The sequence below is a fragment of the bacterium genome (assembly GCA_013360195.1).
In the GTDB taxonomy this organism is placed as follows: Bacteria; Electryoneota; RPQS01; order RPQS01; family RPQS01; genus JABWCQ01.
Genome location: JABWCQ010000009.1, coordinates 57,672 through 112,738, shown reverse-complemented (window position 1 = coordinate 112,738; position 55,067 = coordinate 57,672). Strand labels below are relative to the sequence as shown.

Genomic DNA, 55,067 nt, shown 5'->3' with positions numbered 1-55,067 from the left:
TGGGGTCACGAGAGCGGGCCGTATCATCCGACGCTAAATCCAACCGGTCAAGGCGACACGCTGCTCAGCGATTCCGTGACGTTCATTCCGTGGCTGACCGCACCACCCGATACGACCCAACCGTCCGCAATCAGACCTGAGCCCGTCCGACCCGTCGTCGGAACGTGGGATTTGCAAGCTGTTTTCCCAAATCCATTCAATAATGCGTTCACCCTGTCGCTTGCCGGATTCACGGGGAATGCATTCCGTCTCGCGATGCACAACGTTCTCGGTCAGGAAGTCGCCGAACTGTATTCCGGTCCAATGCTTGGCGGAAGCTATTCGTTCACGGTCTCCGCCGAACTTGCCAGCGGCATCTACTTCATCGTTGCACACGATGACCTCGTCACCGAGTCTATCAAAGTTGTGCTGTTGAAATAACATCAAGTGACTTTAAAACTATAGAAAACCCCGGCTCATCGCCGGGGTTTTCATGTCTGAAGAGTCAGCACGAAGTTGTATTTACTGCTCTAAAATCTGTCGCGGTTTTTGACCTTTGCTCGACAGCGCGTAAGAGAGTGCCTCGATTTCGATGGCCATGTTTTCATTACGAACTGCAACACCTTTGGGAACGAGAATGGATGTGGGTGCGAAGTTCAGAATAGCGCGAATCCCGGCATCCACAAGCTGATCAACGACCTTTTGTGCGGCAAGGGCGGGAACTGCCACAACGGCGATTTTGATGTTCTCGGCTTCAATGACCTGTTTCGCCGTGGCAAAGTCCCGAACGACATGCTCACCGACCATTTGTCCGACTTTTTGCGGGTCGCTGTCAAAGACGACTTTAATCATGAAGCCCTGCTCAGCGAATTGCTTGAAGTGCACAAGAGCGGTGCCGATATTTCCGACACCGACCAAACAGACGTTCCACGTGCGGTGAAGTCCGAGAATTTTGCTGATAGCGCGATGGAGATCCACGACACTGTAGCCAAGTCCCCGCCGTCCGAACGCGCCGAAAAAGGACAGGTCCTTGCGAACCTGCGCCGCCGTCAGATTGTTCAATCTCCCGATTTCGTCAGAGGAGATGGTTGTCTTTTCAGCACTCAGCGCATTCTGCAGTGTGCGATAGTATTTTGACAGCCGCTTGACCGTCGCGTCGGACACATGATTGGTCGACTTCGACTGTTTTGCGTCGGCGGCGTTTTTTCTTTTCTTTTTCGGTGCTCTGCGAGTTTTCTTCGCCAGTTTCTTTGCAGCTTTCTCTGCAGCCATGTTACTTCCTTACATTGCTCCTTTGCCCGAGATCACTGCCGCCACGGTGCGCAGCAGGATGCGTATATCCAGCCACAAGCTCCAATTCTCGACGTAATATAAATCGTACGCGGTGCGCTCTTCAATGGTCGTTTCGCTGCCGCGCAATCCGTTCACCACCGCCCAGCCGGTTAAACCGGACTTCACGCGGTGACGGTCGAGATAATTGGGAATGTACTCCGCGAATTTGTTGACGAATTCCGGACGTTCGGGACGCGGTCCTACCAATGACATGTCGCCGCGCAGAACGCTCCAGAATTGCGGTATTTCATCGAGCGACCAGCGGCGCAGAAATTTTCCGACACGCGTCACGCGGGGGTCGCCGCGCACCGCCCACACCGCACCGGTCTTGGCTTCGGCGTCGGTCCGCATGGAACGGAATTTAATCATATCGAATTCGTGGCCGTCCATGCCGACACGCCGTTGCCGGTAGAACAGCGGTTTGCCGCTGTCAATCAGCACAGCGACTGCAATCAGCGCATAGAGCCACGAGAACACGAGCAGGAAAAGCGCCGAAAATGTGAAGTCCATGATGCGCTTGGCGACATATCCCCAACCTGCCATCGTGAGCGTCTTCAGCTTCAGCACCGGCTTGCCGCCGATTTCCGTAACCACAACGCGCGAACGTGTGACATCCATTGCGGGCGGCACATACAGAAGCTCAAGCGGCGTTCCCTCCGCGGCCTTGACGACATCGCCCATGAGCGCTTCTTCATCGCTTGACGGTGCAAGCATCACCGCGTCGAGTTCGTGCTCCTGCCAAAGATTGCGAAGCATCTGCACTTCACCCAGGCTTGGCCCATCGGGCACGGGTGACTTTCCGAGTGCTCCGACAAGCTCATAACCGCGAGCGAGTTGGTGGTCAAGATTTTCCCACAAACGCGCCGCTTCAATACCAGTTCCCCACACGGCGATGCGCTGCACGCCGATGCCGCGATTGAACAACGAGCGTCGCATCCGCTGATACACCGCACGCGCGATGACAAGTGATGGAACCATGAGCGCGACGGTCAGCAAAAACACCAGCCGCGAGTAGCTGAACTCCCGGTAGAAAAAGATGCCCGCCATCACCAGACCCATCGAGAGAATAGATCCCCGGATAATGCGGCCGATTTCACGGTCGAGCGGGCTGGCTGTTTCCGTCTGATAAAGGCCTGACGACCACCCGATGACAACATACGTCAAACCGAGAATCGCGCCAAACGAGAGATATTCGACCGCGCTGGGCACCCAATAGGAGTGGAAGACTTCATAGACGGGACCGAAGAAGCGAACATAAAAGGCAAGCAGCGAAGCCATCAGGACCGCGAAGAAGTCCATGACGCTTCCGGCCATGGGCAGCCAGAAGCTGGACAACAGTGAACGCTTGCGAGTTGACCCGGCGATACCGTGCTTGTAGCTCATGTCCTGTTTGCGTTTCACGTTCATTCCCGGTTCGCTGTCAATTATCTGCACACCTGCGCATGCCACTTGCCCACGGCACGAAACGTCTCCTGCGCAGCATGAACAGCCTGTTCAAATTCCACTTCGCTCAAATCAAGCGAGTCAAGCCAGCCTTTGAACCGCATCCAGTTGGGACGAGTTTGACCGTTGTCGAGGTTCAGAAATGCGGCTCCGTTGTCCGGACCGACTCCGATGTTACCGCGCACGGCATGAGCGATGAAGGCGTTGCCGTTGCGCGAGCCGCGCCGGACATACTCGACACCGGCGAGCTCCGCGACCGATTTGATACGCGGAAAATCGTATGGAACTTCAAGTCTTTCACGCGACCCAGTGAGCAGCTCAATATCCCGCTCGCACAGCATCGCCGCGTCGACATGTTCCGCAAAGTAGCCGGTCTCCTTCAAGTCCGTGCGCAATCCGAATTCGTGCACTGCGCCGAGCACGGCTCGCTCGAAACCATATGCGGACTTGAGGAACAGTATGTACGCGTCGCGATATTGTGTTCTTTGAGCATCCGCGTCCGCGTCGTCAGCGCGAACCTTCGTTACGATGCGCCGGTTAATCTCAGAGCCATGTTCAACTTCGTGGTGCAGGGCATCGGTGGCTTCCTTCAGCCGGGTTGAGAGCAACCCGTGCCGTGACTCGGCAACCCCCATATCCGCAACCGTAACTTCAGGCAATGTGTGCACAGTTCTCCCCTGTGTTCTGATTTCGATAATTAAACGTCCGTATCCAATTCCATTTCGCCGTCGTCTTCCTCGTTGACGATTTTCGCGACGTCGGCGACTTTATCTCCGTTATCCAGTTTTATGACGCGTACGCCTTGAGTGACGCGACTCATCGTACGAACATCCTTCACGCTCTGGCGAATCACGACACCCTGCTCGGTAATGATAATCAGGTCGTCGTTATCTCCGACTTCCTTCATCGCAACCATTCGACCGGTCTTGTCGGTGGTTTTAAGCGCAAGCACGCCGCCCGCACCGCGTTTGGTCAAGCGGTAATCCGAAACGTCGCTGCGCTTGCCGTAACCCTTTTCGGTAACGGTGAGAATCGTCGAATCTCCGCGCACCACAATCATGCCGACGGCGTCAATACCGGGCTTGAGCAGCACGCCGCGTACGCCGATGGCTGTTCGTCCCATCGCACGCACGTCGCTTTCATTGAAGCGCACGGCCTTGCCTTCCGTCGTGCCGATAATGACTTCATTGCTTCCATCGGTCAATGCCGCGTCAAGCAGCTCGTCGCCGTCTTCGATGTTGATGGCGATAATGCCGTTTGAGCGCGGATTTGAGAATTCGGACAGCGCCGTTTTCTTGACCGTGCCGCGCTTCGTGCACATCAAGACATAACGGTCATCGGCAAACTCCTTGACAGTGACATAGGCGCGTACTTTCTCTTCCGCGCTGCGTTCAATCAGATTGACGAGCGCCTTGCCGCGAGTTCCGCGGCCCATCTGCGGAATCTGATAGACTTTCAGCCAGTAGCACTTTCCTCTGTCCGTGAAGAACAAAATGTAATCGTGAGTCGAGGCAATAAACAGCGTCTCGACCCAGTCGTCGTCCTTTGTCGTCGCGCCCTGTGAACCTCTGCCGCCGCGGCCTTGCTTGCGGAAACCTGACACCGGGAAGCGCTTGACATAACCGGAGTGCGAAATCGTGACCACCATTTCTTCCGGTGCGATGAGGTCTTCGATGGTGACTTCGGCTTCATCCTCAACAACTTCGGTGCGCCGCTTGTCACCGTACTTTTCCTTGATCTCTTCAAGCTCCGTGCGCACAACTTCCAGCCGCAGATGACGGTTCTCGTCTTTAGCCAGCGGCTCCAGCTCCGCAATTTTTGCCTTGACTTCCCGAATTTCGTCGGCCAGCTTCTGCCGTTCGAGTCCGGTCAGTCGGGCCAATCGCATATCGAGAATGGCTTTCGCCTGCTTTTCCGATAGTCCGAAACGATCGCGCAGCTCCATGCCCGCGACTTCCGGTGACGACGCCGCGCGAATAATGCTGATGACTTCGTCAATATGATCAACGGCAATCTGGAGTCCTTCCAGAATATGCAGTCTGTCGAGCGCCTGCTGCAGTTCAAAGCGCACGCGTCTGAGCGTCACCTCGTTGCGGTGTTCGAGGAACTCGGAGATCATCTCGCGCAGCGTCAGCACACGCGGCACGCCGTGGACAAGCGCCAGCATGATTACGCCGAAGGACTCCTGCATCGGCGTGTGCTTATAAAGCGCTGCCATCACCACTTCCGGTACAGCCTCACGCTTGAGTTCGATGACCAGCCGCATGCCGTCGCGATCGGATTCATCACGAATGTCCGCGATTCCTTCAATCTTCTTCTCGTTCACCAAATCGACAATTCGCTCGATTAAGCGAGTTTTGTTGACCTGATAGGGAATTTCACTGACGACGATTTTGGTGCGGCCGCTGGCTTTCTCCGGCTGTTCAATGCTCGCCTTAGCGCGCACGACGATTTTTCCGCGACCGGTCAGATAGGCGTCGCGAATACCTTGCTTGCCGAAGATGATGCCGCCGGTCGGAAAATCCGGTGCTGTGACATGCTGCATCAAGTCGGCGCTGCTCAGCGTCTCGTTCGCAATCATGGCAATCGCCGCGTTGCAGACTTCGATCAGGTTGTGCGGCGGAATGCGCGTCGCCATTCCGACCGCAATGCCGTCTGATCCGTTGACCAGCAGATTCGGAATTTTTGACGGCATGACGGACGGAATCATAATGGACTCGTCGTAGTTCGGAACGAAGTCCACCGTATTTTTGTCAATATCGGACAGCATTTCCTCGGCAATGCGGTTCATGCGTGCCTCGGTGTAACGCATCGCCGCTGCACCGTCGCCGTCTACGGAGCCGAAATTACCCTGACCGTCCACGAGCGGATAGCGCAGGCTGAAGTCCTGCACCATGCGCACCAGCGTGTCATAGATCGCCGCGTCACCGTGCGGGTGATACTTTCCCATGACGTCGCCGACGATACGCGCGCATTTCTTGTACGGGCGTCCGGCACCGAGACCGAGTTCCAGCATGCCGTAGAGAATGCGGCGGTGCACCGGTTTCAGTCCGTCACGAACGTCCGGAAGCGCACGCGACACAATCACGGACATGGAGTAATTGATGTACGAAGATTTCATTTCATCTTCGACATTTACGGGGATGATCCGTGAGTCGCCGTTCCCGTTTCCGTTCAACGGAAGATCAAGTGTTTCTTTGTCGGACATGTGTTAGGTGTGTGATTTTCTGCATAATGTTGGCCGCGTATCGGATTCCGGTCGCGCTCTTACGTTCCTTCCAGGTGCTGATACCATCCAAATCCCTCGGCGGTCAGCTCTTTGGTGCGCATGACAATCTGTCCGGTGTGATAGGAGAAGTGCTCGACGACGTGGTAGATATCCTTCATCAGCACGTACTCCATATTCTGGATTACTCGCTTCTCCAGCAGCTGCGCGGGATCAAATCGCTCGAGCACGTCGCAGGCCTCGTTGACCGTAATTTCGAGGTCGGACAGCAGCACGCCTTTCGTCGGCGTGAGCATATCGTCGTAGTGAATTTGGAATTCCTTCGAGCGAGTGCGGACGTCCGGTTTTCCCCCGCAGCCGGAAATAATGTGCTGCCGGACATTTCCCGCCAGATGCAGGAGCAGGTTGCCGATCGAGTTGGACGCTGGATTGGGACGCCACCAGATCTGTTTGTCATCAAGCCGGTTGACGGACTCCTCAATCTTGCCGTAAAACTCGCGCAGGAAATTTCTGCTCGTTTCCAGAAAGAACTCGCCGTGAGCGTGATTCATGACTGCCCCCTAATTTCGCGCTTAATAATCGAAAGCGTCTTTTTCCTGTTTGCCGCCCGACGGTTCGAACCGGAAATTGGAGTATATCTCCTTGCCGTCCACATAGGTATAAACTCCGATGGAGCTCTTGTTGCCCGGCAGCACTTCAACCAGCCGGTTGTACGCGCATTCTGCCGCGCGAATCATGTTGGCATAACCCTTTTGCTCGAACAGGTTACGCAAATGTGCGAGAATCTGCTGCTTGTTCTTGGACTCGGCAATCGCCTTTTCAAACGCGTCCCAGTTGACCTCTTCGACCTTCTGCCACCCGCGCTTCACTTTTGCATCAGACATGTTATCGTCAATCCCGCTTGCTTACTTGTTCTTTTTTGCTTCTTTGGCAGCACGCTTGGCTTCCTTCTTCTCCAGCTTGTGCTCTTTCTTGTCCATCTTCAATTCTTTTTCGCGCAGTCTGTGGTCCTTCTGCTCAACCTTATTCCGCTTCAGCTCAAGTTTGGCTGCTTTCAATCTTCCTTCGAGGTCGGCGATTTCCTGCTTCAGCTCAAACTCACGTTTTTCAAGGGCTGTGCCCTCTTCGCGTAACGCGCGTCGGCGCGCCTCGAGTGAGTCGGCATTTGCTTCAAGAATTGCCTTCTGATCCTGCGGCGGCGGAGTGGTGTCCTGCGCAAAATTCTGCGACACTCCGGCAAACAGCAACGCCGCGAATAACAACGTGTACAACGATTTCATCATAAACTCCTTCTGTTTCTTGGGTATCGCGCACGGTGTGCGGTCAGCCCGATCTTTCTTTATCCGGAAAATCGCGCGACAGACCCGAGCGAAAATCCGTTACCATGACAAACACCTTGCGGTGCAGCTCTTCCAGTTCGCCGCTGCGCCGTGCCATGTCACCAAAAGTTTTTTCCAATTCGACCAGCGACGGAAACTCCATCGTGATGTGAAATTCCCCCAGTTCGTTCGGCCCGAAACCGAGCTTGCGCCGCGTCAGCCGCCACGCGCTCATATCACCTGATTTGACGAGAAACTCCATCAGCGCGCGCACGTTTTCGGCAAACTCGAGGTCCCGCCGCGACTCCTTCAGGTTGCACCAGACGTGGTAGATGTTCATCTTCTCACAACCGGATTCTTCTCCCGCGCCGTTCCCAGCTTCGCCATCACTGCTCCTCCAATCGCCCATCTGACGGCTCCGTCCACGATATTCACAAGCACATATCCCGTCGGAAACACATACCATATCCACTGTTCAAGCTGCACGACCGCCATGCCCACTGTTCCGGCAATCGTTACGAACAGCACTTTGCCGCCGAATGTCAGTCCCGGAACAGCCGCCAACAGCCATAGCAAGACGAACGACATGAGCACCAGCACAATGAAATCCAGAATCATCGGCATCGCCATTCCGGCCATTCCTTCGCGTGCGATCGCCATGAACACAACCGGACCCTTCGCGCTCTTTTCCCACGACTCTGCTTCGCGCCGAGCGCGTTCTTCGTCCGTAATTCCTTCTTCCATCGCGCCCGCCATCGGCGACACGTAAATTCCCGAATGCGGTGCCTCTGTCATCAGCACTTCCGCTACCAAATCTTCATCGCGAAACGAGTTGTAGTTCGCGTTGTGCCACGGCAGCAGCATGTGTGACATGGCGCCCCAAACGAACATTGCCAATCCCGCAAGAACTCCAGCCAGAATGAATCGGGTTCCCATGCTGACCTCCTTTGGAGGATATAGTTTTACCAGCCCATGCGCTTGCGCAGCGCGAGTATGTGTGCCGTGTGATGTCTGCCGTGCCAGGCGGAGTAGGCGAGCAGATAGTCAATCGCCTCTTCGCCGCGCGCGAAGTGAATATACTTCCGCTCAAAGTCCGCAGGACTCATCGCCTCCAGAATCGCAACCCAGCGCACATGCAATCCTTCCAGCAGCATCAGCGCGGAATCTACCGGCGACTTCGTGTCGGCAAGCTTCAGCCATTCATCGTCGTTGTACCCCATGAACCGCGGACACTCTTCCGTCAGAGCATGCTTCGTTCTGCTGTAGAAAATGAGGCTCGCGTCCGTCAGATGATGCACAACCTGTCTGACCGTCCATCCGCCCTCGCGATAAGGCGTGTCGAGCTGCGCGTCGGTCAGCCCGGCAATCGCGTTCCCAAGTTCAAACGGCATCTCGCGAATCAGCTCAATTCGCTCGCGACGCTCCGCCGCCGTGGCAGCTCCGTTATACTGGAACTTGCCAATCGGGTATTTCAGTTCTTCCATGTCTCACCATCCCATCCGTTCGCGCAGCTTCGTGATGTGCGCGATGTGATGTGTGCCATGCCACGAATATAACCCGAGCAGCCATTTGATGTCCAGGTCCTGTCCAGGCCGCTCGGGATGTGTCATCCGGCGATCAAACTGCTCCGGAGTCAGTTTTTCAAGCAGCAATATCCACTTCTCGTGAATCGCCTCGAGCAGCTTTAGGGAAACTTCCGGCTCAAGAAATCCGTCCGGGGTGTTGACCCAATTGGTCTGATTGTAGGGCCGGATTTCGTAGTTGTCTTCGGTCAAAGCGAACTTGGTGCGCATGTAAGCGTTCAGATGTGAATCGGAAATATGGTGCACAAGCTGCCGCACCGTCCAGCCGCCTTCGCGATAAGGTGTGTCGAGCTGCCGGTCATTCAGCCCCGCGATAGCCGCGCGCAGCTTGTTCGGCTGTTCGCGCAAAACGGCGATGCTCTCCGCGCGCTCCGCGGCCGTTGCAGGCCGCTTTCCGTCAAACTTTCCAATCGGATACTTCAGCAGTTCGATGTCCACGATTACTTCTTCTTTTTCTTGTGTTGGGCGATCAGTGTTGCGATTGATTCCGGCATTTCGCGGCAGGTGCAATGCTTCGCGTGCTCGATATGCCATTCGACACGTTCGTCGAGTGTCGGATTCTTCGGCATCTTGTGTGCCAGATGCCACTCTTTGTTTATCTTGCCCGTTTCCTTACCATCTTTCGCCGAGCCACTTCAAGCTTTCGTCATATCGCCACTGCGTGTTGAAATGCCCGCCTTCAAATTCTTCGTGCGTGTGCGCGACCTCGGCTTCAATCAGCCGTGTTGACAATATCCGCGCACCCCACTGCAAATGAAACTCATCGCTGATGCCGCAATCGATGTAAACTCCGGAAAGTCTCTTCAAGTTCTCGATAATTCTCTCGTCACCTGCCATGCGCACGGGATCGTGCATCAGCCAGCGCTCCCAGACATCTTCGCGGATTTCCCCGGTTTGCAGGTCGAACGGATAATCAAACCCGTACGGCGAATCGGGATTGGGCGAATAACAAGCCGACATCGCGGTGATGTTGACCGCTTCGTTTGCCACGCGCTTGCGTTGATTACCGTAAAGCGCGATCATGTCTTTCGGCGAGGCGTGTTTGCGCAATTCCTTCAGCGCGTTTGGAAACTCCGGCAGGTAGCCGTAGTCGAAATAGCAATCCCCCGAATGCATGATACACCAGCCGAAGATCTCCGGATGCCGCGCCGCCAGCACGAATGCACCGTAGCCGCCCGAAGACTTCCCCATCACGACCGTCTTCTCCGGCGACAGCCCGGCGTGAAACTCGCGCCGCATCCACGGCACAAGCTCGCCGCACACATAATCCTCGTAGTCACCCGTCGCCGACGAGTTGATGTATTGCGCTCCGCCAAGTCTTGTAAAGCAATCCGGCATCAGCACCACACACGGCGGAATAACTTTCTCGTTTATCAGCCGCTCAATTCTGACCGGCAGCGGCTCCAGCCACGCGCTCCAGTTGATGTGCGTCAAGCCGCTGCCTGTGAATCCCGACAGTACCACCAGCAGCGGATATTCACCGCTCTTTGAAAATCCTTCCGGCAAATAAACCGGAGTTTCGCGTACGAAGTCGTCGCCGAGCGGATTGCCCTCAAGGCACCGCGAGCGAAACTCCTCTACGATAACTTGTCCGCGAGTTTTCATTTCAAGAGCACAAGCTTCGAGACTCGTCGCGATTCCCCCGCATTCAGCACGGCGAAATAAACTCCGCTTGGTTGTGCGTTTGCACTCCAATGGACAACATGCTCACCCGCATTGCGAACACCATCCACAAGCGTTGCCACCTCGCGGCCTGTTATATCAAAAAGCGTCAGCGAAACAGCGCTGTTTTTTGTCAGCGAGTAGCTCAACCGGAATTCCGCATTTCCGGGATTGGGATAAACCGAAAGTGAAAGCTCCTGCGGCAAAGTCGCTCGCGGCTCTGCGCTCGAGAACGTCGTCCCGATTACTTCCAGCGCGACGTACTCGTTGTATTCCGTCAGGATTCGCAGGCTGTTCGCGTACTCGCCTTCAATGCCGGGGACAAACGTCACGGTGATAATCGTGGAATCTCCGGGGAGTAATAAGATATCCTGCGCGCAGCACGACGTCGTAAACGGTCCCGCCTCGACCATGTCAAAGATAGACACATTGGCGTCGCCGACGTTCTTCAATGCGACCTCCTGTACCATCGTCTCTCCTGCCGCAGCGTAAAAAGTCAGCGTGTCGTTTGAAAGTACAATCGCCGGACCGGTGGTATCGGGGAATTGCAGGTGAGAGCGCCACACTCCGCAGCGAAAATCCGCGAAATATCCTGCGGCAATTACATTGATGTATCCTCCGCTCTCGCGCGCATACCCGAGCTCGGTGATTTCGGCCTCTACTTCCAGTTCAAGCTCCCACGTCGCGCCCCCGTCCGTCGTTCTCCACACCCGGCCAATCGCGTCTTCCGCGCTGCCGCCTGCGCAATAGCCCAGCGTGTCGTTCAGCAGCAGCACCGTGTTTAGCGGAATATTTGTTTGCAATGTGCGCGGCGACCATGTCTGGCCGAAGTCATTGGTGTAGCGCACCCAGCCCGAAGACGGATCTTCACTGCCGCCGCACACGATGGCATGTCCGCTGTTCGGCGCAAAATCAATATCACGGTCACCCAGCGGATCCGCCGCCGGAAGCTGCTGCCACGAAAATCCGCGGTCCAGTGACAGCCATTGATTCGAACCGACCGCATAGATGAAGTTATTCATCGTCGTCACTTCGCTCACCCACGTGCCCGTGAATCTTTCCGGCAGTGTGTCCCAATTCACAGATGTGAGCATCGAATCGTTGCGGTATATTCGCGCGTCGAGGCCGGCCAAGGCTACAGCTATATTAGAATCCGGAGCGGCGATACCGGTCAGCCACCGATCGCTTTCCAGGGTGTGGTTGAGAGAGTCTGCCGGCCACAAAACATGTTGCGAACCGAATCCGCGAATCAACCGCAGAATGCCGCCGTTACCTGCAACGTCATAAACGGCAATGTAAATGCTGTCCGCGTTCAGCTCCGTCCTGCGCACGGGCCGCCATGTAATATCGGAAATAAATCTGGGATGACGGAGCGATTGAAAAACGGGCGAAGGGGTCGGAGCAGGCTGCGGATCCAGGTTGGTCCAAGTGCGGCCGCCGTCAAGTGTGCGGAATATCGTATGGAGGGTAGCGAGAAATGCGCGCGTCTGATTCGCTTTTGCAAATCCGACCGGCACAGCCCCCCAATAATCCGGCGCAAACTGTGACGCGTCATACAGAGTCTGCACATACACCCAGTTCTCGTCCAGCGCGCGCGAGTTTTCGCGCGGCACATGAAACTCGGGCATAACGTCCGGCTTGGTCGGCAGCATGCGAGGAGCAGCAATCAATAGGCTGCTAACAAGCACTCCTAATACAAGAGCAATGCTACGCCGTTTCACCATGCTCGATTCTCCATCTCGCCGCTTGGTCTGAGCAAAGAAACTCTATGCTGATGCCAACGCGTTGCAGAGGTTTCTTGTGAATCCACCAATCAGAATCAACTGCATTCAGAATTGGAACAGGTTGGCCAAGATGATTCGCATACGCAAGCGCAGTCACCACAAATTTTCTGTCTGAACGATCAAATTGTGAAAGTTCGTCGTCCGTAGGAAATCCTTCAAGTTCTCCGCTCGCATCAATCTGAACCGGCGTTTGTTGACATCGGCTCGTGTTCCACGAGTTTGTAAGGACCCATTTCAGAAACTCGTCTCCGATTCGTGGCTGACCGGATTGATTAAGCTTGTTCTTGTACTCGCCTATTATGAACCACTTATCATCAATTACAATACGGGTCTTGTCGTCAAACAAATCTTTCAAAGTGGTAATGCATGCCAAAATGCAGCTTCCCATGGCTTCTGGCGTTTCTCCGCTCGCGACGAGCGGGACGTTCGTGTCGATTATCCGATCCGTCAAGTGCGCTGAGCCTTGATTTGTGCTTCTGTCATAGCAATAATATCCCCCGCAGAATCACCAAAGAACCCTCTCGGCCAATTTGTGATATTCCCGAGCAAGTCAATATCTAACGCTTCTATCTTAGACTCGCTTTCAGCATGTTGGCAAAAGTACAATCGTACATCTTTCTGAGGAATCATTTTTTCTGCAACTCTTCTTTGAAGGCGCCGTAAAAAATGCTCGGAATGACTCTCAACTATGATTTGAATCTTCCGTGTCTGTGCAGCGTCTATTAGCACATCGGCCAACCCCTGCTGTACTGCGGGATGTAGATGTATTTCCGGTTGCTCAAGTAAGATCGTACTTTCGCTCGGAACGTAATAACATAGCGTTAGCACAGGAAGAATTTGCGACACACCAAACCCAACGTCGGTAATAAGCACTTCGTGAGAATTTGCGGCTCGCTTCACGCGAACTTGATACTGTTTCTTGTCGTCGGAAAGTTGGTGGAGTCTAAAAGAGTGGATCATTCCAAGCTCTTGCAGCCATGTTGCAATTCGCTCTTCAAGTGACATCGCTTTTGTACCTTTTCCGCGCCTTATATAATCCTCCCACTTTCGGGACGCGAGAATCGCCGCAATTGAATTTTCTCCTCTTCTTCCAACGTCTTCGGGAATATCTCCCCCCCAAACATAGTTTCGTTTCGGATATTCTCTTAGTGGCCCCAGGTAGTAAAGACGAGAGAGTTGTTGCTCGAGCTCATAGGCGTAGTCTTGAACGAAATCCATGCGCTGAAAATAGGTGCGTACTTCATCTGGAAAGCCATAACACTTAATTGGATTTGGTACCGGCCATTTCCTGCCTACTGCGCGCACCTTTTCGTATCCAGAAGCAATAATGTCATAATGGCCTTCCTTGCCATTCTCAAGGCGCGTCATTCCTATTGATTTTTCACCCAGCTTGTAAAGAAAATTTGATGTTGTAGGAACCCCATCTATCTCCTTGACATGAGTTGCAAAAGACAAGTTAATCGGAAAAGCTGGCTTCTCACCAAATCCAAACGCATACTTGCTTTTGCCGACTTGCCAACTGAGATCCAGCTCAAGCCCTTGATTGTTAGCGTGACCAAATAACATGTCTGAGAACACGCCTAAATCAACATAAGACGTATCGTCACCCGTACGCAATGGTGCGCGCCGATCTGTCCCCTCTTTGGTTTGCTTGAGCAACAACAGGGATTGCAACAAGCTCGTTTTGCCGGAGCTATTCGTACCAAAAAAGCCCGTTACGCGAGACAAGTTGATATCACCAGTCTCGCGCCAGGACTTGAAGTTCTTTAGACTCAGCCGTGTAAGCATTGGAATTGCAGACCTACTTGTATTAGAGTCTGTATCGTGGTTTAGGCGGACAGGCGCGCATGTAAATGAAAATCGCCATCGCCAGCCACCCGAGATTCTCGAAAATCTTGCTCCATCCGACTTTCGTTGCTAATGCCGCTGCAGTCGCGGAGTTTCCGAAGCAACCGCAATCAATGTTCAATCCGCGCATGACGGCTTGAAAGATTAGCACCGTGAACAAGGTCAGCAAAAACACAAAGACCAGTGCGGCACCGCGCTTCAGTTTCGGCAGAAACAGGCAGATTGCCGCCACGGCTTCAAGTGCGGGCAGGAGCATCGCCGTCAGATAGACATAATTCTGTCCGATGACGGGCAGGCTGACCTTGTAGTTTGTAATCGACCGTGCGAAGTCCGCCGGATCGAGCAGTTTCGGCCATGCCGCATAAAGGAATAGCCCCGCCAGAAGCAGGCGAAATGTCCAATCGAGGCCGGTAAGTATCTGCTCGCGAAGGCTTCTGTTCATAACCTTTTATGATAATGTTATTTTTTCACAAAGTCAAGCGAAAGTCCGTCTATTTTCAAGGATTTACGAGCAATTTTAGGCGCATTTTTTACCCCAATTCCTCTCCACCATTTCCCCCTCCGCCAAACTCCCGCCTTGACATTCGCCCCCAACCAAACTACCTTGTAAGAACGCCCCAAATCCGCTTCCGGTTCACCCATGAAACTCCGTCGTTTTATTTCTCTTTTGATATTCCTTCTGCATTCCCCCCTGCTCGCGGGGGGGCAAGGGGGGGTGTTCTGGATCGCCAACGAGGGCCAATGGCAAGGCGACTTTCAATTCAAATGCGAGGTCGGCTCCACAATCTACTATGTCACTCCACAAGGGATGACCATAGACCTCCGTTCCTATGTAGGGGCGGATGGCAATCCGCCCGCGCAGGGCAACTTCGACCCTTTCGCCGAGCGGGGATTTAGCGCAGCGGTTCCCCGCCGGAATCCGCAGGTCCGCGGCCATGTGGTGCAGATTCACTATGTCATCCCCTCTGCTCGCTCTGGCTCCCTTCCTCCGTTCACGGGGGAAGGGCCGGGGATGGGGGTCGGTCAAAAAAAACTCCCCCACTACAGCAACTACTTCTTAGGCAGCGACAGCACAAAATGGCGCAGCCGTGTTGGGCATTATGAGAATGTCATCGTCCCCGAAGTCTGGCCCGAGGCGAACATAGAAACCCGCACAGATCAAATCCTATGAACAAACAACCTGACGAAGAAAGTGCTGGCGATGCTGTACACACTGTCACAAAAGCGGCGTTATCAGCTATCCCGATAGTTGGCGGACCAGTTCAAGTTCTCTTTGAGAGCATCTTCACAGCCCCTCTCGAAAAGCGGAAAGCTGCGTGGCTCAATGAGCTTGCTGGGGTAGTCAAAGAATTGGAAGCGCGGATTGATGAGTTTACCCCAGATATGCTTAGCAACAACGAAGACTTCATTTCTGCGGTAATGCTGGCTTCACAAATTGCTTTGCGAAACCATCAGGTCGAGAAACTCGCCGCTTTACGAAACGCTGTTTTCAATTCTGCCCTGCCTTCAGCCCTTGACTTTGACACGAAGATGGTGTTTCTACGATTGATTGACGACTTAACACCAACGCACTTGAAGATTCTCAAATTCCTGCGTGATCCCAGGTCATGGATTGAAGTGAATAAAATTGCAAAGCCGAATTGGTCCATGGGAGGGGTTTCAACGGTACTTGAATTATGCCTACCGGAAATGAAAGGCAAACGTGACATCTATGATCGGATAGTTCATGATCTTCAAGCGGAAGGGTTGCTCTCACAAGGAGGCTTTCTACATGGTACAATGACAGAAGACGGTATGTTAGCAAGCAGGATTTCTGGATTTGGCGCTGAGTTCCTTGCCTATATCACTCAAGCTTAGAGCTACGACTCGAACTCGTAGACGTCGGAGAAATGGAAGTACGTCGTCATAGCCAACAAATGAGCCATCCGAGTGGTCGTCAGGAATCTACTTCGCGACTCTCAAAACACCCGCACGATCTTTAACAACAAAACTTCTGCTCTTGAGATAAACAAAAAGCCCCGATATTCGGGGCTTTTCTATTTTCCATTTTCAATTTGCTATTTTCCCGGGTCTGCGCCCGTCTCAATCATATCCGTCTCCTTCGACCACTCTTCCCAACCGCCGGTAAATACCGCCAGTCTGCCGTAACCGTTTGCCAGCGCGAACTCGGCCAAATCGTGCGACAGATGGCAGTCCCCGCCGTCACAGTAAATAACAATCAAATCATCCTTCGGCAGCGCGAGAAATTTATCGCCGTGCAGATCAAGATGCTCAAACGGAATGTTGATCGCACCCGGAATATGTCCGGCTTTATAAAGCGTGTCCTCGCGTGCATCCACAAAATGAATATTACTCTTGTTGCGCTTCATGTGCAGCACCATCGCCGCGGCCAGATTCACTTCATAAGCCGAAGTGGACTTGGCAAACGCGCTGTCCGGCTTGGCCGCCATGTCGTCCGCAAATCCCTCCGGCGGCGAAATCAACTTAATCGGTTTCCAATGTCCCCAAAACGGCAAGTCACTGTGCGTCGCCACGCGCGCGCCAAGCCCCAGCAGCACGGCGGCAATCATCATCGTTGAAAGCTGTTTTCCCAAACTCATGGTTCCTCGGTGGTTTCAATTGCGCGAGATACGTCTATGCGATTGACAAGATAGTCATACGCTTCGTCAATGTCGTCTGTTAACAAAAACAGGTCAAGGTCGTCCGGAGAAATAACACCCCACTCTATCAACGCTTCAAAATTGATGACGTTGTTCCAGAATTCTGTACCGAATAATACAATCGGCAAATTGCGGCGAATCTTCTGCGTCTGTACCAGCGTCAGACATTCGAACAGTTCATCAAAGGTTCCGAAGCCGCCGGGAAACGCCACCAGCGCGCGTGACAGATACACGAACCAATACTTGCGCATGAAGAAGTAGTGAAACTCGAACGTGTAGGGTGGTTCGAGATAGCGGTTGACGCCTTGCTCGTGCGGCAGACTGATGGAGAGTCCGACGGTCTTCGCGCCGATCTTCTGCGCGCCGCGGTTGGCAGCTTCCATCATGCCCGGCCCTGCGCCGCTGCAAATCACATGGCGGTCACGCGGATCGGGCATCTGCTGATAGTGTGCCGCAAGTTTCGCAGCGAGCCGCTCGGCTTCATGATAATAATGTGTCAGCCTGCGAAACGACTCCGTGCGCTTGTGAATCTTTTCCGGAGTGATGTTGCGCTCTTTGGCCCACGATTCATTCAGCTTCGCAAGTTGCATGTCAAGCTCTTCTTCCGGCACCGAGCGTGCCGACCCGAAGAACACGATGGTACTGCGAATCTTCTGCAAACGCAGCCGCGATTGCGGCTCTAAATACTCGGCCAATATCCTTAATGAACGTGCGTGCGCGCTGTGCAGAAAGCGCGCGTTCTCGTACGCTTTGGGATGAAAGTCCTTATCGCTTTCGATCAAATTGCTAAATCCTTTCCCGCCCGCGAGTAACCCTCGCGGGTATTTACTAAACCCCTGAAAATGCTGGATTGTTCCCTTTTTCTCTTACATTCCGAGACAATAAGATATTGATTTATCGTCGCTTCGTCAAATTTTCTGAAGTTACGAACACCCTCAGAATGCCTCTCGAATTTTCGAGAAGCCTTCGTAAGTCCAATGCCAAAACCTGTCAATTCAAATTTGAACAAATGGTTAAATTGTTTCTGCTTTTCAGCCACAAATACTTGACAAACCATGGTTCATGTCGTATATTATGCGTGAAAAACGACCGCCACCCTCCGGCCGTCTGCTCCGGAATCTGGAGTGGTTTGCCCGAAGGGGCACAACATGTTGTGCCCGCATCTCCCCCGCCTTCCTATTTCCTATTTCAGAAACACCATTTTCCGCGTCTCCCCGAATTCCCCCGCTTCCAATCTGTAGAAATACACCCCCGACGACAGCCCGCTCGCATCATATAGAATAGTGTGCGATCCCGCGTTCATCATCCCGCCCGCAAGCTCCGCCACCTCTCTCCCCAACACATCATACACTTTCAAACTCGTCTGCAAAGCTCGCGGCAAATCAAATGTGATCTCCGTCGTTGCGTTGAACGGATTAGGATAGTTCGCATGCAACACAATTGACGACGGCAATTCACCCGTCGGCGATGTTGAAACAATATCAGGAGCGAAGCGTGTGAAATGCAAACCCTGATTGGGAATGAATGACCCACAGACAAGATATCCGTTATCTCTAAGCCTGACAATTGACCAAGTACCGTCAACTACCTCTGGTGCACTTTGTTGGCCGAAATCCCAACTGATGTCACCCTGCCCGGTCATTCGATAAAGCACTGGAGAATAATAATTGCTCGCTTGCAACCCGCCGATGAAAATAGCATCACCTCCACTGATAATATCGAAATCTCGAAAGACGAGGATAGTTAACGGCAAAGACGGATGAATTGTCCTGTTCCAAGTGCTGTCACCGTTCAGATTGTATTTCACAATCCATGGATACTCATTGAATGGGCCTTCATCGTAAATACCCGCTGCCCAATACTCGCCGTCTTCAGCCTTGCAGTCCCAAAAGCCAGTGCTTAAACCATGCTGACTGGCATATCGGTTCAACCAAAGCAGTTGACCGGTAGAACCAATCAATCCTGCGAATGACTCATAAATTCCTACCGTCTCGTTTTGACTATTGCCGACAAAGAAGACACGGCCCTGCTCATCTGCATCTGCTTCGGAAACCTGTTCGTCAAATACACTGTCACCGAATGTTGTTATCCATTCCGTCACAAAATTGCTATTCACCTTTTGTACCATTAAATCTGTGTTATTCCCTCGCCCATCTTTACCGATTACGACAGCGCCGCCATCCGGTGTTGCCGACACCACATCAAAGTTGACCGAGTCAACACCCGCTTGCGACATCACAACTCCGCCTTCAGGGTTAAGAATGAAAACGCGATCCGGTAAATCACTTCTGCCGTCATTACCTGTTATCGTGTCTGTTAAGACAACGAAATTCCCGTTCAACAATCTTGCCGCACCGTTAACGTAGTATCCGGAATCACAATAAGTGGTACTCCACAAGCTATCACCATCGGCAGCGAGTTTCAAGATTCTCAAGCCAAAAACCGGATTTTCTGACAAGATGGATGCGACTCCGCCATCATCTGTCTCAAATACATGCGGGTACGCATTTATCCCATACGTCCTCGTCCACAGCGTATCCGGCTGTGCAAACGTTGTCAAAGAGCAGATCATGATTGCATAAGCAATCCAAGTAAACCGTATTCGCTTCATAATCCCCTCCAAGGAATTTGTTTAGCGTAATTTCTTCACTACAATATTCGCCCCACGGCGAAAGGTGCTACTCTAATCCTTTGTGCCGCTTCGCAATCACAATCACATGTCCGTCGGGATCGCGATAGTAGGCCGCTTCGTCACCCCAGTTGCGCAGTTGCCACGGCGAAAGTTCGATTGCTCCGGCTTGCACGAGTTTCGCGCACTGTTTCGCCGGATCGTCACAGAAAAAATACAGCTCCGCTCCCGAAAGTTCGTTCAGGCCAACTTTATTTGGAACGATTCCCGTATTGAGGCCAAAACTGTTCCGCTCGTAAATCCCCAGCCTTCGGCCATCCGCCATTTCAAATTCCGCATACACCCGCACATCCACCGTCTGCTGAAAATCAAACGCCGCGCGATAAAACGCCAGCGATTTTTGAAAATCGCTAACAGCCAGTATCGTCAAAACGTGTCGAATCATGTGAGCAAGTTACTTTCAATATCGCGGCCTCAGGCGGCCCGCAAGAGTCCGATTTCCCTGTCTTTTTCTCCGTTTTTCCCGCCACCGCCCCTTTTATGCCTCTCCAGATTAACCCTCCGGCGCGTAAGTCCAATACTAAAATCCTTCCGCCGAGCGGGGATTAAGCGAAGTGCTTGAAAAGCACGTAGCGGTTCCCTGCCGGAATCTGAATCCGCTTTCCAATTTCCTATTTCTAATTTCCTATTTGAGTAGCACCATCTTCCGCGCATCCACAAACCTCCCCGCTTCCAATCTGTAAAAATACACTCCAGATGACAGCGCACTCGCGTCAAACGTAATCATGTGCGTCCCTGCATTCATCACTCCATTCACAAGCTCCGCAACTTCTCTTCCCAGTACGTCGTACACTTTCAAGCTCGCTTCCATTTCGCGCGGCAAGTCAAATGAAATTTCTGTCGTCGCGTTGAAGGGGTTGGGATAGTTTGCGTGAAGGGAAAGCTGGCGGGGCATACCGATAGTGAGATCGCCCGTTGACGAAACATCTTCGCACGTTTCACACGTCCAAACAATATCCGCAATTTCAGAGTCCGGACGAGCCACTATTACATTGCTTGTCCATTTTATTCCCTGATCACAAACCGGAACCAAAAGATAGAGTCGCAATGGAACTTCAGTAGTCTCGATTGCGAGCACAGGATCTGTACAGATTGTCCCGGGCACTCCCAAGCTCGTCTCGCCGTTCATCGAGAACATATTGTAATTTGCGCCCGGATCGTTTGGAGATCTCGGCAACAGGGTGTCCGCCTCATCCGGGCCATTGGCATTCTCGTCCCAGTAAAGGTAAACTACTGTTTCATCTGGCAGCGGACTTCCACCGCCACACGTATCCGTCAAAATATCCGCTGGGTCACATAGCGGAATGAAAATCTGCCCCCAACTCGTCCCGCTTCCCAACACCAACAATAAAATCAAAATTCCAACAGTCTTGGCCTTCATGACAATCCTCCCTTAAAGAACTGTTTTCGTGCTTCTGAATCCTGTTGCACTGCATTATATATACGAGCACGAAAGCGGCGACTCCCGTAAAGAGCGCCGCCTATCGTCAGCGTCAGCGCATTGAGTCCGGCTGTGCTTTACAAGCACTCACGCTGGCTACTTACGAAATCCGATCCAACGAAGCGCGAGTTCGCTCTTCATGGTTTCGAAATTCATGACGGTCTCCTGCGGATGTGCACCGGCGGGAATCTGTCCAAGCAAAATCGCGCGCGCTATCGCCGCCGACGGAAACGACGTCATCTGCCCCATCGCGGAGATATTGTTCACTTCGTCCTTCAAAACGTTAAGCTCCAATTTCTCCTCGCGGCCGCCGTCACCTTTCGCCCACACGCGCACCAGCACTCGGTCCGGTGTGTTCTTCGGCAAACTCTCTTCCAGCACACTGCTCAGCACTTCCCGCGGCGTCACGGCATTCCCGCCGAACAAAAACGCGCGCGTCGAAGTGAGTCCGATTTCCCGCAAGAACTGCAAATAGTCCGCGTGTCCCGGATAGCGAATCGTTTTGTAATCGAGCCGCTTCACTTTGCCCAGCAGCGTCCGCGGCAAGGTGGACGTTCCGCCCGAGGTGATGAACGCTTCAAGTTCGCCGACTCCGTCGAAATGCAGCGTCTCGACCTCCTCAAGCGACTTCACCTTCACCTCTTTGCCGTCGCGAATCTCGCGCGCGTCTTCCAGATACTCGTTTAACAGTCCGTGTATCGAAAAAAACTGCGCGTACTTCAAGCGGCCTTCCGGCACCTGCGGCAAACCGCCGACACGCACATGTACTTCGTCACAAACCGTGAAGCGGTTCACAAGCTCCATCGCCAAAATGTTCGTCAGGCCCGGCGCGAGTCCCGTGTCAGGAATCAAACATACGCCTTTGGCTTTCGCTTCGGCGTCCTGTGACAATATCCTGTCCGTGACTTCGGGATTACCGCCGAGGTCCACGAACGACACTCCGTTGGCCAAACAAGCACGCGCAATTGAAGGATTCAGGAAATACGGCACGCATGACTGACAAACTTTGACGCCCGCGAGCGCCTTGTCCAGCGAATCTTCGCGCCGGACATCCACAATCATGGGCTCTACAAACTCTGAGTCCAGCCACGCCGCCGCCTCGTCCACGGTGCCCCGCGACAAATCGGCCAAGCGAACTTTATACGGACCTTCTGGATGATGTACAAAAAAGTGAGCAGCGACGCGGCCCATCAGGCCCGCGCCTAAAATCAATATCGAAGGCTGCATATGTCCTTTACTCCCGCGTCAGTCGCGGGGCTTATGCGGGCTGCAGATCGTCTTCCGTGCGCTTCGTACTCAGCTTGCTGAATACTCCGTCGCGATCCATCAGCACGTTTATTCTGAATGTGAGCAAATCTTTTCTGACCGGAGGATAATCATGCGCCAGCTTCTCCGCCTCAATCATCGCGCGCACCTTGATCAGCCACATTCCGCCGACTGACGACAAGTATCGTCCCGAATATAACAACTGTCCCTTTTCCCGCAGCGCGTCAAGATAGGCCTGCGAGTCATGACGAAGCGAATTCATGGTGCGTTTTGTTGTGCCGGGTCGTCCGGCGAAGTGCACTTGCACGACGTATCCGTCGAGCGATTCGGGCAGCGAACGGCGCGTGCTCTTGCGTCCGCGAAAATTCCGCCCGTGTCTAACATAGCTCATTAATCTGTCTCTGCTCAGTCTGAGTTTAGTTTACGTATTCGACACCAGTTTACTCTCCCCAGAGTTCTGTTTTCACACCAGCTTCCTCAGGCTATGTGTAAACATCCGGCGGGGGCACGATTCCCGCCGAATGCGGCTTGCGTCAGAGTTCCCGCCGTTCAATCTTCGCGACGAGAATCTCCTCCAAAGTTTTTTCCGTCCGCCGCCGCAGGTCGTTAAGTTCCTGCTTCGACCAGTCCGCCGCAAGTTTTCCGTCTTGCAGCATCAGCACACGCGTGGCCGCGTGTTCGACGGATTCAATCGCGTGCGTGGACAGCAATACCGTCCAGCGCTCCGCCGCCACTCCGTCACTCAAATGTTTCTTCAATCTGTATGCCGCCACCGGATCGAGCGTGGCCAGCGCTTCATCCAACACGATCAATTTCGGCTCGCCGATCAGCGCCGCCAGAATCCCGGTTTTCGCCCGCATGCCCTGCGAATAACTGTCAATCGGGTCATCCAGCCGCCACTGAATTTCAAGCAACTCGCTTAACCCGGCAATCCCGCTTCTCCACTCCGGGCTCGTCTTTGTGCCGGCGGCGAATTCCAGAATCTGATTGCCCGTCAAGCCCTTTGGCAGCAGCTCCGCCTCAATCGCGTAGCCGATTTGCCGCTTGGCTTTCACCGGCTCGCGCAACATGTCAATATCACAGACGCGAATTTGTCCTGCCGTCGGGCGAAGCTGACCGCACAGGCATTTCAAGAATGTCGTCTTGCCCGAACCGTTCGCGCCGATGATGCCGATAAATTCTCCGGTCTTCGCGCTGACACTGATGTCACGCACCGCTTCGCGCGCGCCGTAATTCTTGCACAAGTTTTCGACTGCAAAGACGTCACTCATCGCGAGCGCTCCCCGTAGCCGAATTCCCACGCGCCCCAACCGCGCTCCGCAAGCCACACCGCGCATACGATTAGCCCGAGCACAGGGGCAATCAACGGCGCCTGCATTGAAAATACTCCGACAGCCAGCGCCGCCGCGAACATGAATAACGTCTGATTCAGTTTCGATTGCGGAAAGGCCAGCGCGACCAGGAGCTTTACAAACAGCAGTGCGGCCATCGCAACAACACTCGCGAGCAGCACGAGAAACCAATAGCCTCCGCCGGACACAAACGGCATCGCCGGCAACAGGCAGAGCACGAACAGGCTCGGCACAAGCACGCTTGATTCTGCGCACGACCGCGCCAGCTGCCGAAACCTGAGCGGCAGCGAGCGGCTCATGCGATAGAATTTGTCAAACCGCGGTTCGAATGCCGCGTTGATGAGCAGCGGAACAATCACAGCTCCAATCAACAACAGCTGCGGCTGGTTTTCACGGGCCGCCAACAGCATACACGCTAACAGAATTGCGCCCGCGAATACTGCGGTCAGCCACAAACTCGCCGCGCTCTTTTCCGCCAGCGCCATGTTCACAACTCCGCGCGCAAGCGGGTCGCGGAACTTTTGCGGAAGAACCCGGCGAAAGAAATTCTCCTTCTGCCGCACAAATTCATGCTCGGTCGGATCGTGCGGAGACAAAATCTCTTTCCGTCGCACCGCGCCGTGCGCCATCACAACAAGCGGCGGCGTTCCCAACAGAAGCATCGCTGTCAGGAAAGTCACGCGCTCTCCCAGCAGCAGCAGATCGATGACGAAAACAAAAAACAACAGGGAAATTCCTAACGCCGCATAACACGCTCGGCGCACCGCCCACAGCGCGCGCGTACGGGGAGCAACCGGCAGCGATTCCGTCCAATTTCCTTGCGCGGCACGCCGCTCGAGAACCGGATTCGCGCGGGCAACAAAGAGCGCAAGCGTGCCCGCCAGTATCGGCATTAAGTTTATAAGTCGCTCAAGCTGCGCGCCCGCCGCCTCAACAGCTTTGGTGACAATCTGAAACTGAAATCCCGCCAGCATCAGCGCGACGAACAATAGCAGCGCCAACTCAATTGCCGCGTCCTTGGGAAACTTTCGCGCGTCAGCAAACCAATTTCGCGCGTACGCCAGAGCGATGCGTTCAGGCGAAGGCACTTGTGTTATCGAAGTGCGGTCGCAAGCTCCGTGTGCCGCACGTGTCCGGGAAAATCCTGGCCGTGTAATTCAGCGTTCGCGTCATGGTCGCTCACGGATTCGGCCACTTTGCCGATTTTCTCAAGATAGAATCCGCCCCACGAATTGCGCATCATAGTACACGAACCTTCGTCGGGAAAACCCGTGGCCTTCATGTGCAGGGTGGTGCCGTTGGCCTGCGGTTCGAGTGTGAATTCAAGCCGCACGAGATAGCTGCCCTCTTCAGGTTCTTCGGGATTGATGGGCATCGGCGCGAGCGTGGCGATGCGTTCGCACACGTCGTAGAGCAGAATTTCCGCTTCGGCGAGGTCTCCTTCTTCGCTGCGCGCGCGCATTTTCCCGCCTACGCAGGCGTCATTCTGCACCCAGCGGTTGCCGTCCCACTGCGTCAAATATTTCGGATCCGTCAGCGCCAGCCATAGCTTCTTCGCCGACGCGCTTGTAGTATGTTTTAATTCGAATGTGTGCATGGGGGGTTAATTCACTGCAAAAGATTCAATTGGGACCTCGTTCGTGTTCCGATACGTCACCCAACACCCTGTTTCCGATTTCGACAAACAACTCCGCATGTTCGATTAGCTTCTTGACAACTTCTGGCCCGACGTTGACTTCAAAATCATAATCAGCAATGCCACGCTTGTCCAATGCATCGTGAAGAAATCTGTGGGATTCAAGCGGTACGCCGTTCTTGCCTGCAATATTCTTTCCGTAGGCTGCAACAACTGCTGTATGCTTAGAGAACGAGAGCCCCTTTTCAAGCAACAGCGCACTTGCAACGTAGAACATAGCATAATATGCTCGAGATACCGCGGCACGCAATGCATTGTACTGAAGCTCGCGTTTGGCCGTTGCAACATCCAGCTTTGCTTGAAATAGCATATCACGCTGCTTCTGGTTCACAGCGCAATCCCCTCGTGAGCTGCATTTCTCAATGTCGCACTCTTCCTTGCTTCATACTGCGCTCTGGATATGTACATACAGCAAATCACAACACCGAGTCGCAATGAGATATCAGCCGTTATTGGAACGACTTGATCGCTCTCCACGAATGGCTCCACCTCCCCCTCCAGCACAACCAGCACGTCCACGTCGGAATCTTCGGTGGCGTCGCCGCGGGCTTGCGAGCCGAATAGAATCAACTGCGACAACCGCTCTCCGTAAAGTTCGGTCAGCCGCTGCTTCAGTTCAGCTAGGATAGGTTTGAGGGATTCGTTCATTGCGGCTTCTTCTCTGTCATCATCAGCGCTTCGCGTCGCCACGCCCACATGCGCTTTAGGATTGCAAACTTTTCTTCAAAACTGAGTGCAACCATCTCTTCGCGGCGAATCTCTTTTTGCTCAAACGCTTGCTTTAAGAACTCAGCTTTTGGTATTCCAGCCATTTTTGCTCCAAGTCAAAACGCTTGATGATTTCGAGGAATCTATCGTTTGAAAACTTCTTGTCTTTCATTAGCAGGACAAGTTTCGTTTTGTCTTTCGGTCGCCCAAGATTCAGATAAATACAAGCAAGATATTCTGGCCGGAAGAACCTCGCGACACCGGACCCGGTTTCCATTTCAACAGCTTCGCGCATTGCCTCTGCTTCAAGCTTGTCAGGCGGAACGATAATCTGTATGCTGGAACCAGCGATGATCACATACTGACCTTGCGCTTCAATTCCCATTTCGCGCAGACGGTTGTAAATGGGATGCATATTCACCAGTGCGGACTCGCCTTTAAGTTCGACGAATACATCCACATCTTCCGTATAGAACGGCTCAGAATGAAAGATTGTCGCAACTCCACCACCAAGCGCCCATGACGTGATGAGGCCCTCACGCTGAAGCAAATCAAAGACGTCCGCTATTTCCTTAAACACGGAACAATTCCCTACACATCAATCGCCGTAGCATATTTCGCGTTTTTCTCGATGAACTCGCGGCGGGGCTCGACGGCGTCGCCCATGAGCATCGAGAAGGTGTGGTCTGCGGCGGCGGCGTCTTCCAGCGTCACGGCGAGCAGTGTGCGGTTCTCCGGGTCCATGGTGGTTTCCCAAAGCTGGTCGGGATTCATTTCACCGAGACCTTTGTAGCGCTGGACCATCACACCCTGCTGCGAGCCGCCGAATTCCTTTTGAATGATGGCATCGCGCTCGATTTCGTCCATCGCGTAGCGTTTCTTCTTGGCCTTCGAAATGCCGTAGAGCGGCGGCTGGGCGATGAACATTTTGCCCTGCTCGATTAACGGCCGCTGATACCGGAAGAAGAACGTGAGCAAGAGCGTGCGGATGTGCTGGCCGTCCACGTCGGCATCGGTCATGATGATGATTTTGCCGTAACGGCACTTCTCGACTTCAAAATCCTCTTCAGTCGCGATGCCCGCACCGATGGCGGTAATCAGCGTGCGCAATTCTTCGTTAGCGAGAATTTTGTCCAGCCGCGCCTTTTCGACATTGATGACTTTTCCGCGCAGCGGCAGGATGGCCTGAAACTCGCGGTTGCGACCCTGCTTCGCCGATCCGCCTGCCGAATCTCCCTCAACGATGAACAGCTCCGATTTTTCAACATCCTTGGTCGAACAGTCGGCGAGCTTGCCCGGCAGCGACCCGGACTCAAGCGCGGTTTTGCGGCGCGTGAGATCGCGCGCCTTGCGCGCGGCTTCGCGGGCGCGCGCGGCGAGAATGGATTTTTCAATCAGCTTCTTCGCGTCATGCGGATGCTCTTCGAAATATTCGCCGAGTTTTTCGTTGACTATCTGCTCGACGATGCCCTTGACTTCGCTGTTGCCGAGTTTGGTTTTTGTCTGACCTTCAAACTGCGGCTCCTGCACGCGCACGGAAATCACGGCGGTCAAGCCTTCGCGCACGTCCTCTCCCGAGAGCGCCATCTTCTCGTTCTTGAAAAGCTTGTTCTTCGCGGCGTAATTGTTAATCGTTCGCGTCAACGCGGTCTTGAAACCGACCAAATGCGTGCCGCCTTCAACCGTGTGAATGTTGTTGACGTAGGTGACGATGTTCTCGGTGTAACCGTCGTTGTACTGCAGGGCGATTTCCACCGGCACGCCTTCGCGGTCGGCGGAAAAGTAGATGGGCTTCGACTGCAGGGGCGTGCGGTTTTCGTCGAGATATTTCACGAACTCGGCGATGCCTCCTTTGAACTCGAACGTCTCTTTCGTGCCGTCGCGCTTGTCTTCCGAAATAATCTTCAAGCCGCGATTCAAATACGCGAGTTCGCGCAGGCGCTCGAGCAGCGTGCCGAAATTGAATTCGGTGATTTTGAAAATCTGCGAATCGGGCATAAACGTCGTGGTCGTGCCGCGTCCGCGTGCCTTGCCCACCTCCTGCACCGGCCCCGTCGGCACACCGCGCACATAGCTTTGCTGATAACGCACGCCGTCGCGCACGACTTCGACCTTCAGCGATTCGGAAAGCGCGTTCACGACCGACACGCCCACGCCGTGCAGACCGCCGGAGACCTTGTAGGAATCCTTGTCGAACTTGCCTCCCGCGTGCAGCACGGTCATCACGACTTCGAGTGACGACTTCTTCTCCGTCGGATGCATTTCGACGGGAATGCCGCGTCCGTTGTCGCGCACGGTGATGGAGCCGTCCTGATTGACGGTCATTTCGATTTCCGTGCAATGTCCGGCCATGGCTTCGTCCACGGAATTGTCCACGACTTCATACACGAGGTGGTGCAATCCGCGCACACCGATGTCGCCGATATACATGGCCGGGCGTTTGCGAACGGCCTCAAGCCCCTTAAGCACCGTAATAGACGATGCGCCGTAATCTTTGCTCACTTTGCTTTCAAATATTGTTTCGGTCATTTTAGCTTTCGTGTGTTACTGCTGGTCCTCGAGTGAAACATCACCTAAGATGCGATCCCCAAGTTCGACGAACTTCTTCGCGTTGTCAACGACAATCTGTACTTCTTCGCGACTGAGCTTAATCGTAAAGTCGTAATCGGCGGTTCCTCGTTCTTCAAAAGCATCAATCAGATGGCGATGAAATTCGCGCGGGATGTCATCACCTTCGAGAATGCGCTTACCGAATGCATCTATCAACGCTGAATGCTTCTTGAATGACTTTTGCTGTTCAAGCAATATAGCACGCGCAACATAGAACATTGCATAATAGGAGCGTGAACACGCGGCACGGAGCATGTTGTCATTCAAACTCTTCACGGCCTGTTGCGCATCAAGTTTGGCTTGCAAAAAGAAGCTCTCGCTGTTCTTTTGTCATACTTCCACTCCGTCAAGATGTACGTTATACATCAATGAATCGTCCCCTGTTTCATAGCGTGCGTCACTAACAACGACACGCTGGATCACGACTGAGTGTTTGAGACAAATTTCAGCCGTGGATTCAAGTGTGGCTCTTCGTTCCTGTGCCTGATCAACCTCCCCTTTCAGCACGACCAGCACATCAATATCCGAATCCTCTTCAGCATCCCCGCGGGCTTGCGAACCGAACAGCACGAGCTTACTCAGTCGCTCGCCATAGTGCGCGGCGAGCGCTTCGCGGAGTTCGTCTAAGATCGGTTTTAGCTTCGGATTTTGCATCAAACAGCGACTCTTTTCCTATCGAGCCACATCGCAATTAAACTGAACACGACATACATCACCAGCCCCATGCCCGCGAGTGCGGTGATGCTGGGCGGCGCTTCACCTGAGAACGTGGTCATGGCAAAGGTGCCGAGTAAAAACAAACAGAAAATCGGCATTCCCCATGTGCAGAGCTTTCCGGAAGGCTTGGTGGTCTTCATGTAAATCCACAATCCGCCCAAGAGCAACGCACCTTCGAGCGCGACGGTGCCGATTTTGCTGTTCCACAATCCCAGCCCCACCATCGGCGAATCGCCGAACGCGAGCGGCAAATCGGGAAGATGAACGGGCACATCCAAAAACCAATGCGAGAGCGCGACGGCTCCGAGAACCAACGCGACGCGCGCGTTCCACAGGATGCGCGCCATTCCGTAAACCAACGCACTCCACACGACCGCCATCAGCAGGCTGTGCGAGTACGGATAGGAAACGAAATTGAGCGGACTGGCCGCCGTGTGTCCGGGATGAATCTCAACCTGCTCGATTCCTGCCAGCACAAACGACGTCCACAAAATATCCACGACCTGCGACGCGACAAACAACCACCCGAGCGAAAGCTTCGGCTCAAACTTTTTCGCAGCCAGCGCGACACCGTAATGTCCAATGAACAAGTTGCTTCTCCCTGAATAAACTCACTCGCTGCGCGGGTGCGCACTCAGTTGTGGCACCCGCGCAGCAAATCAAACACCGCTTGACAAGCGGTTACGCTTCGACCAAGTGGCCTTCACGAGCGGCTTCCATTTCGGCGACGGTGGTCGCATGTTGGAAGTTGGCGAAGGTGACGGGGAAGGCGTCGATCTCTTCAATCGTGGACTTGCCGACCAGCGATTGCAGGATACGGTTCATGCCGAATCCGCAACCGGCGTGCGGCAACGCGTGGCTGCTCACCTGCTCGATATACGGTGCGAAGTCGGCGAGTACCGAGGCTTCAACTTCTCCTTCAGTCACGTTCTTGCCTGCGCGCGCGAACCACTCGAAGCGGCGCGACACGAGATGCTCGAACATGAGGCTGTTGGTCAAACGCTGCTTCAACAGATCCAGCAAGTGCAAACGCACCGCCGCGCCGACGGACTCGCCGCTGCCGGGAAGAATCAGATCCGCGCTGTCAATGCGGCCCTTGCCGTCGGGGAACATGTTGAAGAACTTGATGACGCGCAGTTCGCGGCCGTCGAGTTCGGGATGCTCCCACATCGGATCGGGGAACTTGGTCAGGAACACCGGGCCGTACATTTCAGCGAGCTTGAGTTCCTGCCAATGTGTGAAGTCCATACCCCACTCGATGGGTTCACCGTCTTTTTTCAGAATCGCGATGGCTTCGTCATAGGTCAACTTCGCGAACGGCGTGGTCGCCCACTTGTGCAATTTCTTCGCGTGCGCTTTGTTGATGCCAAGCTCACCCGCGTGTGCGCTGATGTTGGACGCGAGCGCCTGCACGAAGCCTTGAATCTCCTGCAAGAGCGCACCGTAGAGTTCCGTTTGCTCGCCGACGAATTCGATTTCGTGCAAGCTGAACTCCATGCAGTGACGGCCGTCGGACGGATTGTGACGTTCGCCGCGGAAGCTGCGGCCTACGGTGAAGGTTTTCGGGAACAGCCCGAGCGCGCCTTCGAGGTGAAGTTGTCCTGTCTGCTTTAAGAATACGGGTTGCGCGGCCCAATTCAAACTTGAATCAAGCGACGCTTCCATTAATGAATCCACAAATTCGCAGGCACCTGACGCGCGCACCATCGAAGGAACTTCGACGTAATGATAGCCACGCGCCCACCAATGACAAAAGCTGGTTTGGGTGCTGAGGTGCCACAGTTTCACTTGCTGTTCGAGGGTCATGATCATACTCCTTGTTTTCTAACCGTGATAAATTTTCGGTGCGGCTCACTGTCCGCGCCATTCCGAATTCCAAGTGGCGGCTCGCTGTCCGCCATTACTTACCGGTTCACCGGAGCAGGCCCTGCCTGCGTGTGTTTTGGGTTTGTGGATTCTCCTTTGTTTTGAGTTTTGTTTTCTTCTGACTACTTCAGCAACACCATCTTCCGGCTTTGCGAAAATCTTCCGCTTTCGAGGCGGTAGATGTAAACTCCTGAAGCCAAGCCTGTTCCGTCAAATGTTACGCGATGTGTTCCGGCTTCCAGCAGGCCGTCTGCGAGTGTTGCCACTTCGCGGCCAAGTATGTCGTAGACTTTTAGTGAAGCGAGAGTAGCTTTATCCAAGCCAAAAGAGATTTCTGTTGTTGGATTAAATGGATTGGGGAAATTTGGGTGAAGCAAAAATGCTGAGGGCAATCCAATAGTTGACCCCACATTCAACGATTCAAGTGGTCCAATTTTGACGGCCATTGCAAAACCTCGCCAATAGCTATCTTCAAAACTTGTTCTGCCAAGAACAAAAGCATATCCGAAATTATCCAATGCCAAAGCGAGCGCATCAAACTCCTCGTCGAATTCAAAGTCACTTTGCCATAGGATGTTTGCCTCCTCGTCCGCGCGAATTAGGCGCAGACGAGGTTCCCATGCACCAGTATCTGATATGCTTGCCGCAATCAAAATTGTGCCGTCTGCCATTCGCTTGGCTCCCGCCAAGTTTGTGCAAGTGTAGGGAGGGCCCACTACGTCCCGTCCCCACAAGGTGTCGAACACGGCACTAAAGAGATAAACTCTCAACGCACTTGTTGTGCTCTCGCCGTAAGCATTATGAAGCTCAATCGGGCATAAATATTCGCCGTTGTTTGAGCCTATAATCAGCGGGCGACAAACGTGGGTTTCCGCATCATAATTGGGAATGATAAAAGCAGTTTCCGTATTGCCAACGGCAAGGTTTAAGCCCCACTCAAAACATTGTCGCTGACCAACAAACACCAATTCTCCCAGAGAGTTTTCAACCACACTATTTGCAATAAAAATATCTTGGCATTCATCCTGCCACCACCGAAAATGGTCTTCCAGAAATTCGCCGTTTCGGTTTAGCTCGAAAAAACTGGCTTGTGTTCCATCGTTATCGTCAAGATATCGTACGACAATTCGACTAGCCAGGGGCATTAAGTGTGTTATGTGGTGCGGTTCGCCGGAAATCGACTCACTCGTTTCAGTATCAAGAACATTTCCCTCCTGGCTAATTGTCCAAAAGTTAGATGTCCATCCGTTTGAATGCGTTCCTTTTGTTGCAAGCATGATATTGCCATTCTCGAGAACCACAACACCGCTTGCAGTGTTAATTAGCAGATTTGATGACCAATTCGCCAATCCACCGGCAGAAAGTTTTGTAATAATTCCGTCAATTACACAAACTGGTGAACCATCGGGCAACAATTCAATGCCATAACCTTCGGATGTGACCGTATCTTCCCCCGTCCACACCCACTCCACTTGCGGTTGTGCGAGTAGTTCGAGGGGAAACAAGAGTGTGATAAAAACCAGCGTGAATCTTGACCTGTCCATGTCGTCCACCTCCGGCTGAAATTGCTCCGAGAAATGCGGCCTAAAACGGCCACTTGCCCGATTCACCTAAATCCGATAAATATACGAATTTTCAACCTTTTATTACAACTGACGAGCGGGGGAATAGATATTGCGAATATAGTTAGTAGACTAGAGCGAATGGGGCAAATCAAACAACAGCAATGGCGCAGAATCACGAACAACTTACGAAGACCCGCACGACCCAGATTTGGGTGGGACTGGCCGCAACGGTCGTTTTTATATCTTTGATTTCTGGACACTTAGCAACTCTACGTGACCGCAGTTTGGTGGCTTCGGCCATTCAGGACGCCAATCAATTCCGGCGTGCCCTGGCCGCATTTGAAGTGGACTACGGCCAATTTCCGCAGGACACGGTTTGGAACCCGCATGAACTGGTTCAGGGCCTGCGCGACCCGGACGGAAAGCCGTATCTGCGCCTGACATCGGAGACTGAAATCACGGGATTTACCTATATGCCGGATGCGGATGGACAAGGGTACACGATTGTCCTGCACGCACGCGACCGCAAGAACACTCCGGTCGTCGCCAGCCCGTCCAGCACGACGGCGGATGACGAAGGCTAAGCCACCATCATTGCCCCTCACCCCCTTCAGATAGCCTGCTACTCTTGCCACTTGGTTTACCGAGTGGCAAGCTGCACTCGCAAAATACCGCAGGACGCCTTGAGTCCGGGTCCGACAGATTCTCTTCAAGGTTGTTTTTACTGGTGAATGGGATGGCATTTCCCTTGCAAACGGAATCGGTGAAGCTCAAGATAGGAGAAAGTGCTATGCGGAACCAACGCGGATTCACCCTTGTCGAGTTACTGGTCGTGATTGTGGTCATCGGCATTATTGCCACGATTGCGGTCCCGCGCTTTCTCGCATCGCAGGATCGCGCATATATCACGGCGGCGGTTGCTGATGTTGACCATTTTCGCAAGGCGTTGGCGGTGTATGAGATAGATTACGGCGCGTATCCCGCGCAAAATTTCGGCAGCGTTGCGGCCATATCCGCGGCGCTGATTGATCCTTCGGGAAATGACTACATGATCTTGCCGGACGGACAGAATTTCTCCTCGTTTTCGTATACTCCCGTCAATAACGGAGAGAGTTACGAGATTCAAGTCGTTGCCACCGATCACGGCAACACGGGGGTGGTTGCAGACCCATTGGGCACGGCGGTGCAATAATACAGGTCGGCGACAACGCACAATGTAGAAAAGCGACCCGGGGGGGTCGCTTCTTGTTAGTTCGAGTACGGAGTATCCCCTCGACCCGAGGGGGGATCGGCGCATCAGCCGGGTGCCCAGCCGCTTGTGGCAAGAACCCAGACCACAAGCAGCACCATGACGAAGAGGAACAGATAGCGCCACGTTTTCGCCGCGCCGTATTGCCGAACCATTTCGTCTTTGAGATCTTCGCCGGGGGACCAACTGCGGCCGAACCACCACCACAGCTCCAGCAGTGCCCATGCTGCAAAAGCGATTCCGATAACAACCGCGATGACGAGTTTGTTTTCCATCTTAGAAAAGTTTAGGCAGCCAGAGCCAAATCACAATAAGCACCACGCAAAACAAAATCACGCGCAGAATGATTGTGGGAACGGCCGTGTCACCGGGACTCCATTCATGCAGCAGCCACTTGCCGATTTTCTCGACGGCAATCAGCAGGAGCAGAATTCCCGCGAACTTTAGAAATGTGTTCCAATCCCAGGACATCTATTTCACAAATGCCGCTTTCTGCACAAACGCGGCGGCATCCGCTGCGGATGCCCCGCTAACCTCAAGCTTGAACAAGTAAATTCCCGCCGCACATTCCGCACAATTCCACTGGGCCATGTGAAGTCCGGCGCTCATTGAGCCGCTTAACAGTGTGCTTACTTCGCGGCCTAAGACGTCAAACACTCTCAATGACACATCGCTCGCGCGCGGCAACGTAAACGAAACATTCACCGCACCGTTGAACGGATTGGGGTAAAGCGGTTTCAGCTCGAATGCAAGCGGGAGCGGAATGTCGGGTGCGTCGCTGATGACAAAGCCGATGCCCTGCAAAGGAATGGTGTCGGGGCTCGATGACGCATTGCTTGTCACCGTGGCAAAGCCTTCGTAGTCGCGCTCGCTGGTTGGAGCAAACTGCACTTCGGTCGTCATGAACGCGCCGGCTTCAAGATTTACCACAATCCATTGCGGCGGACCTGCGAAGCCATTGCCGGAGACTACAAAATCTGAAATTGTGAGCGTCGCGTTGCCGGTGTTACGCAATTCAACCTGCACGATGCTGTCCTGTCCGACTTCCACCGAATCAAAATCTATGAGCGGTGGCGTGATCGTCAGTTCGGGTGCGGGCGCTCCAATTTCGCCGATGGCCGTATCGCTTTCCAGATAATAAACGAAACCATCCACGGAGGGAATTAGCACCCGGCCATATCCTTCGCCGTCCAACGCAAAACCGACCGCGCCATCTGTGCTGCCATAGACATTTTGCGTCTGCCAATTACCAAGCGAAGAGGAATAGAACAATGTTCCGGTGTAGAAGTTGCCGCTGATTTCGAGACACATTACATGCGGATTTCCGGCTCCGTCGAGCGCGAGAACCGGCTCGCCGGCATTGCTGGTCCCGGAAGCTGCTGTGCCGAAAGTCCAGTCACCCACGGGCGAGCGATAATGATAATACACAGGACGCGGAATGCCGAAGCCCTCGCTGCCGCTCGACACGCAATGCACACCGCCGTCACCGTCCACGGAGATGTCACCCGGATAGCTTTCTGCGTGCGGCACGACCAATCCGGTGACTATCCAATCGGTGCTGCCGCCTGCTTCGTTGGTGGCATGCTGCGCGTTGTAGCCGGAAAAATTTCCGCCGCGAAAGACCACGTGTCCGGCATCCTGTTCATCCACGGCAATGCGCGGCGCGGCTCCCAATCCGAAGTCGCCGATTTCCGCCTCGATGTCATTGAACTCCCATGTCAGGCCGTTGTAGTAGCCGTATTCGAGCTGATAGTCGCCTTCGTCGTCGGTAATATACACGACATAGATTGTGCCGACGGAGTTCACTGCGACATCGGGAGAGTATGCATCTTCGGTTGAGTCTCCCATCATCGTGCGCGACCACGTACCGCCAGCTTGTCGTGCCGCAAACCAGATGCGCGCATCGGATTGAAAAGCGATAACGGGTTGTTGTGTGTCGGGATTCCAGGCGATTGAAATTTCGCCAATCTGTCCCGCCGAAGATGAATCGGTCACCGTCTCCGGCGCCGACCACTGCCCGGTCGCTTCATTGCGCACGTAGTAGCGAACATTGCTGCCGTTACGGAACGCGGTGTGCGCATTGCCGTCCGCATCCACGGCGAGATTTTTCGTCAGCGGCGGTGTCGCGAATGCAACTTGCACGGCATTGCCGAAGTCCCACTGCGCGCGCGCGCCGGAAGCTGCAATAAGGATGATGAGCAGTACGAAGTTCAGGTGTTTCATTTTTCCCCTTTCTGTTTTCAAATCAACGTTTGCATGAACTACGGCATCATTTCGACGGTGACTTTTTCAAGCGCCGGGTTGTTGGCCCACGCGCTGACGGTGGCGAGCTTCTTTTTCACCGCGACGCGCCGTTTGATTTCCTGTATTTCGATATAGGACGTATCGGACTCGCAGGCCTTGTGCTGGGCATAGCAGTCAAGTTGAATGCATAACTCGCCGACGTTGACACGAGTCGTGTCGTCCCGCGATTTCGTCACCCACGCTTTGCCGGTGGACTTCTGATATATCCAGGCGTATTTCGTTTCGACGACGACATGCAGCCACGGCAGATCGAGCGCGGCAAGGCTCACATCGCCGGACACGGGCGGCGCCTGCGCTGCAAGCAGCGGTACATCTATGGTCTCGGCGGCCGCTGACGGCCAAAAGAGCCAGACGAAGAGGGCGAGCGCAGAGTAGGCAAGAATATTTTTCATCACCCGCCCCTCCGGCTGCCTTTGCGCGGCGCGGACGGCACCTCTGTGTCTGAACTGCGGCCTCCGCTCTTTTCAAATTCGGCAATGGCTTCGGGCAGCAGCTCTTCGAGCTGTTTGATTCTGCGGTCATCCGTCGGATGTGTGGAAAGAAACGCGGGCACGGCACCGCCTTCACCCTTGTAGCTCTTAAATCTTTTCCAGAACTCGACGGCTTCCCGCGGATCGTATCCGGCGCGCGCCATATACATGAGTCCCATGCGGTCGGCCTCAAGCTCCTGTCCTCGGGAATGCGGCAGCGTGCGTCCCAATGTTGTGCCTGCACCATAGGCGAGCATGGCAATCTGCCGGGTTTCTTCGGGCTTGTCGGCCAGCGCGATATCGAGCGCGACACCGCCGAGCTGCATCAGAAGCTGTTCGCTTACTCTCTCTCCGCCGTGGCGTGCGGTGGCATGTGCCACTTCATGTCCCATCACCGCGGCAAGTCCCGCTTCATTTTTGGTAATGGGCAGAATGGCCGTATAGATGCCTATTTTGCCGCCCGGTAAACAAAATGCGTTGGGTTCTTCTGAGCGAAAGCAGATGTATTCCCACTGTGCATTGGGCAAATTCACAACCGAAGAGATGTTCCGTCCGACCTTTTCAACCAGCTCCTGTTCGGCGGGATTGTTCGTGCGTGGCGTATTGGCCTTGATGTCATTGAAGGCCGAAAGCCCCAGTTGCGCCTCCTGAGACGAGTTGATTAGCATCAGCCCCTTGCGTCCTGTTTCGGGGTTCGTGTAGCAGGTGACAATCAGAGCCGCGCACAAGATCGCAGCGAGTATGGCGATTTTTTTCATCCGTTTCTCCCTTTTCATATGCAATTACGCGAGTCTGTATTCAGTTGAGGAATATCTCTTTCACAATCCCCTTCCCGACCACCTGTTCGATGCGTCCCAGCAGTTCGGGCTTGGTATGGTGCAGCGTTGCCCGCCAAACATCATGATCGCACTGAATCAACAGCCGCCCCTTTTCGAGGCCTTGAACATGGGCGTACTTGGCGATCTGCTCGCCCACGATTTCGGCCCAGCGCTCCTCAATCAGCGCCAGCCGCAGCCCTTTTTGGTACTTCTTGTCGCGCAGCAGCGCTTCAACAGCTTTGTGAACGGGGGTGGGTTTCATAGGGGTTGGTTTGGGCAACAGACTCCTGACTATCCAACACTTAATTTACGACTTCACTTCTGTTCTTACAATAGCTCACTGCTCAATTTTGAAGCACTGCGTAAGCGCAACGGGTCCAGCGTCCACGCTGGAAAACGCACAACCCCCGACGCCGCACGCCGGGGGTTGCATTAATCCCGCCAATGTTCTCGAACGAGTCTCTGCCGCGGCGTCAGCTAAGGCGCACCGGCATGATCAGCATCAGCAGGTCTTCATTTTCTTCCTGTTCAGTGGGGCGGACAATTCCCGCGGAGGTAGATGAGCCAAGCTCGAATCGCACATCCGGAGTGTCAATCTGCCGCAGCATTTGCTCCACGTAGCTCGCGTTATAGCCGATGTCCATCGGGTCACCGGTGAATTCACAGGCGATAGTCTCAAAGCCCTCGTTGCCTTGCTCTATATCCTCAACCTTGATCTGCATTTGCTGCTTTTCCAAGTGAACGCGAATCTGCCGCGAAATTTCGTTGGAGAAGATATTGGCACGGCGCACTGCCGACGTCAGTTGGTCAAGTCCTACCGTCAGCACCTGCTTATTCTCGGTCGGAATGACTGCATCATAGTTCGGATATCGTCCCTCAATCAAGCGCGTAATCAACGTCGTGTTGCCGGCACGGAATCCAAGCTGTGACCCGGCGAATCCGATTTCAATGTCCCCTTCACCCTCGGCAATGCGCTGAACCGCCTGCATCGCTTTGGCCGGCACAATCGCCGTATGCGTATCACCCTTGAAGCCATTGGACTTCGTTCCAATCTTTACAAGACGGTGACCATCTGTCGAAACGAGACGGAAATGGTCTTTGGAAAGTTCCAAAAATACGCCGGTCAGTTGCGGCCGCAACTCATCCCGTGACACGGCAAACAGAACTTTCGTTATCATGCGGCGCAGACGACTGCGCGGCATTTTGAAGGTTGTGGTTTCAGAAAGCTGCGGAACCTGCGGATAGACGTCGACCGATTCAGCGGCGCATTGATACTTCTTGCCTTCCGTATCGGTAATCGTGATACGATGCTCTTTGTTCGCTTCGATTGACACCGTCACATCGGGCAGTCCGCGCATGAGATCGAGAAACTTGCGCGACGGCAGCAGCGTTCTTCCGTCCTTCTGACCCTGCACTTCAATTTCAGTCTGCATCGTGACTTCAATATCGGAGCCCGTCAGCGTAAGCGTATTGCCCTTCAGGTCCGCCAGAAAGTGGGACAGCACGGGCATCGGGCTTTTTTGCGGAACAACGGTGGAGAGCGGCGCGAGTGCTGCCGCTAAGCTGCTTTGTGGTGCGGAGAATTTCATGAAAGGTTTCTGAGTCTGATAATAAAGAGAAAAGATTAAAAGAAATTGGTAGTCGTAACAGAGACCGTGAATTCGTGGACAACTGTCCTTAGCTCTTGGTTTTCAGTTACTCTGTCATCTGCATAACCGAGTGCACGGTTGATGTCACTTGTCCCCTCACTCTGCAATGTCCCCAATTTCCCGCCAATCATCCCCCGTCATTCACTCCGCGAGTAAACAATTCGCGGAGTTGCCAACAGCTATTCACATACTTGTGCGCACAATCGGACCGAGTGAGAGCCTGCGCTCAAGATCATTTAATGCGGCAACGGTTTGCACCTCATCCGTTTTGCGCAACTCAGTGATGGTATCCCGCGCATGTATAACGGTTGAATGATCGCGCCCGCCGAAGAATCCGCCGATAGTCTTGAGAGAATGCTCGGTCAATTCCGTCATCAAATACATCGCGATCATGCGTGCGTACGCGATTTCCTTTTTGCGCGTTTTTCCCCGCAGCGCGTCCTGACTGATTCTGAAATAGTCCGCCACCGTTTGTTGAATCAGTTCCACCGGCGGCCGTCCCGTGCGCTTTCCGGTTTTTTCCTGAATAACTCGCTGTGCAAGCTCAAGCGTTGCTGGCACTCTGCCGAATTGACAGTGCGCCACGAGAGCTGCAAATGCGCCTTCGAGCTCTCTTACATTGCTGGTAATGTGTGTAGATAATAGGTCTGCAACATCGAGCGGCAGCGGGAAGTTTTCAAATTTTGCGCGGTCCTGCAAAATTGCCAGACGTGTCTCATAGGTCGGAGGATTGACATTCGTCACAAGTCCCGAATCGAAACGCGAAATCAAACGTTCATCAAATCCTGCAAGTTCATGCACCGGGCGATCCGAGGTCATCACGATCCTGCGTCCGCTTTGATGCAGCGCGTTAAAGGCGTGAAAAAATTCGGTCTGCGTGCGCTCTTTCGTGGCAAAGAACTGAATGTCGTCCACGAGCAGCAGGTCGACATTGCGGTATTTGTCGGTGAAGTCCGATCCCTGCTGCGTTCTTACAGATTGAATAAAATCCTGCGTGAAGCGTTCGGATGAGACATATCTAACTCGGATGCCGTCATAGCGGCGCACGGACAGCACCCGGTTGCCGATGGACTGCAGAAGGTGTGTTTTGCCCAATCCCGTGCCGCCGTAAATCAGCAGCGGATTCCACAGCGTAGGCCGTGACAAATCAGAGATTGCCAAACACGCGGCGCGCGCGAAGCTGTTGCAGTCTCCCTCAATAAAATTTTCGAAGCGGTAGCGAGGATTGAGATTGGCCTCGGCCGCAAGTTCCGCCGCGCTCACCGAGTGTCCGTTGGCCGGCACGTTCTCAGGATGCTTGGCGGGCGCAGTGGTGGTGAATTTCAGATTTCGTTGGCGCGGTATTTCGCCGGCTCCCTGAACGCGAATGCGCACACGCACGGGTTCGCCCGTGTTTTCAAGTGCCACGGCTTCGAGGCCCGGGACAAAATGTTCTTCAACGAACTCGCGGTGAAATTTTGAGGGAGCAAGCAGAGTAAGTACGCGGTCTTCAAGCTTTTCGGGCTTGAGGGTCTCAATCCAGGAACTGAATGTGGTCTCAGAGACCGAGGGCGCCACCGCCGACATAATCGACGACCATAATTCAGCGGCTGGCGGCGTTGCAACAGAAGCCATAGGCGAGATTAGAATATAGTTGCAAAAGTGGAGAGAAGCACGGAGGATAACTCCGCATCGTGTGAGGGTTTATCCCCCGAACCTCACTCAGCGGGCTCATAATATAACACATCCACACCGATTGTCAACGAGAATAACTCCTCTTTTTACTCGCACTTACAATCGTTAGAGAGTTGTTAATTCGTGCTCTGATACCTTAACCGTCGATCAAGTTAGAGAGGCAACAGTCCCAGAGGAGGCTATATCAACTTATACTCAGGCAAGCGGCGAAATTTTCCCTGTTTTTATGCACAAGGAAAATTGGAAACTCTTGCCGTGTGCAAAAAATCTCGCACTTCTCTGACCCGTCAATCGCATCCGATTGTGCTCGACTGCGCGCAGGCCGGACACGTCATACTGCCTGTAGTGGAACAGGAGAAGAACCGTCACAGCTTTTAAGAACACGTGACCGATTCGCACCGCAAGCCTCCGATAATCAAGGATGGCCTCTCTAAATCCTGGTGACAGATAATAAGAAACAATGATTTAGACATTATCTTGTGTGCGATCGTGCGGCGTGGGCGGTTGCCAATATCGCCTGATTTGTCTATTTTACAGGTTCGCCTGCAATCGAATTGAAGAATTACACATATACCGAAGTCTGAGCCATGAAAAGAACTTACCAACCATCGAAGCGCCGCCGCAAGAATCGTCATGGATTCCGCGAGCGTATGGCCACAAAAAACGGCCGGGCTGTACTCGCTCGCCGTCGCGCCAAGGGCCGCAAACGCCTGACTGTCTCGGATGAACGAAGCTAAGTTTCCATCTTCCGAGCGCCTGTCGGGCCGTTCGGAGCTGGAACAGGTTCGCAAATTGGGCCAGCGACGGACACTTCCGGAGCTGGTTCTTTTTTTTTGCCCGGGCAGCCCGGCCGAAAACTGGGCTGTGCTGCCATGCGCAAAGTCGGCACTGCGGTGGTCCGCAACTACCATCGCCGCAGGCTGAAGGAGTTTTACCGCTTGAACAAGGGGCTGTGGGCGGAGGGTGGACACTACTTCGCACTCTTCCGCCAGCCCGTGACCGATTGGACTGATTTTGAGGTCAGGCTTCGCGCCCTGCTCTCCAAACTTTCGTAGTCCGTCTTGCTTCTTTCCGATTTCAAATTTCCAATTTTATTGTGTCCTGGCTGTTGATCCAGCTGATTCGTGCGTATCAGGTTACGCTTGGCCCCCATTTGGGCGGGCGCTGCCGGTTTACCCCGACATGTTCGGAATATGCCATCGAAGCACTTAATAAAAAAGGATTTGTCAAAGGACTTGCACTATCAATTCGCAGGGTCGCGAAGTGCGGCCCCTGGCATCCCGGCGGCGTGGACTTAGTTCCAGAGTCAAAGGGAACAACAACTTAAAAAAGAACACCGTGTTTGATCGCAACACCATTATCGCACTGATTATTGTTGGCATCATAATCATCCTGATGCCCGTGTACAACAAATGGCTGATGCCGCCTCCTCCGGCAAATCAGCAGGCAGAAACCGTCATTGAGCAGTCAAGCCCTGAAAAAACAGACAAGTCATCAGGTACCGAGGCGATAACGTCCGCCCCTGCGGATACAATAAACGCCACGGTCGCCGCCGTCGTGGATTCGGCAGCCCCGGTCAAACCCTACACCTCGGAGCTGGTCGAAATCGAGACTCCAAAGTATAAGCTGTGGATCGGCTCAGATGGTCGTCCGACAAGTTACATACTCAATGATTACAAGCTCAAAGCTGGTCCTTCAGTCAACCTTCATGCGATGGCAACTGCAAAGGATTCGGCCATCGGCACTTGGGATATTGATCTCGGACCGCGAAACATCAGCACGCTGCGGGGACTTTACTTCGAACCCAGCAGGTCACGACTGGCGGTCCTGGGTGGCCGCGACTCGCTCGAGCTGAACTACACTTCGCCGGCGGGTCAGAAACTAACTGTTTATTATATTGTTGACAGCGAACGATATGGATTCGACCTCGTCATTCGCGCCAACGGCTACTCCACACCCGACACCCGCGAATATAAACTGACGTGGCAGGGCGGGGTTCCCACAACCGAACCGGATCCTGCATCAGATCACGAGTTCGGCGGAGCCTACGCGATGGTGGGTGAAGAGCTCGAGAATTCCCAGCTTGGCAGCGATCCCAAGGTGGAGTTCTCCGCGACCGGGCGGACCCCGTTTGTTGCCGCGCGCTCGAAATACTTCATAGCCGCGATGATTCCCAGCAGCCCGGCCGCCGGAGCGGATTTGCTCGGCCGCACGCGGGTTGCCGGTGAAAAGACCGTCCCACATATATATGATGCAAGCCTGCGCATGCCGTGGGAGGGCGCGACGCTCGAAAGCCGGGTGCAGGTTTATTGGGGGCCGATTGACAAGGAGAATCTCGAAGTTTATGGTGTCGGTCTCGAGAACACGATGAACTGGGGCTGGAGCATCGTCAAGCCGTTCTCGCTGGCCACGTTGTGGCTGTTGAAATTCCTGGGCAAGTTCATATCCAATTACGGCATCGTCATCATCATCTTCTCGATATTGGTGAAGGTGCTGCTGTGGCCGCTCACGCGCAAGTCGCAGATTGCGATGAAGAAGCTCGCGGCGCTGCGTCCTGAGATTGAAGCGCTGAAAGAAAAGCACGCCAAGAATCCGCAGGCGATGAACGCGGCCATGATGGCTCTCTATAAAGAGCGCGGCGCCAATCCCGCTGCGGGCTGTATTCCGATGCTGCTGCAGATGCCGATTCTTTATGCGCTGTTCATCGTGTTCCGCAGCACGATCGAGTTTCGTCAGGCGCCCTTCTTCGGTTGGATATCGGACCTGAGTCAGCCCGACTTCATGTTTCATCTGCCGTTTTCGATTCCGCTCTACGGCAGCGGCGTCGGCTTGCTGCCGATCGTGATGGGCGTGTCGCAGTTCTTCATGTCGAAGGCCACGCTCACGGATCCGAATCAGAAGGCCATGCTCTACATCATGCCGGTGATGATGGTGCTGCTCTTCAACAATTTCCCCAGCGGGCTTTCGCTGTATTACACACTCTTCAATGTGTTGGCGATAGTTGAACAGCGTTTCATCAAATTGCCGGAAAATTTCGGCTCGGCGGTGGTGGTGGAAGACAAGCCGAAGAAGAAGATAAAGAAGTAGGGGCACAACATGTTGTGCCCGGGTGCCGCACCGCCCGAACGCACAAAAAAACGGCGCCTGTGTTTGCAGGACGCCGTAAAAGCGACACGCCAGACATTTGTTTTGCCCACCGGCTTGGCCATGCCGCCGCAGCGGTTCAGCCTTTGTGCCTGGCGCTTCAATGATTACACGACGCGGCTCTAACATTTGTTCCCGGGCGGCTCATGTAGGGGCGGATGGCGATCCGCCCGGGCGGGGCAGAGATTTCAAGCGCGCTGTCATCCTGAACGAAATGAAGGATCTATTCAGAGCACCCCACGGACGAAAAGCGTAAACCAACACCGCATCGCACATGGCACTACCAGATTACGAATCCATAATGTTGCCGTTGTTAAAACACATGCAACGAGGTATTGAGTTTAGCAAAAGCGATCTTGTTGCTGCGATGGCAAGGCATTTTGACCTGACAAACGATGAACTGGTCCTTCTTGTGAAGAGTGGAACGCCAGCGTTTGGCGGGCGAGTGCATTGGGCGCTGCAATACATGATGAACGCCAAACTTGTTGATAGACCTGCGCGCGCGACATACAAGATTACTGCGCGAGGCAAGGAGTTGCTGAGCTCAAACCCTCCGCAAATTGATATCGCAGTGCTTCGACAGTTTCCAGAATTCGTGGCGTGGCAGGGCAAGGCAAGAGAAAAAACGAAGGTCGACGAGCAAGACAGCCCAAAACCACCATCAGACCATCAGCTTACACCCGACGAACAGATCGACCGTGGTTACACCCAAGTTCGAAGCACTCTGGCAGCAGAACTTATAGAGAAAGTCAAATCCTGTTCCCCGCGCTTCTTCGAGCAGCTTGTAGTTGATCTTCTTGTAAGGATGGGTTACGGAGGTTCAGTTGAAGAAGCGGCGCGCGTTGTCGGTAAGTCAGGTGACGGCGGCATTGACGGCATCATCAAAGAAGACAAGCTTGGCTTGGACATAATTTATGTTCAAGCAAAACGCTGGGAGAATGTTGTCGGAGCCGGATCGGTGCGCGACTTCTCTGGAAGCTTGGATTACCACGGTGCGAAGAAGGGTGTATTTATTACGACCTCACAGTTCACGAAAGATGCGCGGGAATTTGTCACAAGAATTGGCGAGAAGAAAGTTGTCTTGGTGGACGGCTTCGAACTTGCCCAGCTCATGATAGACCACGACATCGGCGTCAGCACCGTTACGACTTACACCATCAAACGTCTCGACTCAGACTATTTCGAAGAATAGATTCTTGTCTGGCCGATGAGTCATATCATAATTTGTGATGAAAGCAGTACAGACGACAACTACATGGTTGTCGGCGGGCTCATCATCCCCCCGAAAAACTATGAGCTACTGATCGAGGAATTTCTGACGTGGAAAGCAACGCACAAACTCAACCCGCATAGCGAATTCAAGTGGACCAAGGTCAGCAATCGGTATCTGCCCTTGTATTTGGAGTCGATAGAGTGGTTCTTTCGTCACCTGCACTCTAACCATGTAACCTTCCGCGCACTTGTTGTAAACACTCGCGTGTCAGAATACCATGAGTACGGCAAAGGAAACACCGAGACATCTTTCTACAAAGTTTATCATCACCTGTTGTTGAATGCTGCAAAGCAGATTCTTGAGACAGACCCCTCCGGGAAAGCGCTTGTCTTGCTCGACGACAAGACAAACAATTATCCGTTTCGACTTGATGTCCTGAAGAAAACCTTGAACAGTGCGCTTCGACGCGATGTTGGGAGATCAAATGCGATTGCCAATGTTGAACCGCGCAAGTCCAGCGGAGAATCAAACGAATCGTTGATTCAAATAGTGGACATACTCATTGGTGCCGTCTCGTTCATTCGCAACGGCAGACACGAATTGCCTAGTGCCTCAAAACCCAAGATCGAACTCGCGTCAAAGGTTGCTGAGTTAGCCAAGACTGACCTTGCCTTTGACACGGGCAGTCGCGCAGCCTTCAACCTGTGGACACTCGACGTTCGGAAGATGTTGGAAGCAAAAAAACGGCGCTCCCCAAAAGGAAGCGCCGAAAATTGAAACCGCCCTACCGCCTAAGCCTTTCAGCAAGCTGTACCATGAGGTACAGGTTTCAGCGACAGCGGCGATTCAACCTTTATACGTGCAAATCGCACGCCTTGTTTCAGATGAAACATACGAAGTGAGCTTGAGAAAGTCAAGCGAACAGCACAACTATCGCAAAACACGCAAAAACAGACAGATACACACCGCAACGAACCCAACCATGAACCCCGACGAGATCCAAAACGAAACCCCGGAGCAGACTCCGGAAGAGCAGTCACACACCGAGCCCGACTCAGCTCCGGCGACGGACAATGACGCGCTGGAATCCTTTTCTACTGATGAGCTCGGCCCGGCATCGACCGCCGAAGAAGTCGCCGCCGAACCTGCCGCCGCGGAAGCAAATCTGGACAAAATCCGCGCCGCCATTCGTGAGCTCGACCAGGGCCACATGAAAGACGGCAGGCGCAACTACAAGGAATTTTTCGAACACGCGAAATCCGTCGGCGGGCTGTTCAAAACACTGAAGCCGCTGCCGCACGAGGAGCGCGAAAAACTCTGGCAGGAGTTCAGCGCGTTGTGCGACGACGCGCGCGCGCAGCAAAATTCGGAACGCGAAGAGCAGCGGCTTGCCTCGCTGGAGCTGCGCGGCAAACTCGAAGCGCGTCTAATCGAGCTGCAGCAAGCGGGACCCAACGCGAAGTTCGCCGACGATTTCAACAAGATATCCGATCAAATGAAGGCGATTCGCGAAGAGTTTTCGGGCACGAAAGAGAAACAAAGCCCGCTGATTCCCAAAGACCGCGAAGCGCTGTGGAAATTGTGGAAGACAGCCGACGACGCGATTTGGTCTCACCGCAAAGCTGTGCGCGAGGAAAACTATGCGCAGGGAAAAGAGCACATGCAGCAGTGCGCGGAGCTTGCGGCGAGCGGCGATCCGTTCGATTGTCATAAAAAGATAAAAGAGCTTCGTCCGTGGCAGCGCAGCGCCGAACTCTCGCGCGAACAGCGTGACGAGATTCGCAAATCGCTCGACGCGTCGTGGGAAGCCGCGGCGGTGCGCATCGAAAGCGGTCGCGCAGAACGCAAGAAACAATATGAAGAATGGACGGAACGCACGAGCGGACTGCTGGCCGAGTGGGAAACCAAACTGGAGAAAATGCGCGACTTTCGCGTAAAGCTCGAAGAGCAGATTGCGCGCCTGAACGACATGGAAACCAATGCGCGCACAGACGAATTTGCGGATCAGGTGGCGGGCTGGCGCGAAGAGAAGGAAGCCAAACTCGCCGATGTCGACAAGAACCTCGCCTCGCTTATCGAGAAGATTGAGTCCGTAAAGAAGAGATTAAAGTAGGTGATATGCCACAACAGAAGTACTCTGTAACACAACAGCCCATTGATACTCTTCTGTCTTGGGTCAAGTCGGGAGAGATTGCGATTCCCGAAATCCAACGTCCGTTTGTGTGGAGCGCAACGAAGGTTCGCGACCTTTTAGATTCTCTGTTGCAGGGTTATCCAGTTGGCTACCTTATTGCCTGGCGAAACCCAACAGTCCGACTGAAGGATGGCACGCAATCAGCTGGAAAGCGAATTCTTATTGACGGGCAGCAGCGAGTCACTGCCTTAATGGCGTCTTTGCTGGGACGTGAAGTCGTGACCAAGGACTATGAGACTGTGCGCATACGTATTGCGTATCACCCAATTGAGCGAAGATTTGAAGTGACAAATCCCGCCATCAAAAAGGACAAAAGCTGGTTGCCAGATATCGCAGAGGTCTTTGCTCCAACTGCTAGTATGTTTTCGCTTGTCAACGAATATTGCCAAAAAAACGAGAGCGCGTCGCAAGATGCAGTCTTCAAGAGCTTGGAGGGCCTTCGCCAAATCACCAACAATTCAGTTGGCTTAATAGAGCTCGAGGCCGATCTTGGTATTGAAACGGTTACGGAAGTGTTTATTCGAGTAAACTCAGCCGGAACGGAGCTGAGCCAAGCGGACTTTGCGATGTCCAAGATTGCGTCAAGCGAGCAGTATGATGGGCACACCCTTCGGAAAGCAATTGATTACTTCTGTCACCTAACAGTTGCTCCGGAGTTCCACGGAATTATTGCAGACAAGGACAAGGAGTTTGCGAAAACCGACTATTTTCAGAAAATGTCGTGGTTGAAGCAAGAAGGTGACGATATTTACGATCCGGCATATACGGATATGTTGCGCGTAGCCTATACGTCTGAGTTTGGTAGAGGCCGCCTTGAAGATTTGGTAGCGTTGCTGTCTGGAAGAAACTTTGAGACAAAACAATACGAAGCGACTGTGGCAGAAGAATCCTTTGAGAGATTAAGGGCTGGCATACAGAACTTCATGAGCGAAACAAACTTCAAGCGCTTTGTCATGATTATACGCTCGGCGGGATTTGTCGACGCTACCTTAGTCGGATCTCAGAACGCTCTCAATGTCGCGTACATATTGTATCTCTTGATGCGAAGGCACAACGTGCCGGCACCCGAGATTGAATCCTTCGTTCGCAAGTGGTTTGTCTTGTCAATGCTAACCCAGCGATATTCTGGTTCCGCCGAAAGCACCATTGATTTTGATGTTCGCCAGTTTGAACAACAGGGGTTTCACAAGTACATTGAGGCAATTATGTCGGGAACATTGTCCGATTCATATTGGTCGGTGCAATTACCGCAAGAGATGGTTACCTCGTCTTCAAGTTCGCCCGCTTTCCGCGTTTTTCGCGCAGCACAGGTAAAGCTAAACGACAAAGGGTTCCTGTCGCGCGACATCACGGTACAGGATTTGATTCTTAATCGTGGGGACCACCACCACATCTTTCCAAAGAACTACCTCAAGAAAGAGGGCGCATCAAAAGGTATCTATAATCAGATTGCAAACTACGCAGTCACGCAGAGCGAGATAAATATTGCGATTGGAGATCTCGCACCAAGCAAGTATTTCTCTACATTGTTTGAAGCCTGCTCGCGGGGGCAATCGGCATATGGCGCCATCAACGATCTTGACGAATTGAAAGAGAATCTGCGTGCTCATTGCATCCCTGATGGAATCACCGAGATGAGCTCGGAACATTACTCCGACTTTCTTGACGCACGTCGAACGGCAATGGCCGATCGGATGCGCATGTACTTCAGGAAGCTCTGAGTTCGCCCGTGACCCCACCCGCCGACACCATTGCCGCCATTGCCACTCCACCGGGAATTGGCGGCATCGCCGTCATCCGAGTTTCCGGACCAAAGTCGTGGGAAGTTGCAAGGCTCCTCGGGTCTCCCTCCGTTCACGGGGGGAATATGGGGGGGCTGGAAACAGCTCCAAATACGGTTAAGCACGCATACATATACAATAATAACAATGAGCTGATTGACGAAGTGTTAATCAGCTTTTTTAAGTCCCCGCATTCCTATACAGGAGAAGATGTCATTGAGATTTCCTGTCATGGCGGGAATGTTGTATCTAAGCGCATATTAAAATTGATATTGTCACAGGACGTGCGCATGGCACGCCCCGGAGAGTTTACTGAGCGCGCATTTCTGAATGGCAAGCTCGACTTAGCCCAGGCCGAGGCCGTGGCAGGCCTGATTCATGCTCGTTCTGAGGCTTCTGCTCGCACCGCACTGTCGCAGTTGTCCGGAAAGCTCTCGGAGCATGTCCGGGAGATGCGCGCGAAGATATTGGATTTATTGGCATTGTTAGAACTTGAGCTGGATTTCAGCGAGGAAGACGTAAGTTTCCAGTCTTTGGAGTCCCGAAAGACCGATTTGTTAGAGCTTCAGCAAAAAATCAAACATCTAATCTCGTCGTTTGCCCGAGGTCGAATCGAACGCGAAGGACTTCGCGTGGCGATTGTAGGAGCGCCGAATGCCGGAAAGTCCACTCTTCTGAACCGGATTGTTGGCGACGAGCGCGCCATTGTCTCACCCCATCCCGGCACGACCCGGGATGTTATCGAGGCCCATCTTGAGCTTTCCGGCCATGAAGTCATCTTTCAGGACACTGCCGGTTTGCGCGACACGGAGCACGAAATCGAAAGTATTGGTATCGAACGCACGCGAAAAGCGCTGAGTCGCGCCGATCTCATCCTTCTCCTTATTGATAGTCAGACCGGAGACCTGCCCGGACCGGAAATGCTGGCCGAAATCGCGAACAAAACTCCGTTAATCGTGTATAATAAGAGTGACCTCAGTCGCGCGGAGTATGCCGTCCCCTTTGCAACACACAGCGGCGTGTTTCACATTTCGGCGCTGTCAGGCGGCGGAGTGGAAGAGTTGCTCACAGAACTGACCCGCGTGTTCACCGAAGAGCTTGAAACCGCAGGTGACCTGATCATCACCGAGCAGCGCCATCACGATGCCCTTCGGCGGGCAAACGAGGCCCTCGTTCGTGCACAATCTCTTTTCAGCGAATCCACATTGATGGCCGCCGATCTCCGCGACGCCGCCAACGCGCTTGGTGAAATCACCGGCGAATCCATCGGCGAAGAGGTGCTGGACAGAATCTTTTCGAAGTTTTGTATTGGTAAATAGAAAGTAGGTAGAAATGTCTGTATTAAGTGACGCCGTGCTGGAATCTGTCGTGAGGAATTATGTTGCCGAGAGCCGCCCGAAGTCGAAGGCCGAATTCGCATTCTATGTCGGCCAGCCTTCGCTTGAGGCCGCGATTCGCGCCGCCGCTTGCGCAACAAAGTCTGACGGCAAGCCCGGCAAACACCACCGCAAAGGTTCCATTGATTCGCTGAAGATAGCCGAGGAAAAACTCGTTGGCTTGAAGGATTCTCTCGAGGCTTGCAAGACTTTTGATGCGCTGCTTGAAGGAGTCGAGCGCGCGATTCTGCCAATCCCCGGATTGAACGATGTGTATGCGTATGATACCGCGACCCGCATCGGCGCCTATCTGAACATCTGGCCGAAACACGTGTATCTGTACACAAGCACGCGCACGGGCGCCAAACAGCTTGGCATCGTCACCAAGAAGCGCTTGCTGCTCTTTAATTCACTGCCCGCAGCTTTTCAGGAGCTCGAACCCTACGAAGCCGAAGAAGCGCTGAGCAATCTGAAGAAGCTGATCAGCGAGCCTGCCGCACCGGCCTCGTATTTCAGTCAGAGTCAGGAATAAGGACGCTGAAATAATCAGTTGGCAACAAAAGCAGGGCGCTCCGCTGCTTGGCGCGTTTCTGCGTTCTCTTCAATTTCGAATTTACCGCCCCCGTGCCCACACAAAAATCCGACACAAAGTTACTGAAGTCGCTCGGCAGGAAAGCCAAAGCCTCGCGCAAACTCGAAGTCTTTCCAAATCATTCGCCGGGGAAGATGGAGGTCACGCTCAACTGCACCGAGTTCACCTGCCTCTGTCCGGTCACCGGTCAGCCCGACTTCGCACACATCGAAATCATCTATACTCCCGACAAATACGTCGTCGAATCCAAGTCGCTGAAACTCTATCTCGAAACCTTCCGCAATGTCGGCGTTTTCCACGAACATCTTGCGGTGGACATCGGCGAAGATTTTATGAGGTTTGTCAAACCGCTTCATGTTGAAGTCATCGCCCATTTCAACACGCGCGGCGGCATCGCAATTTCGGCAGCCTACTCAAACACGCGAAGGAAGTGAAACCGGATTTTCTGATCTTTGATTGCGACGGCGTACTTGTGGACAGCGAGTGGTTGGTCGCGCGCATCGAAGTGGAAACACGCGCGGAGTTCGGTCAGCACATCACTATTGAAGAATACATCCGCCGCTACGTGGGGTTGTCTACGCGCTCTCCTGAATATCTCGAAAGCTTGAAGGACTTGCCATCCGGGTTTCGTGATGTGATGAAACTTCGCGTCGAGCGCGCGTTCCACGAAGAGCTCGAGGCGATTGATGGAGTTGCCGAAACGCTTGCCCGGCTCAAGCATTGGCCCAAAGCAATTGCATCGAGTTCAAGTCCGCACGAAATCGTAATGATGTTGGAGCATGTCGGCTTGCTGCATCACTTCGAAATGCACGCGGCGGCACCCGCATCGGGCGCTCCGTTTGTTCCGAAAGCGCACAGTGGTTATAACATCTTCTCTGTCTCCATGGTCGCTCGCCCAAAGCCCGCCCCGGATGTCTATCTGCACGCCGCCGAGCAAAACAATGTCCTTCCTGCGCAATGTCTCGTAATCGAGGACTCCGTGGTTGGCGCGACGGCGGCGCTTTCTGCGGGCATGACCGTTTGGGGTTTCACGGGTGCCCGTCACCAGACCGATGCCTCCAGGGAGCGGTTGCGCAACCTTGGCGTGCATCGCATCATCGAAGAAATGAGCGAGTTGCCCGGTCTGATTGACTGAAAATCCTGAGGATTTTCGTATTGTTGACCCCGGCGAGATCCGGGGTTTATTCATTTCGCAAAAGATAAATAATTGTTTATATTGTGTTTGTAGAAGACAAAACAACTCACTCCGTATTAAGTGTGCAAATAGAAGCACTTAACTGACAAGAAAGAAAACAGGTCGTAATTCAATAACAGCCTCGCATTTTTAGACTCAACTTTAGTATATTATAAGCTTGACTAAATTGGTGGAATCTGACCCTTTCGGGAGGCACCATGGCCGAATTAAGTGAATATACCTACCGCGGTGCGCGAGCCTGTGTGCTCATGCACGAGCAGTTCATGCAGGATTTTCTCGACCTGTGGTGGGCTGCCAAGTCTGCGGAGATCAAACTGCCGGAAACCGAAGACCCGGACTACCAGAGCCTCGACCATCTGTTGGTGCATGTGCTTCGCGCGGGACGCGGGTACATGACATGGATGTGCGAAAAGCTTGGATTACCTGATCCGGACATTAACGCGGCGCCCGCAGTCGAAGATGTAGAAGAGCAGTGCGACGAATATCTGGAATATCTGCTCGAGAAGTGGCGCACGCCGCTCGCGAACGTTCCGGAAGAAGCGTTCAACGCGGTGCACAAGTCGCGCTGGGGAGTGGATATGGCAATTGAGTCCATGCTCGAACACGCGGTCATGCATCCATTACGCCACTCGTTCCAATTGGAGGAATTGTTGTCGGAGCAAGCGCCCGACTATTTGGAGTAAGCACCTTTTCACAGAACTGAGGGAGAACACAAACGATGAAAAACGTTTTGAAGTGGATCGGAATCGCGGCCGGTATATTGATATTGATCGTCGTCATGTACGGCGGCTATATCTTCATGCAGGCCGGAAGTATCATGAGCAAATCGTACGCGGATGTCAAAGGCAAAAATATCTATGTGCCGAGCGACAGCGCAACGATTGAACGCGGACGCTATCTGGTTTCATCGGTCGGGACGTGCGCAGGCTGCCACATGCCCGACTTGAGCGGACACGAGTTGGACATGGGGCCGTTCGCCTTTTTCAGTGCCCCCAATATCACCTTCGGCAAAGGCGGATTGCCGGCGGACTATTCCATTCAAGATCTTGATTTAGCCGTACGACATGGAATTAAACGCGATAAGACCGGCATGTTGATTATGCCGAGCTTTCACCTGAATCGCATATCCGATGAAGACCTTGCTGCTATTTATGCGTATTTGAAAGTTGCTCCGAAAGTTGACGTCGAACGCAAACCTTTTGCGCTCGGCCCGATTGGTAAAATGGTGTTGGTGAAGGGGGGACTGGTCAACGAGGCCGCCGTGACCGACCACAGCTTCAAGAGTCCGAAGCGTCCCGAAATTGCCGTCACCGCTGAGTATGGAAAGTATATCGCGGAAATCGCCTGCATCGGCTGCCACGGTCCGAACTACAGCGGCGGCCCGGTGTTCGAAGGCGACCCCAATTGGCCGCCGGCGGCGAATCTGACGAAGCACTTGAAGCACTACAATTACGAGTCATTCGCGAATCTGATGAAGACTGGAATTCGTGCGGATGGCACGCTGGTGGACACGCTCGCCATGCCGACAAGTCTCACCAAACTTGCCGACAGCGTCGACGTCGCGGCCTTATGGACTTACTTGAGCGCGCTGCCCGAGCAGCAGGATGCCAGCATGGATTGGCATACCATTCTCGCAAAACACTAAGCATTCTAAAGAGTGTCGTCATCCTGGACTTTCCTGCGCGGCAGACAGGATGACGACGCTCGATTCCATTTTGGTGCGACCATGACTCTTGCCGATCTCAAGCACTTGCTGCACTACACACGCTGGGCAAACTCGCAGATTATTGAAGAGATGCTTTCGCATGTGGACGCTCCGCCGCGTGCCGTGACGTGGCTTGCGCACAATCTTGCCGCCGAGCATCTCTGGATCGACCGCATGACGAACGATCCGCGCAATCATCTTGTGTGGCCGGATTGGAAACTCTATGAATGTCTGGAGCAGCAGCAGGAACTCGCTCGCCGCTGGGAAAAATTCTTCACCGGCATGTCCGACGACGATCTCGATCGCAAGGTGACCTACACCAATTCACAAGGCAACGAGTTCACAAACTCCGTGCGCGAGATCCTGACACATCTCGTCCTTCACGCTCCCCATCATCGCGGACAGATCAACGCCGAACTCCGCGCCATGGGCTTCGAGCCACCGTGGATTGATTATATTCAGGCGGTCAGAACAAAACAAATATAGAGTATCGCCGTTGTGGATTTCAAGACCCGCAATGGCGACAAACACCCCCAAATTGAACATCCGTCTCCTGAATAAGCTCGATCTGCTCGTCTGGCACGAACTGCGTTGCAAACTTTGGCCGGACCCGCCCCCGGATCGCGAAGAAGTGGGACGGCTGTGGCTGAATCCGCGCTATATTGTCTGGCTCGCGGAAAACGACGACGGCCGCATCATCGCCTTTCTCGAAGTACAGCAGTGCAATCGCGCCGACGGCTGCGAGTCCGACCGCATCCTTTATATAGAAGGATGGTATGTCGAGCCGGACTATCAGCGGCAGGGCATCGGCACCGCGTTGATGAGCACCGCGGAGCAATGGGCACGCGAGCACGGATTGCTCGAACTTGCCAGCGATGCGCTGCTCGAAAACAATATCAGTCACGAAGCGCACAAGAAGCTCGGCTTCAAAGAAGTTGATCGCCAAATCAGTTACAT

At 53.6% G+C, this 55,067-nt stretch carries 66 protein-coding genes (1 of these 66 only partly in view); 21 read left to right on the top strand and 45 right to left on the bottom strand.

Features of this window, described 5'->3' with window-relative positions:
- On the top strand, window positions 1-420 hold a 420-nt coding region (locus HUU59_08385; GenBank protein NUO19448.1), incomplete at its 5' end, for a T9SS type A sorting domain-containing protein.
- A gap of 81 nt (window positions 421-501) precedes the next feature.
- On the opposite strand, the gene HUU59_08380 is transcribed toward HUU59_08385, so the two are convergent.
- The 17 genes from HUU59_08380 to HUU59_08300 form a co-directional block, all read right to left on the bottom strand.
- On the bottom strand, window positions 502-1,251 hold the full coding sequence (locus HUU59_08380) for a redox-sensing transcriptional repressor Rex (GenBank protein NUO19447.1): 750 nt from the start codon (window positions 1,249-1,251) through the stop codon (window positions 502-504).
- A 9-nt stretch (window positions 1,252-1,260) separates the two neighbouring features.
- The gene (locus HUU59_08375; protein ID NUO19446.1) at window positions 1,261-2,712 is read right to left on the bottom strand and encodes a sugar transferase; all 1,452 of its coding nucleotides are present in this window, start codon (window positions 2,710-2,712) and stop codon (window positions 1,261-1,263) included.
- Between the two features lie 23 nt (window positions 2,713-2,735).
- Entirely contained in the window at window positions 2,736-3,422 is a 687-nt protein-coding gene (locus HUU59_08370; protein ID NUO19445.1) for a biliverdin-producing heme oxygenase, read from the bottom strand.
- Between the two features lie 29 nt (window positions 3,423-3,451).
- Window positions 3,452-5,962 carry a DNA gyrase subunit A gene (gene gyrA / locus HUU59_08365; GenBank protein NUO19444.1) on the bottom strand — a complete coding sequence of 837 codons (2,511 nt, stop codon included), beginning with the start codon at window positions 5,960-5,962 and terminating at the stop codon, window positions 3,452-3,454.
- Between the two features lie 59 nt (window positions 5,963-6,021).
- Window positions 6,022-6,531, bottom strand: a complete 510-nt coding sequence (locus HUU59_08360; GenBank protein ID NUO19443.1) for a DUF1572 family protein — start codon at window positions 6,529-6,531, stop codon at window positions 6,022-6,024.
- 21 nt (window positions 6,532-6,552) lie between these two features.
- Window positions 6,553-6,864, bottom strand: coding sequence for a hypothetical protein (locus HUU59_08355; protein NUO19442.1), 312 nt, complete (start codon window positions 6,862-6,864; stop codon window positions 6,553-6,555).
- 21 nt (window positions 6,865-6,885) lie between these two features.
- Window positions 6,886-7,260 (bottom strand): hypothetical protein, encoded by a 375-nt coding sequence (locus HUU59_08350; GenBank protein ID NUO19441.1) that lies wholly within the window; start codon window positions 7,258-7,260, stop codon window positions 6,886-6,888.
- A 43-nt stretch (window positions 7,261-7,303) separates the two neighbouring features.
- A complete protein-coding gene (locus HUU59_08345; GenBank protein ID NUO19440.1) occupies window positions 7,304-7,639 on the bottom strand; it encodes a hypothetical protein in 336 nt (111 codons plus the stop codon).
- Window positions 7,636-8,235: a hypothetical protein gene (locus HUU59_08340; protein NUO19439.1), complete on the bottom strand. Its 600-nt coding sequence runs from the start codon at window positions 8,233-8,235 to the stop codon at window positions 7,636-7,638. Before HUU59_08340 ends, HUU59_08345 begins: the two co-directional genes overlap by 4 nt.
- Window positions 8,236-8,261: 26 nt before the next feature.
- Window positions 8,262-8,783: a putative metal-dependent hydrolase gene (locus HUU59_08335; protein NUO19438.1), complete on the bottom strand. Its 522-nt coding sequence runs from the start codon at window positions 8,781-8,783 to the stop codon at window positions 8,262-8,264.
- Between the two features lie 3 nt (window positions 8,784-8,786).
- Complete coding sequence (locus tag HUU59_08330) at window positions 8,787-9,416, bottom strand: putative metal-dependent hydrolase (GenBank protein ID NUO19437.1); 630 nt, start codon at window positions 9,414-9,416, stop codon at window positions 8,787-8,789.
- A 78-nt stretch (window positions 9,417-9,494) separates the two neighbouring features.
- The gene (locus HUU59_08325; GenBank protein NUO19436.1) at window positions 9,495-10,487 is read right to left on the bottom strand and encodes an esterase; all 993 of its coding nucleotides are present in this window, start codon (window positions 10,485-10,487) and stop codon (window positions 9,495-9,497) included.
- Window positions 10,484-12,268 carry a T9SS type A sorting domain-containing protein gene (locus tag HUU59_08320; GenBank protein ID NUO19435.1) on the bottom strand — a complete coding sequence of 595 codons (1,785 nt, stop codon included), beginning with the start codon at window positions 12,266-12,268 and terminating at the stop codon, window positions 10,484-10,486. Before HUU59_08320 ends, HUU59_08325 begins: the two co-directional genes overlap by 4 nt.
- Entirely contained in the window at window positions 12,252-12,716 is a 465-nt protein-coding gene (locus HUU59_08315) for a hypothetical protein (GenBank protein NUO19434.1), read from the bottom strand. The genes HUU59_08320 and HUU59_08315 overlap by 17 nt, the downstream gene beginning before the upstream one ends.
- A gap of 59 nt (window positions 12,717-12,775) precedes the next feature.
- Entirely contained in the window at window positions 12,776-14,116 is a 1,341-nt protein-coding gene (locus tag HUU59_08310) for a DUF3696 domain-containing protein (GenBank protein ID NUO19433.1), read from the bottom strand.
- 22 nt (window positions 14,117-14,138) lie between these two features.
- Window positions 14,139-14,618, bottom strand: coding sequence for a DoxX family membrane protein (locus tag HUU59_08305; GenBank protein NUO19432.1), 480 nt, complete (start codon window positions 14,616-14,618; stop codon window positions 14,139-14,141).
- A 17-nt stretch (window positions 14,619-14,635) separates the two neighbouring features.
- The gene (locus HUU59_08300) at window positions 14,636-14,818 is read right to left on the bottom strand and encodes a hypothetical protein (protein NUO19431.1); all 183 of its coding nucleotides are present in this window, start codon (window positions 14,816-14,818) and stop codon (window positions 14,636-14,638) included.
- Here HUU59_08300 and HUU59_08295 point away from each other — a divergent pair.
- Together HUU59_08295 and HUU59_08290 are read left to right on the top strand one after the other, a co-directional pair.
- Window positions 14,817-15,347 (top strand): hypothetical protein, encoded by a 531-nt coding sequence (locus HUU59_08295; protein NUO19430.1) that lies wholly within the window; start codon window positions 14,817-14,819, stop codon window positions 15,345-15,347. The two genes, HUU59_08300 and HUU59_08295, sit on opposite strands and share 2 nt — an antisense overlap.
- On the top strand, window positions 15,344-16,033 hold the full coding sequence (locus HUU59_08290; GenBank protein ID NUO19429.1) for a hypothetical protein: 690 nt from the start codon (window positions 15,344-15,346) through the stop codon (window positions 16,031-16,033). The genes HUU59_08295 and HUU59_08290 overlap by 4 nt, the downstream gene beginning before the upstream one ends.
- Before the next feature lie 200 nt (window positions 16,034-16,233).
- Here HUU59_08290 and HUU59_08285 read toward each other — a convergent pair whose 3' ends face one another.
- The 20 genes from HUU59_08285 to HUU59_08190 all read right to left on the bottom strand — a co-directional run bounded on the left by HUU59_08285 (window position 16,234) and on the right by HUU59_08190 (window position 32,725).
- Window positions 16,234-16,776 (bottom strand): rhodanese-like domain-containing protein, encoded by a 543-nt coding sequence (locus HUU59_08285; GenBank protein ID NUO19428.1) that lies wholly within the window; start codon window positions 16,774-16,776, stop codon window positions 16,234-16,236.
- Window positions 16,773-17,615, bottom strand: coding sequence for an LOG family protein (locus HUU59_08280; protein ID NUO19427.1), 843 nt, complete (start codon window positions 17,613-17,615; stop codon window positions 16,773-16,775). The genes HUU59_08285 and HUU59_08280 overlap by 4 nt, the downstream gene beginning before the upstream one ends.
- 404 nt (window positions 17,616-18,019) lie before the next feature.
- Entirely contained in the window at window positions 18,020-19,447 is a 1,428-nt protein-coding gene (locus HUU59_08275) for a T9SS type A sorting domain-containing protein (protein NUO19426.1), read from the bottom strand.
- 67 nt (window positions 19,448-19,514) lie between these two features.
- Complete coding sequence (locus HUU59_08270) at window positions 19,515-19,910, bottom strand: VOC family protein (GenBank protein ID NUO19425.1); 396 nt, start codon at window positions 19,908-19,910, stop codon at window positions 19,515-19,517.
- A 240-nt stretch (window positions 19,911-20,150) separates the two neighbouring features.
- Window positions 20,151-20,906, bottom strand: coding sequence for a T9SS type A sorting domain-containing protein (locus HUU59_08265; protein ID NUO19424.1), 756 nt, complete (start codon window positions 20,904-20,906; stop codon window positions 20,151-20,153).
- A gap of 156 nt (window positions 20,907-21,062) precedes the next feature.
- On the bottom strand, window positions 21,063-22,193 hold the full coding sequence (locus tag HUU59_08260) for a saccharopine dehydrogenase NADP-binding domain-containing protein (GenBank protein ID NUO19423.1): 1,131 nt from the start codon (window positions 22,191-22,193) through the stop codon (window positions 21,063-21,065).
- A 31-nt stretch (window positions 22,194-22,224) separates the two neighbouring features.
- Window positions 22,225-22,623, bottom strand: a complete 399-nt coding sequence (locus tag HUU59_08255; GenBank protein NUO19422.1) for a hypothetical protein — start codon at window positions 22,621-22,623, stop codon at window positions 22,225-22,227.
- A gap of 142 nt (window positions 22,624-22,765) precedes the next feature.
- Window positions 22,766-23,503, bottom strand: a complete 738-nt coding sequence (locus HUU59_08250; protein NUO19421.1) for an ABC transporter ATP-binding protein — start codon at window positions 23,501-23,503, stop codon at window positions 22,766-22,768.
- Window positions 23,500-24,672 (bottom strand): hypothetical protein, encoded by a 1,173-nt coding sequence (locus tag HUU59_08245; GenBank protein ID NUO19420.1) that lies wholly within the window; start codon window positions 24,670-24,672, stop codon window positions 23,500-23,502. The genes HUU59_08250 and HUU59_08245 overlap by 4 nt, the downstream gene beginning before the upstream one ends.
- A 5-nt stretch (window positions 24,673-24,677) precedes the next feature.
- On the bottom strand, window positions 24,678-25,181 hold the full coding sequence (locus HUU59_08240) for an SRPBCC domain-containing protein (GenBank protein NUO19419.1): 504 nt from the start codon (window positions 25,179-25,181) through the stop codon (window positions 24,678-24,680).
- Between the two features lie 25 nt (window positions 25,182-25,206).
- Window positions 25,207-25,590, bottom strand: coding sequence for a HEPN domain-containing protein (locus HUU59_08235; protein NUO19418.1), 384 nt, complete (start codon window positions 25,588-25,590; stop codon window positions 25,207-25,209).
- Window positions 25,591-25,607: 17 nt separating this feature from the next.
- Window positions 25,608-25,928 (bottom strand): nucleotidyltransferase domain-containing protein, encoded by a 321-nt coding sequence (locus HUU59_08230; protein ID NUO19417.1) that lies wholly within the window; start codon window positions 25,926-25,928, stop codon window positions 25,608-25,610.
- The gene (locus HUU59_08225; GenBank protein ID NUO19416.1) at window positions 25,925-26,092 is read right to left on the bottom strand and encodes a hypothetical protein; all 168 of its coding nucleotides are present in this window, start codon (window positions 26,090-26,092) and stop codon (window positions 25,925-25,927) included. Before HUU59_08225 ends, HUU59_08230 begins: the two co-directional genes overlap by 4 nt.
- The gene (locus HUU59_08220) at window positions 26,062-26,568 is read right to left on the bottom strand and encodes a hypothetical protein (protein ID NUO19415.1); all 507 of its coding nucleotides are present in this window, start codon (window positions 26,566-26,568) and stop codon (window positions 26,062-26,064) included. The genes HUU59_08225 and HUU59_08220 overlap by 31 nt, the downstream gene beginning before the upstream one ends.
- 11 nt (window positions 26,569-26,579) lie before the next feature.
- A complete protein-coding gene (gene gyrB / locus HUU59_08215) occupies window positions 26,580-28,517 on the bottom strand; it encodes a DNA topoisomerase (ATP-hydrolyzing) subunit B (protein ID NUO19414.1) in 1,938 nt (645 codons plus the stop codon).
- Between the two features lie 15 nt (window positions 28,518-28,532).
- Complete coding sequence (locus HUU59_08210) at window positions 28,533-28,904, bottom strand: HEPN domain-containing protein (GenBank protein NUO19413.1); 372 nt, start codon at window positions 28,902-28,904, stop codon at window positions 28,533-28,535.
- 24 nt (window positions 28,905-28,928) lie between these two features.
- Entirely contained in the window at window positions 28,929-29,252 is a 324-nt protein-coding gene (locus HUU59_08205; protein NUO19412.1) for a nucleotidyltransferase domain-containing protein, read from the bottom strand.
- The gene (locus HUU59_08200; GenBank protein ID NUO19411.1) at window positions 29,252-29,905 is read right to left on the bottom strand and encodes a hypothetical protein; all 654 of its coding nucleotides are present in this window, start codon (window positions 29,903-29,905) and stop codon (window positions 29,252-29,254) included. The genes HUU59_08205 and HUU59_08200 overlap by 1 nt, the downstream gene beginning before the upstream one ends.
- A gap of 91 nt (window positions 29,906-29,996) precedes the next feature.
- A complete protein-coding gene (locus tag HUU59_08195; protein NUO19410.1) occupies window positions 29,997-31,121 on the bottom strand; it encodes a hypothetical protein in 1,125 nt (374 codons plus the stop codon).
- Window positions 31,122-31,303: 182 nt separating this feature from the next.
- On the bottom strand, window positions 31,304-32,725 hold the full coding sequence (locus tag HUU59_08190; GenBank protein NUO19409.1) for a T9SS type A sorting domain-containing protein: 1,422 nt from the start codon (window positions 32,723-32,725) through the stop codon (window positions 31,304-31,306).
- 182 nt (window positions 32,726-32,907) lie between these two features.
- On the opposite strand from HUU59_08190, the gene HUU59_08185 reads away from it, so the two are divergent.
- On the top strand, window positions 32,908-33,330 hold the full coding sequence (locus HUU59_08185) for a hypothetical protein (GenBank protein NUO19408.1): 423 nt from the start codon (window positions 32,908-32,910) through the stop codon (window positions 33,328-33,330).
- 206 nt (window positions 33,331-33,536) lie between these two features.
- Window positions 33,537-33,938, top strand: coding sequence for a prepilin-type N-terminal cleavage/methylation domain-containing protein (locus HUU59_08180; GenBank protein NUO19407.1), 402 nt, complete (start codon window positions 33,537-33,539; stop codon window positions 33,936-33,938).
- 104 nt (window positions 33,939-34,042) lie between these two features.
- On the opposite strand, the gene HUU59_08175 is transcribed toward HUU59_08180, so the two are convergent.
- The 8 genes from HUU59_08175 to dnaA form a co-directional block, all read right to left on the bottom strand.
- Complete coding sequence (locus HUU59_08175; protein ID NUO19406.1) at window positions 34,043-34,270, bottom strand: hypothetical protein; 228 nt, start codon at window positions 34,268-34,270, stop codon at window positions 34,043-34,045.
- 1 nt (window position 34,271) lies between these two features.
- Window positions 34,272-34,466: a hypothetical protein gene (locus HUU59_08170; GenBank protein NUO19405.1), complete on the bottom strand. Its 195-nt coding sequence runs from the start codon at window positions 34,464-34,466 to the stop codon at window positions 34,272-34,274.
- The gene (locus HUU59_08165; protein NUO19404.1) at window positions 34,467-36,218 is read right to left on the bottom strand and encodes a T9SS type A sorting domain-containing protein; all 1,752 of its coding nucleotides are present in this window, start codon (window positions 36,216-36,218) and stop codon (window positions 34,467-34,469) included. It lies immediately after the preceding gene.
- Between the two features lie 38 nt (window positions 36,219-36,256).
- Window positions 36,257-36,694 carry a hypothetical protein gene (locus HUU59_08160; GenBank protein NUO19403.1) on the bottom strand — a complete coding sequence of 146 codons (438 nt, stop codon included), beginning with the start codon at window positions 36,692-36,694 and terminating at the stop codon, window positions 36,257-36,259.
- Entirely contained in the window at window positions 36,691-37,527 is an 837-nt protein-coding gene (locus HUU59_08155; GenBank protein NUO19402.1) for a M48 family metallopeptidase, read from the bottom strand. Before HUU59_08155 ends, HUU59_08160 begins: the two co-directional genes overlap by 4 nt.
- A gap of 40 nt (window positions 37,528-37,567) precedes the next feature.
- Window positions 37,568-37,867 carry a DUF721 domain-containing protein gene (locus tag HUU59_08150; protein ID NUO19401.1) on the bottom strand — a complete coding sequence of 100 codons (300 nt, stop codon included), beginning with the start codon at window positions 37,865-37,867 and terminating at the stop codon, window positions 37,568-37,570.
- A 193-nt stretch (window positions 37,868-38,060) separates the two neighbouring features.
- The gene (gene dnaN, locus HUU59_08145) at window positions 38,061-39,176 is read right to left on the bottom strand and encodes a DNA polymerase III subunit beta (protein ID NUO19400.1); all 1,116 of its coding nucleotides are present in this window, start codon (window positions 39,174-39,176) and stop codon (window positions 38,061-38,063) included.
- Window positions 39,177-39,419: 243 nt separating this feature from the next.
- Window positions 39,420-40,850, bottom strand: coding sequence for a chromosomal replication initiator protein DnaA (dnaA, locus tag HUU59_08140; protein NUO19399.1), 1,431 nt, complete (start codon window positions 40,848-40,850; stop codon window positions 39,420-39,422).
- Window positions 40,851-41,497: 647 nt separating this feature from the next.
- On the opposite strand from dnaA, the gene rpmH reads away from it, so the two are divergent.
- The 16 genes from rpmH to HUU59_08060 all read left to right on the top strand — a co-directional run.
- The gene (gene rpmH, locus HUU59_08135; protein ID NUO19398.1) at window positions 41,498-41,647 is read left to right on the top strand and encodes a 50S ribosomal protein L34; all 150 of its coding nucleotides are present in this window, start codon (window positions 41,498-41,500) and stop codon (window positions 41,645-41,647) included.
- Between the two features lie 135 nt (window positions 41,648-41,782).
- The gene (locus tag HUU59_08130) at window positions 41,783-41,965 is read left to right on the top strand and encodes a ribonuclease P protein component (protein ID NUO19397.1); all 183 of its coding nucleotides are present in this window, start codon (window positions 41,783-41,785) and stop codon (window positions 41,963-41,965) included.
- 41 nt (window positions 41,966-42,006) lie between these two features.
- The gene (yidD, locus tag HUU59_08125; protein ID NUO19396.1) at window positions 42,007-42,237 is read left to right on the top strand and encodes a membrane protein insertion efficiency factor YidD; all 231 of its coding nucleotides are present in this window, start codon (window positions 42,007-42,009) and stop codon (window positions 42,235-42,237) included.
- Window positions 42,238-42,248: 11 nt separating this feature from the next.
- On the top strand, window positions 42,249-43,997 hold the full coding sequence (gene yidC, locus HUU59_08120; GenBank protein NUO19395.1) for a membrane protein insertase YidC: 1,749 nt from the start codon (window positions 42,249-42,251) through the stop codon (window positions 43,995-43,997).
- A 331-nt stretch (window positions 43,998-44,328) separates the two neighbouring features.
- Window positions 44,329-45,246 (top strand): restriction endonuclease, encoded by a 918-nt coding sequence (locus HUU59_08115; GenBank protein NUO19394.1) that lies wholly within the window; start codon window positions 44,329-44,331, stop codon window positions 45,244-45,246.
- Between the two features lie 15 nt (window positions 45,247-45,261).
- Entirely contained in the window at window positions 45,262-46,044 is a 783-nt protein-coding gene (locus HUU59_08110) for a DUF3800 domain-containing protein (protein NUO19393.1), read from the top strand.
- A gap of 205 nt (window positions 46,045-46,249) precedes the next feature.
- Window positions 46,250-47,380, top strand: coding sequence for a hypothetical protein (locus HUU59_08105; protein ID NUO19392.1), 1,131 nt, complete (start codon window positions 46,250-46,252; stop codon window positions 47,378-47,380).
- 5 nt (window positions 47,381-47,385) lie between these two features.
- Complete coding sequence (locus HUU59_08100) at window positions 47,386-49,182, top strand: DUF262 domain-containing protein (protein NUO19391.1); 1,797 nt, start codon at window positions 47,386-47,388, stop codon at window positions 49,180-49,182.
- 8 nt (window positions 49,183-49,190) lie between these two features.
- Window positions 49,191-50,561: a tRNA uridine-5-carboxymethylaminomethyl(34) synthesis GTPase MnmE gene (mnmE, locus tag HUU59_08095; GenBank protein ID NUO19390.1), complete on the top strand. Its 1,371-nt coding sequence runs from the start codon at window positions 49,191-49,193 to the stop codon at window positions 50,559-50,561.
- Between the two features lie 13 nt (window positions 50,562-50,574).
- The gene (locus HUU59_08090; GenBank protein NUO19389.1) at window positions 50,575-51,150 is read left to right on the top strand and encodes a hypothetical protein; all 576 of its coding nucleotides are present in this window, start codon (window positions 50,575-50,577) and stop codon (window positions 51,148-51,150) included.
- A 92-nt stretch (window positions 51,151-51,242) separates the two neighbouring features.
- Window positions 51,243-51,644 carry an NADPH-dependent 7-cyano-7-deazaguanine reductase QueF gene (gene queF, locus HUU59_08085; protein NUO19388.1) on the top strand — a complete coding sequence of 134 codons (402 nt, stop codon included), beginning with the start codon at window positions 51,243-51,245 and terminating at the stop codon, window positions 51,642-51,644.
- Entirely contained in the window at window positions 51,641-52,345 is a 705-nt protein-coding gene (locus HUU59_08080) for an HAD family hydrolase (GenBank protein ID NUO19387.1), read from the top strand. Before queF ends, HUU59_08080 begins: the two co-directional genes overlap by 4 nt.
- A gap of 257 nt (window positions 52,346-52,602) precedes the next feature.
- A complete protein-coding gene (locus HUU59_08075) occupies window positions 52,603-53,088 on the top strand; it encodes a hypothetical protein (GenBank protein ID NUO19386.1) in 486 nt (161 codons plus the stop codon).
- 35 nt (window positions 53,089-53,123) lie between these two features.
- A complete protein-coding gene (locus tag HUU59_08070) occupies window positions 53,124-54,050 on the top strand; it encodes a cytochrome c (protein NUO19385.1) in 927 nt (308 codons plus the stop codon).
- 12 nt (window positions 54,051-54,062) lie between these two features.
- Window positions 54,063-54,596, top strand: a complete 534-nt coding sequence (locus HUU59_08065; protein ID NUO19384.1) for a DinB family protein — start codon at window positions 54,063-54,065, stop codon at window positions 54,594-54,596.
- 31 nt (window positions 54,597-54,627) lie between these two features.
- Window positions 54,628-55,067: the 5' portion of a GNAT family N-acetyltransferase gene (locus HUU59_08060; GenBank protein ID NUO19383.1), read on the top strand. Its footprint extends 13 nt past the window's final position; only the first 440 of its 453 coding nucleotides appear in the window; its start codon is at window positions 54,628-54,630; its stop codon lies beyond the right edge, outside the window.

Coding starts and splice junctions, on each gene's coding strand:
- HUU59_08315 (NUO19434.1), bottom strand. CDS start 12,716: ATGGGAAGCTGCATTTTGGCATGCATTACCACTTTGAAAGATTTGTTT.
- HUU59_08190 (NUO19409.1), bottom strand. CDS start 32,725: ATGGACAGGTCAAGATTCACGCTGGTTTTTATCACACTCTTGTTTCCC.
- HUU59_08130 (NUO19397.1), top strand. CDS start 41,783: ATGCGCAAAGTCGGCACTGCGGTGGTCCGCAACTACCATCGCCGCAGG.
- HUU59_08285 (NUO19428.1), bottom strand. CDS start 16,776: ATGAGTTTGGGAAAACAGCTTTCAACGATGATGATTGCCGCCGTGCTG.
- HUU59_08205 (NUO19412.1), bottom strand. CDS start 29,252: ATGCAAAATCCGAAGCTAAAACCGATCTTAGACGAACTCCGCGAAGCG.
- HUU59_08290 (NUO19429.1), top strand. CDS start 15,344: ATGAACAAACAACCTGACGAAGAAAGTGCTGGCGATGCTGTACACACT.
- HUU59_08075 (NUO19386.1), top strand. CDS start 52,603: ATGGCCGAATTAAGTGAATATACCTACCGCGGTGCGCGAGCCTGTGTG.
- dnaN (NUO19400.1), bottom strand. CDS start 39,176: ATGAAATTCTCCGCACCACAAAGCAGCTTAGCGGCAGCACTCGCGCCG.
- HUU59_08250 (NUO19421.1), bottom strand. CDS start 23,503: ATGAGTGACGTCTTTGCAGTCGAAAACTTGTGCAAGAATTACGGCGCG.
- HUU59_08330 (NUO19437.1), bottom strand. CDS start 9,416: ATGGCATATCGAGCACGCGAAGCATTGCACCTGCCGCGAAATGCCGGA.
- HUU59_08175 (NUO19406.1), bottom strand. CDS start 34,270: ATGGAAAACAAACTCGTCATCGCGGTTGTTATCGGAATCGCTTTTGCA.
- HUU59_08265 (NUO19424.1), bottom strand. CDS start 20,906: ATGAAGGCCAAGACTGTTGGAATTTTGATTTTATTGTTGGTGTTGGGA.
- HUU59_08255 (NUO19422.1), bottom strand. CDS start 22,623: ATGAGCTATGTTAGACACGGGCGGAATTTTCGCGGACGCAAGAGCACG.
- HUU59_08360 (NUO19443.1), bottom strand. CDS start 6,531: ATGAATCACGCTCACGGCGAGTTCTTTCTGGAAACGAGCAGAAATTTC.
- HUU59_08100 (NUO19391.1), top strand. CDS start 47,386: ATGCCACAACAGAAGTACTCTGTAACACAACAGCCCATTGATACTCTT.
- HUU59_08305 (NUO19432.1), bottom strand. CDS start 14,618: ATGAACAGAAGCCTTCGCGAGCAGATACTTACCGGCCTCGATTGGACA.
- HUU59_08350 (NUO19441.1), bottom strand. CDS start 7,260: ATGAAATCGTTGTACACGTTGTTATTCGCGGCGTTGCTGTTTGCCGGA.
- HUU59_08270 (NUO19425.1), bottom strand. CDS start 19,910: ATGATTCGACACGTTTTGACGATACTGGCTGTTAGCGATTTTCAAAAA.
- HUU59_08335 (NUO19438.1), bottom strand. CDS start 8,783: ATGGAAGAACTGAAATACCCGATTGGCAAGTTCCAGTATAACGGAGCT.
- HUU59_08235 (NUO19418.1), bottom strand. CDS start 25,590: ATGCTATTTCAAGCAAAGCTGGATGTTGCAACGGCCAAACGCGAGCTT.
- dnaA (NUO19399.1), bottom strand. CDS start 40,850: ATGGCTTCTGTTGCAACGCCGCCAGCCGCTGAATTATGGTCGTCGATT.
- HUU59_08320 (NUO19435.1), bottom strand. CDS start 12,268: ATGGTGAAACGGCGTAGCATTGCTCTTGTATTAGGAGTGCTTGTTAGC.
- HUU59_08185 (NUO19408.1), top strand. CDS start 32,908: ATGGCGCAGAATCACGAACAACTTACGAAGACCCGCACGACCCAGATT.
- gyrA (NUO19444.1), bottom strand. CDS start 5,962: ATGTCCGACAAAGAAACACTTGATCTTCCGTTGAACGGAAACGGGAAC.
- HUU59_08345 (NUO19440.1), bottom strand. CDS start 7,639: ATGAACATCTACCACGTCTGGTGCAACCTGAAGGAGTCGCGGCGGGAC.
- HUU59_08170 (NUO19405.1), bottom strand. CDS start 34,466: ATGTCCTGGGATTGGAACACATTTCTAAAGTTCGCGGGAATTCTGCTC.
- HUU59_08325 (NUO19436.1), bottom strand. CDS start 10,487: ATGAAAACTCGCGGACAAGTTATCGTAGAGGAGTTTCGCTCGCGGTGC.
- HUU59_08300 (NUO19431.1), bottom strand. CDS start 14,818: ATGGGTGAACCGGAAGCGGATTTGGGGCGTTCTTACAAGGTAGTTTGG.
- HUU59_08115 (NUO19394.1), top strand. CDS start 44,329: ATGGCACTACCAGATTACGAATCCATAATGTTGCCGTTGTTAAAACAC.
- HUU59_08070 (NUO19385.1), top strand. CDS start 53,124: ATGAAAAACGTTTTGAAGTGGATCGGAATCGCGGCCGGTATATTGATA.
- HUU59_08230 (NUO19417.1), bottom strand. CDS start 25,928: ATGAACGAATCCCTCAAACCTATCCTAGCTGAACTGAAGCAGCGGCTG.
- HUU59_08105 (NUO19392.1), top strand. CDS start 46,250: ATGAACCCCGACGAGATCCAAAACGAAACCCCGGAGCAGACTCCGGAA.
- HUU59_08295 (NUO19430.1), top strand. CDS start 14,817: ATGAAACTCCGTCGTTTTATTTCTCTTTTGATATTCCTTCTGCATTCC.
- HUU59_08240 (NUO19419.1), bottom strand. CDS start 25,181: ATGCACACATTCGAATTAAAACATACTACAAGCGCGTCGGCGAAGAAG.
- gyrB (NUO19414.1), bottom strand. CDS start 28,517: ATGACCGAAACAATATTTGAAAGCAAAGTGAGCAAAGATTACGGCGCA.
- HUU59_08310 (NUO19433.1), bottom strand. CDS start 14,116: ATGCTTACACGGCTGAGTCTAAAGAACTTCAAGTCCTGGCGCGAGACT.
- HUU59_08195 (NUO19410.1), bottom strand. CDS start 31,121: ATGACCCTCGAACAGCAAGTGAAACTGTGGCACCTCAGCACCCAAACC.
- HUU59_08275 (NUO19426.1), bottom strand. CDS start 19,447: ATGAAGCGAATACGGTTTACTTGGATTGCTTATGCAATCATGATCTGC.
- HUU59_08225 (NUO19416.1), bottom strand. CDS start 26,092: ATGGCTGGAATACCAAAAGCTGAGTTCTTAAAGCAAGCGTTTGAGCAA.
- HUU59_08380 (NUO19447.1), bottom strand. CDS start 1,251: ATGGCTGCAGAGAAAGCTGCAAAGAAACTGGCGAAGAAAACTCGCAGA.
- HUU59_08155 (NUO19402.1), bottom strand. CDS start 37,527: ATGAAAAAAATCGCCATACTCGCTGCGATCTTGTGCGCGGCTCTGATT.
- HUU59_08165 (NUO19404.1), bottom strand. CDS start 36,218: ATGAAACACCTGAACTTCGTACTGCTCATCATCCTTATTGCAGCTTCC.
- rpmH (NUO19398.1), top strand. CDS start 41,498: ATGAAAAGAACTTACCAACCATCGAAGCGCCGCCGCAAGAATCGTCAT.
- HUU59_08180 (NUO19407.1), top strand. CDS start 33,537: ATGCGGAACCAACGCGGATTCACCCTTGTCGAGTTACTGGTCGTGATT.
- HUU59_08340 (NUO19439.1), bottom strand. CDS start 8,235: ATGGGAACCCGATTCATTCTGGCTGGAGTTCTTGCGGGATTGGCAATG.
- HUU59_08355 (NUO19442.1), bottom strand. CDS start 6,864: ATGTCTGATGCAAAAGTGAAGCGCGGGTGGCAGAAGGTCGAAGAGGTC.
- HUU59_08090 (NUO19389.1), top strand. CDS start 50,575: ATGTCTGTATTAAGTGACGCCGTGCTGGAATCTGTCGTGAGGAATTAT.
- HUU59_08260 (NUO19423.1), bottom strand. CDS start 22,193: ATGCAGCCTTCGATATTGATTTTAGGCGCGGGCCTGATGGGCCGCGTC.
- HUU59_08110 (NUO19393.1), top strand. CDS start 45,262: ATGAGTCATATCATAATTTGTGATGAAAGCAGTACAGACGACAACTAC.